The sequence below is a fragment of the Vibrio sp. ZF 223 genome (assembly GCF_003050585.1).
GTDB classification, from domain to species: Bacteria; Pseudomonadota; Gammaproteobacteria; order Enterobacterales; family Vibrionaceae; genus Vibrio; species Vibrio crassostreae.
In genome coordinates, this window is sequence record NZ_PIGB01000001.1 from 807,400 (window position 1) to 865,070 (window position 57,671).

50 protein-coding genes (2 of these 50 only partly in view) are annotated in these 57,671 nt (G+C 43.8%); 27 read left to right on the top strand and 23 right to left on the bottom strand.

The genetic code is table 11. From position 1 onward, the window contains the following. Together nagB and CWO13_RS03425 are read right to left on the bottom strand one after the other, a co-directional pair. A protein-coding gene (gene nagB / locus CWO13_RS03420; protein WP_008216780.1) for a glucosamine-6-phosphate deaminase crosses the window boundary here: on the bottom strand, window positions 1-580 show its 5' portion. Its footprint begins 221 nt before the window's first position; only the first 580 of its 801 coding nucleotides appear in the window; its start codon is at window positions 578-580; the stop codon falls past the left edge of the window. Window positions 581-1,159: 579 nt separating this feature from the next. Further along, complete coding sequence (locus CWO13_RS03425; RefSeq protein WP_019819999.1) at window positions 1,160-1,513, bottom strand: DUF413 domain-containing protein; 354 nt, start codon at window positions 1,511-1,513, stop codon at window positions 1,160-1,162. 154 nt (window positions 1,514-1,667) lie between these two features. Here CWO13_RS03425 and CWO13_RS03430 point away from each other — a divergent pair, with 154 nt between their 5' ends. Further along, window positions 1,668-2,558: a LysR family transcriptional regulator gene (locus CWO13_RS03430; RefSeq protein WP_102432115.1), complete on the top strand. Its 891-nt coding sequence runs from the start codon at window positions 1,668-1,670 to the stop codon at window positions 2,556-2,558. A gap of 190 nt (window positions 2,559-2,748) precedes the next feature. Here the strand turns inward: CWO13_RS03430 and CWO13_RS03435 are convergent, their stop codons facing one another. After that, window positions 2,749-2,952, bottom strand: a complete 204-nt coding sequence (locus CWO13_RS03435; protein WP_048660610.1) for a hypothetical protein — start codon at window positions 2,950-2,952, stop codon at window positions 2,749-2,751. 236 nt (window positions 2,953-3,188) lie between these two features. Here CWO13_RS03435 and CWO13_RS03440 point away from each other — a divergent pair, with 236 nt between their 5' ends. From CWO13_RS03440 to CWO13_RS03450, 3 genes are all read left to right on the top strand, one after another. Then, a complete protein-coding gene (locus CWO13_RS03440; protein WP_108082537.1) occupies window positions 3,189-4,565 on the top strand; it encodes an AlkA N-terminal domain-containing protein in 1,377 nt (458 codons plus the stop codon). Between the two features lie 62 nt (window positions 4,566-4,627). Continuing rightward, a complete protein-coding gene (locus tag CWO13_RS03445; RefSeq protein WP_102432113.1) occupies window positions 4,628-5,110 on the top strand; it encodes a methylated-DNA--[protein]-cysteine S-methyltransferase in 483 nt (160 codons plus the stop codon). A 171-nt stretch (window positions 5,111-5,281) separates the two neighbouring features. Continuing rightward, window positions 5,282-5,668, top strand: a complete 387-nt coding sequence (locus CWO13_RS03450; RefSeq protein WP_102432112.1) for a hypothetical protein — start codon at window positions 5,282-5,284, stop codon at window positions 5,666-5,668. On the opposite strand, the gene nhaD is transcribed toward CWO13_RS03450, so the two are convergent. Both nhaD and CWO13_RS23395 read right to left on the bottom strand, forming a co-directional pair. After that, a complete protein-coding gene (nhaD, locus tag CWO13_RS03455) occupies window positions 5,665-7,104 on the bottom strand; it encodes a sodium:proton antiporter NhaD (RefSeq protein ID WP_055319220.1) in 1,440 nt (479 codons plus the stop codon). The genes CWO13_RS03450 and nhaD overlap by 4 nt on opposite strands. Before the next feature lie 249 nt (window positions 7,105-7,353). After that, the gene (locus tag CWO13_RS23395) at window positions 7,354-7,530 is read right to left on the bottom strand and encodes a hypothetical protein (protein ID WP_017061524.1); all 177 of its coding nucleotides are present in this window, start codon (window positions 7,528-7,530) and stop codon (window positions 7,354-7,356) included. 526 nt (window positions 7,531-8,056) lie between these two features. On the opposite strand from CWO13_RS23395, the gene CWO13_RS03465 reads away from it, so the two are divergent. From CWO13_RS03465 to CWO13_RS03480, 4 genes are all read left to right on the top strand, one after another. Further along, window positions 8,057-8,794: a nucleoside recognition domain-containing protein gene (locus CWO13_RS03465; protein ID WP_102432111.1), complete on the top strand. Its 738-nt coding sequence runs from the start codon at window positions 8,057-8,059 to the stop codon at window positions 8,792-8,794. Further along, the gene (locus CWO13_RS03470; protein WP_004737023.1) at window positions 8,794-9,261 is read left to right on the top strand and encodes a YjiG family protein; all 468 of its coding nucleotides are present in this window, start codon (window positions 8,794-8,796) and stop codon (window positions 9,259-9,261) included. The genes CWO13_RS03465 and CWO13_RS03470 overlap by 1 nt, the downstream gene beginning before the upstream one ends. Window positions 9,262-9,880: 619 nt before the next feature. Beyond that, window positions 9,881-10,267: an MAPEG family protein gene (locus CWO13_RS03475; protein WP_102432110.1), complete on the top strand. Its 387-nt coding sequence runs from the start codon at window positions 9,881-9,883 to the stop codon at window positions 10,265-10,267. Between the two features lie 8 nt (window positions 10,268-10,275). Beyond that, window positions 10,276-10,800 carry a hypothetical protein gene (locus tag CWO13_RS03480; protein WP_060980902.1) on the top strand — a complete coding sequence of 175 codons (525 nt, stop codon included), beginning with the start codon at window positions 10,276-10,278 and terminating at the stop codon, window positions 10,798-10,800. A 42-nt stretch (window positions 10,801-10,842) separates the two neighbouring features. Here the strand turns inward: CWO13_RS03480 and CWO13_RS03485 are convergent, their stop codons facing one another. Then, window positions 10,843-11,478 carry an START domain-containing protein gene (locus CWO13_RS03485; RefSeq protein WP_048663921.1) on the bottom strand — a complete coding sequence of 212 codons (636 nt, stop codon included), beginning with the start codon at window positions 11,476-11,478 and terminating at the stop codon, window positions 10,843-10,845. 188 nt (window positions 11,479-11,666) lie between these two features. After that, window positions 11,667-12,143, bottom strand: coding sequence for a YHS domain-containing (seleno)protein (locus tag CWO13_RS03490; RefSeq protein ID WP_048610296.1), 477 nt, complete (start codon window positions 12,141-12,143; stop codon window positions 11,667-11,669). 110 nt (window positions 12,144-12,253) lie between these two features. On the opposite strand from CWO13_RS03490, the gene CWO13_RS03495 reads away from it, so the two are divergent. Next, window positions 12,254-13,078 (top strand): AraC family transcriptional regulator, encoded by an 825-nt coding sequence (locus CWO13_RS03495; protein WP_102432109.1) that lies wholly within the window; start codon window positions 12,254-12,256, stop codon window positions 13,076-13,078. A gap of 230 nt (window positions 13,079-13,308) precedes the next feature. Beyond that, window positions 13,309-14,187, top strand: coding sequence for a 6-pyruvoyl trahydropterin synthase family protein (locus CWO13_RS03500; RefSeq protein WP_102432108.1), 879 nt, complete (start codon window positions 13,309-13,311; stop codon window positions 14,185-14,187). 96 nt (window positions 14,188-14,283) lie between these two features. Here the strand turns inward: CWO13_RS03500 and CWO13_RS03505 are convergent, their stop codons facing one another. Both CWO13_RS03505 and CWO13_RS03510 read right to left on the bottom strand, forming a co-directional pair. Beyond that, window positions 14,284-15,324 carry an acyltransferase gene (locus CWO13_RS03505; RefSeq protein ID WP_102432107.1) on the bottom strand — a complete coding sequence of 347 codons (1,041 nt, stop codon included), beginning with the start codon at window positions 15,322-15,324 and terminating at the stop codon, window positions 14,284-14,286. Window positions 15,325-15,446: 122 nt separating this feature from the next. Further along, on the bottom strand, window positions 15,447-16,403 hold the full coding sequence (locus tag CWO13_RS03510) for an AEC family transporter (protein WP_048663911.1): 957 nt from the start codon (window positions 16,401-16,403) through the stop codon (window positions 15,447-15,449). Between the two features lie 160 nt (window positions 16,404-16,563). Here CWO13_RS03510 and CWO13_RS03515 point away from each other — a divergent pair, with 160 nt between their 5' ends. Together CWO13_RS03515 and CWO13_RS03520 are read left to right on the top strand one after the other, a co-directional pair. Continuing rightward, window positions 16,564-17,157 (top strand): TetR/AcrR family transcriptional regulator, encoded by a 594-nt coding sequence (locus CWO13_RS03515; RefSeq protein ID WP_102432106.1) that lies wholly within the window; start codon window positions 16,564-16,566, stop codon window positions 17,155-17,157. A gap of 237 nt (window positions 17,158-17,394) precedes the next feature. Next, window positions 17,395-18,243, top strand: a complete 849-nt coding sequence (locus tag CWO13_RS03520; RefSeq protein WP_102432105.1) for an alpha/beta hydrolase — start codon at window positions 17,395-17,397, stop codon at window positions 18,241-18,243. A 143-nt stretch (window positions 18,244-18,386) separates the two neighbouring features. Here the strand turns inward: CWO13_RS03520 and CWO13_RS03525 are convergent, their stop codons facing one another. Together CWO13_RS03525 and CWO13_RS03530 are read right to left on the bottom strand one after the other, a co-directional pair. Next, entirely contained in the window at window positions 18,387-20,927 is a 2,541-nt protein-coding gene (locus CWO13_RS03525; RefSeq protein ID WP_102432104.1) for a glycosyl hydrolase family 18 protein, read from the bottom strand. 394 nt (window positions 20,928-21,321) lie between these two features. Then, a complete protein-coding gene (locus tag CWO13_RS03530; protein WP_102432103.1) occupies window positions 21,322-21,786 on the bottom strand; it encodes a DUF2850 domain-containing protein in 465 nt (154 codons plus the stop codon). 308 nt (window positions 21,787-22,094) lie between these two features. On the opposite strand from CWO13_RS03530, the gene ppnP reads away from it, so the two are divergent. Then, window positions 22,095-22,376: a pyrimidine/purine nucleoside phosphorylase gene (ppnP, locus tag CWO13_RS03535; protein WP_102432102.1), complete on the top strand. Its 282-nt coding sequence runs from the start codon at window positions 22,095-22,097 to the stop codon at window positions 22,374-22,376. A gap of 224 nt (window positions 22,377-22,600) precedes the next feature. On the opposite strand, the gene CWO13_RS03540 is transcribed toward ppnP, so the two are convergent. Then, the gene (locus CWO13_RS03540; RefSeq protein ID WP_102432101.1) at window positions 22,601-23,473 is read right to left on the bottom strand and encodes a pirin family protein; all 873 of its coding nucleotides are present in this window, start codon (window positions 23,471-23,473) and stop codon (window positions 22,601-22,603) included. 158 nt (window positions 23,474-23,631) lie between these two features. Between CWO13_RS03540 and CWO13_RS03545 the strand changes: the two genes are divergently transcribed. Then, window positions 23,632-23,916 carry a hypothetical protein gene (locus CWO13_RS03545; RefSeq protein ID WP_108082538.1) on the top strand — a complete coding sequence of 95 codons (285 nt, stop codon included), beginning with the start codon at window positions 23,632-23,634 and terminating at the stop codon, window positions 23,914-23,916. A gap of 25 nt (window positions 23,917-23,941) precedes the next feature. Here the strand turns inward: CWO13_RS03545 and CWO13_RS03550 are convergent, their stop codons facing one another. Continuing rightward, on the bottom strand, window positions 23,942-25,132 hold the full coding sequence (locus CWO13_RS03550; protein WP_102432147.1) for a diguanylate cyclase: 1,191 nt from the start codon (window positions 25,130-25,132) through the stop codon (window positions 23,942-23,944). Between the two features lie 315 nt (window positions 25,133-25,447). On the opposite strand from CWO13_RS03550, the gene CWO13_RS03555 reads away from it, so the two are divergent. The 6 genes from CWO13_RS03555 (at window position 25,448) to manA (ending at window position 32,730) form a co-directional block, all read left to right on the top strand. Beyond that, window positions 25,448-25,786, top strand: coding sequence for a DUF1840 domain-containing protein (locus CWO13_RS03555; RefSeq protein ID WP_102432100.1), 339 nt, complete (start codon window positions 25,448-25,450; stop codon window positions 25,784-25,786). A 394-nt stretch (window positions 25,787-26,180) separates the two neighbouring features. Next, window positions 26,181-27,575, top strand: coding sequence for a hexose-6-phosphate:phosphate antiporter (uhpT, locus tag CWO13_RS03560; protein WP_048660632.1), 1,395 nt, complete (start codon window positions 26,181-26,183; stop codon window positions 27,573-27,575). 197 nt (window positions 27,576-27,772) lie between these two features. After that, the gene (gene uhpA / locus CWO13_RS03565; RefSeq protein ID WP_017061545.1) at window positions 27,773-28,381 is read left to right on the top strand and encodes a transcriptional regulator UhpA; all 609 of its coding nucleotides are present in this window, start codon (window positions 27,773-27,775) and stop codon (window positions 28,379-28,381) included. Next, window positions 28,381-29,877, top strand: a complete 1,497-nt coding sequence (gene uhpB, locus CWO13_RS03570) for a signal transduction histidine-protein kinase/phosphatase UhpB (RefSeq protein WP_048663903.1) — start codon at window positions 28,381-28,383, stop codon at window positions 29,875-29,877. The genes uhpA and uhpB overlap by 1 nt, the downstream gene beginning before the upstream one ends. A gap of 8 nt (window positions 29,878-29,885) precedes the next feature. Beyond that, window positions 29,886-31,226 carry an MFS transporter gene (locus CWO13_RS03575; protein WP_108082539.1) on the top strand — a complete coding sequence of 447 codons (1,341 nt, stop codon included), beginning with the start codon at window positions 29,886-29,888 and terminating at the stop codon, window positions 31,224-31,226. A 298-nt stretch (window positions 31,227-31,524) separates the two neighbouring features. Beyond that, window positions 31,525-32,730 (top strand): mannose-6-phosphate isomerase, class I, encoded by a 1,206-nt coding sequence (manA, locus tag CWO13_RS03580; RefSeq protein WP_108082540.1) that lies wholly within the window; start codon window positions 31,525-31,527, stop codon window positions 32,728-32,730. Window positions 32,731-32,845: 115 nt separating this feature from the next. On the opposite strand, the gene CWO13_RS03585 is transcribed toward manA, so the two are convergent. Beyond that, window positions 32,846-35,527 (bottom strand): hypothetical protein, encoded by a 2,682-nt coding sequence (locus CWO13_RS03585; RefSeq protein WP_108082541.1) that lies wholly within the window; start codon window positions 35,525-35,527, stop codon window positions 32,846-32,848. A gap of 398 nt (window positions 35,528-35,925) precedes the next feature. On the opposite strand from CWO13_RS03585, the gene CWO13_RS03590 reads away from it, so the two are divergent. Beyond that, complete coding sequence (locus CWO13_RS03590) at window positions 35,926-38,841, top strand: alkaline phosphatase family protein (protein WP_108082542.1); 2,916 nt, start codon at window positions 35,926-35,928, stop codon at window positions 38,839-38,841. A 27-nt stretch (window positions 38,842-38,868) separates the two neighbouring features. On the opposite strand, the gene CWO13_RS03595 is transcribed toward CWO13_RS03590, so the two are convergent. After that, window positions 38,869-39,339: a GNAT family N-acetyltransferase gene (locus tag CWO13_RS03595; protein WP_108082543.1), complete on the bottom strand. Its 471-nt coding sequence runs from the start codon at window positions 39,337-39,339 to the stop codon at window positions 38,869-38,871. 637 nt (window positions 39,340-39,976) lie between these two features. Between CWO13_RS03595 and CWO13_RS23610 the strand changes: the two genes are divergently transcribed. After that, on the top strand, window positions 39,977-40,105 hold the full coding sequence (locus CWO13_RS23610) for a hypothetical protein (protein WP_258186361.1): 129 nt from the start codon (window positions 39,977-39,979) through the stop codon (window positions 40,103-40,105). A gap of 65 nt (window positions 40,106-40,170) precedes the next feature. Here CWO13_RS23610 and CWO13_RS03600 read toward each other — a convergent pair whose 3' ends face one another. The 3 genes from CWO13_RS03600 to CWO13_RS03610 all read right to left on the bottom strand — a co-directional run bounded on the left by CWO13_RS03600 (window position 40,171) and on the right by CWO13_RS03610 (window position 43,088). Then, complete coding sequence (locus CWO13_RS03600; protein WP_009846137.1) at window positions 40,171-40,428, bottom strand: YdcH family protein; 258 nt, start codon at window positions 40,426-40,428, stop codon at window positions 40,171-40,173. Window positions 40,429-40,635: 207 nt separating this feature from the next. Next, entirely contained in the window at window positions 40,636-41,625 is a 990-nt protein-coding gene (trhO, locus tag CWO13_RS03605; RefSeq protein WP_102432092.1) for an oxygen-dependent tRNA uridine(34) hydroxylase TrhO, read from the bottom strand. 314 nt (window positions 41,626-41,939) lie between these two features. Continuing rightward, window positions 41,940-43,088 carry an aminotransferase-like domain-containing protein gene (locus CWO13_RS03610; protein ID WP_107898608.1) on the bottom strand — a complete coding sequence of 383 codons (1,149 nt, stop codon included), beginning with the start codon at window positions 43,086-43,088 and terminating at the stop codon, window positions 41,940-41,942. A gap of 115 nt (window positions 43,089-43,203) precedes the next feature. Between CWO13_RS03610 and CWO13_RS03615 the strand changes: the two genes are divergently transcribed. Together CWO13_RS03615 and CWO13_RS03620 are read left to right on the top strand one after the other, a co-directional pair. Then, window positions 43,204-44,073 carry an AraC family transcriptional regulator gene (locus CWO13_RS03615; protein WP_107898609.1) on the top strand — a complete coding sequence of 290 codons (870 nt, stop codon included), beginning with the start codon at window positions 43,204-43,206 and terminating at the stop codon, window positions 44,071-44,073. A gap of 23 nt (window positions 44,074-44,096) precedes the next feature. Further along, a complete protein-coding gene (locus CWO13_RS03620) occupies window positions 44,097-44,342 on the top strand; it encodes a hypothetical protein (protein ID WP_107898610.1) in 246 nt (81 codons plus the stop codon). Between the two features lie 667 nt (window positions 44,343-45,009). Here the strand turns inward: CWO13_RS03620 and CWO13_RS03630 are convergent. The 3 genes from CWO13_RS03630 to CWO13_RS03640 all read right to left on the bottom strand — a co-directional run bounded on the left by CWO13_RS03630 (window position 45,010) and on the right by CWO13_RS03640 (window position 51,464). Further along, window positions 45,010-45,297: a DUF6966 domain-containing protein gene (locus CWO13_RS03630; protein ID WP_107898612.1), complete on the bottom strand. Its 288-nt coding sequence runs from the start codon at window positions 45,295-45,297 to the stop codon at window positions 45,010-45,012. 8 nt (window positions 45,298-45,305) lie between these two features. Next, window positions 45,306-50,426 carry an RHS repeat-associated core domain-containing protein gene (locus CWO13_RS03635; protein WP_181359906.1) on the bottom strand — a complete coding sequence of 1,707 codons (5,121 nt, stop codon included), beginning with the start codon at window positions 50,424-50,426 and terminating at the stop codon, window positions 45,306-45,308. 702 nt (window positions 50,427-51,128) lie between these two features. Then, complete coding sequence (locus tag CWO13_RS03640) at window positions 51,129-51,464, bottom strand: hypothetical protein (RefSeq protein ID WP_102480546.1); 336 nt, start codon at window positions 51,462-51,464, stop codon at window positions 51,129-51,131. A 351-nt stretch (window positions 51,465-51,815) separates the two neighbouring features. On the opposite strand from CWO13_RS03640, the gene CWO13_RS23325 reads away from it, so the two are divergent. The 3 genes from CWO13_RS23325 to CWO13_RS03650 all read left to right on the top strand — a co-directional run bounded on the left by CWO13_RS23325 (window position 51,816) and on the right by CWO13_RS03650 (window position 53,991). Then, window positions 51,816-52,154, top strand: coding sequence for a hypothetical protein (locus CWO13_RS23325; RefSeq protein ID WP_133146193.1), 339 nt, complete (start codon window positions 51,816-51,818; stop codon window positions 52,152-52,154). Between the two features lie 1,154 nt (window positions 52,155-53,308). After that, window positions 53,309-53,623 carry a hypothetical protein gene (locus tag CWO13_RS03645; RefSeq protein ID WP_240698052.1) on the top strand — a complete coding sequence of 105 codons (315 nt, stop codon included), beginning with the start codon at window positions 53,309-53,311 and terminating at the stop codon, window positions 53,621-53,623. A 56-nt stretch (window positions 53,624-53,679) separates the two neighbouring features. Continuing rightward, a complete protein-coding gene (locus CWO13_RS03650; RefSeq protein WP_102478986.1) occupies window positions 53,680-53,991 on the top strand; it encodes a hypothetical protein in 312 nt (103 codons plus the stop codon). A 78-nt stretch (window positions 53,992-54,069) separates the two neighbouring features. On the opposite strand, the gene CWO13_RS03655 is transcribed toward CWO13_RS03650, so the two are convergent. Both CWO13_RS03655 and lldD read right to left on the bottom strand, forming a co-directional pair. Next, complete coding sequence (locus CWO13_RS03655; protein WP_108082545.1) at window positions 54,070-56,925, bottom strand: FAD-binding and (Fe-S)-binding domain-containing protein; 2,856 nt, start codon at window positions 56,923-56,925, stop codon at window positions 54,070-54,072. A gap of 370 nt (window positions 56,926-57,295) precedes the next feature. Beyond that, window positions 57,296-57,671 carry the 3' portion of an FMN-dependent L-lactate dehydrogenase LldD gene (gene lldD / locus CWO13_RS03665; RefSeq protein ID WP_010432610.1) on the bottom strand. It continues 764 nt past the right edge of the window, so the window shows 376 of its 1,140 coding nt (coding positions 765-1,140); the start codon falls outside the window, past its right edge; the stop codon is at window positions 57,296-57,298.

Here is a 57,671-nt window from a genome sequence, read left to right on the forward strand (position 1 = left end):
GAAGAGTAGCAACACCGATAGTTAGTGCGTATTTAGGAACTTGGTTGATGTCGCCATCGAAGAAACGAGAGTTCGCGATACGAGTGTCTTCAGTTAACGTTTTGATACGAGTGCGTGAAGATAGAGAAGAACCTGGTTCGTTGAATGCGATGTGACCGTCGATGCCTACGCCGCCCATGAACAGGTTGATTTTGCCGTATGAACGGATTTTCTCTTCGTATGCTGCACAGTGAGCATCGATGTCTTCAGCTTGACCGTCTAGCAGGTTGATGTTTTCTGCTTGGATATCAACGTGGTTGAAGAAGTTCTCGTGCATGAATGTGCGGTAAGACTCTGGGTGGTTAGGGTCGATACCAACGTACTCATCCATGTTGAATGTTACAACGTGCTTGAAGCTAACTTCGCCAGCTTTGTAAAGTTCAATTAGCTCAGCATAAGTAGTTAGAGGTGTGCTACCAGTAGGAAGACCTAGTACAAATGGACGCTCAGCAGTTGGAGCGAATTTGTTGATCGAATCTGCGATATGACGAGCAGCCCATTTACCTACTTTTGCTTTGTTGCTTAATGGAATAAGTCTCATTGATTTTGCCCCTAGAAATAAAATTTTATAGTGTTCTGAAACATTAATTCGCATTATAAAATAAGTTATCAGGTTCCGCTATTGTTTTAGGTCAATTTTTTGCTTTTTCGTTGTATCTGTGACTAGAACTCTCAAAATTGCACAATAATTGTATGGATATTTGGTGGCGTTAAACAAGATTAATACGCTTGTCATATACAGGAATGTTGATTTGATTCAGTGCCTGAAAGGGTCTGTGCGTTTCTGCAGATTTATAAGCTTTGGCGTATTAAAGAGCTGCTGCGTACTCACTGGCTTTGAGAGTATAGTTGAGGCGTGAAAAATAATGATGGCAATGTGCCACTATCGTGATAAAAGGAAGTTGTTGAGCGAGGTTCGAAGAATTTAGTCGGGTTAGACACACTTAGGGTGACTAGAATAGATGTTGATTCACGCTATCGCTATGAATTATCTATAAATATTGGTAAATCCGAACAGGTTAGCTAAACTTACCAACTAAGAAGAAAAAGCGAGCTTGAAGTGTAAACATTGAAGGAAAAAAAAGCCCAAAGTGATGAGGTATCACCTTGAGCGATTTTACTAATCTTCTAACACTAACTCACTTTCGTATTCTTCCCTAGGCACTTCGCCGCGTTTGCAGCCGTTTAGGGTATGAAAGCGACGGCGTCCACGAGCCAGTTGAATGTACTTCAACCAAACACGCTCTAACTTGGACTTTGCCTTATGAGGGTGAGACAACACTTTAATGAAGTGTTTTTCTTCTGCATTGATTGGTGCTAGTTCACCAGTTTCAAGTGCAAGCATAGTGTCACCAAACAAGGTTAGGATTTCCTCTTCTGACAGAGTAAAATCACCCGACTTAGCGAACCCTCGTGGGAATTTAATGGTGTCATAAAAACGTTTTTTTCCGTGACGGAATTCGGTCTCAGACATATCAGCCTCAGTAATGTGGTTAGATAGAAATTAGTGTTTATTGCTCACGCGAAAATATTGTTAAAAGGCTAAAATAGGAAACAAAACGTTTTTGCCTTTACGATAAACAATCCTAGATCGGCTAGTTAGCAGATTTATTACAGAGATGTATTTGATGGATGTGAAAGTATTTAGAACCTTTCTTGAGGTTGCAAGGGTGCGCCATTTTGGGCGTGCAGCTGAAAACTTGTATTTAACGCAAGCGGCGGTGAGTGCGCGAATCAAGCAGCTTGAAGGCTATTTTGATACTCAACTCTTCATTCGTGACCGCAATAACATCAAACTCACATCTTCCGGTGAACGTTTGATTGGTTATGCTGAAGTGATGGTTTCCACCTTACAACAAGCGAAATTTGAGCTGTCGTTAGAGAGTGGTAAAGCCTTGCAGTTAACGCTGGGCGGCACGCCGAATATTTGGGATGCGTATCTGCAAAACTGTTTAAGTGTTGTGACCGACTCTTTTGGTGGTTATGGCTTTATGGCAGAGGTGATGGGGCGCGAGCAACTGAACCGTAATTTGTTAGAACGAACCTTAGATATGGCTTTCGCGTTCGATCAGATCAAAGCGGAAGAGCTGAACTGTAAAAAAGTCGCTGATTTGGTTTTGGTGTTGGTATCAACGCAGCAAGATGACCTGGAATCTGTATTCCAACATAAGTATGTGTATGTGGATTGGGGAACGCGTTTTGGTTCTGAACACGCAGAACGTCACCCTAAAGTGCCAGCGCCGTATCTTCGTACCTCTACGGCTCGTATCGCCCTTGATTTCATTTTAGAGAAAGGTGGTAGTGCATATCTTCCGGTATCTCTAGTTGAACCTTTTATCGATTCGGGTCAGCTGCACAAGGTGAAAGGGGTGGAAGACTGGTATCGCCCAATTTATCTGAGTTACCGCAAGAGCAGCACCTCGGTGGAGGCGATCATGCAGGTTGAGAAATTGGTTAATGAGATTGACCCATCGACCGCTTACACGCTGCAACAAGCCGCTGAACAAGCTCCTGAGTAACGGCATTTGCTATAACCATGTTTAGATTAAATAAAAAATGGCTCCTAACTAGTTATATAGTTGGGAGCCATTTTTGTTTTAAACCAGAGATGTACTTCTTTTCGGAACTAGAGATCGTTTCTCATTCCAATAAAATCGTTTAAGCCTGGTATATCTAGCCCTATTTTAAGGCTCTATAGTGTTAACACACTTATAGGTTCATTAGATTCTCAATAGACTCTTCGAGAGAGTGTGACATGTACGAATGGATTGTGTGGCCATCCGTTGCGTCAATCTCAATCTTAGAAATCCCGTTATCTGCTTTGTTTTCAAGAAAGCAAAGAGATTGCTCGACTGATTGACTGGTGAGAACCTGTTGGTTTGATAAAACAATACGACATGTGTGTAGAACCATAGCCTTTTCCTTTTTATATTCGATAGGTCTCTGCATCTTGGCGTGCTAAGTACCGATCGTTGACGTTGTGAGAAGAATGCCTTCTCTAGGTTAAATTTAGTCGAATTGAATAAAATTAAAACCCTTTTTTGTGATTTATCTAACCTTCAGTTCCGAAAGTGGCTAGCGACTATGGTGGTTCACGGTAAACTTTTAGTTATCGGATCGAAAGCGATGGCAAATGGGAAGAGTACAGCATGTCGAAAAATATCAATCACAACAGCACCTTAACGAACGAGCAGTGTCATCTGGCTCGATATGCGCGAGATGCTCGCTTTGATGGAATGTTTTTCACAGCGGTGAAAACGACAGGGATATTTTGTCGCCCGATTTGCCCAGCAACGCCACCTAAAGAGGAAAACGTCGAATACTTTTCCCATCAAGCTCAGGCGCTAAAGGCTGGGTATCGCCCTTGTTTACGTTGTCGACCAGACAGCGCACCTTTTTCTCCAGCTTGGAAGGGCGTCGAAACCACTTTCTTACGTGCGATGCAGTTGATTGATAATGGCGCGCTGAATTCAGGATCTATCGTCGATCTTGCGACCCGTTTAGGCATTTCTGATCGTTACTTGCGAACCTTATTCGACAATTACATCGGTGTGTCACCCAAGCAATATAGTCTTTATAGCCAGTTGATGTTTGCTAAGCAGTTGCTGCACACCAGTAGCATGAGCATTACCGATGTAGGTTTTGCGAGTGGCTTTAATAGTACACGTCGTTTCAATGATGCCTTTCAAAAAGAACTGCAGCTTTCGCCAAGTCAAATTCGGCGGGCAAAGCTAAGTGATAGTGTGAGTAATCATATTCAGCTTGGTTTTCACGGTCCTTTGGATTGGAAGCACCTGTTAGCTTTCTATCGACGAAGAATGATTGAAGGCTTAGAAGAGGTAGGTGAGGACTATTACCAGCGCACGGTAAATGTGAACGGGTCGAAGGGCTGGTTCAAGTCGACTCTGGCTAAAGATAACCGCTTGGATATTGAATTTGAGTTGGACGATATAAGCCATTTAAGAAGCTTGATTGCGAATATTCGACGTATGTTCGATCTTGATGTCGATATTGCAAAGGTCGAGGCCTTCTTTGAGACTATCGATCCTAACTTGGTGGCCAAGAGTGGTATCCGTATTCCTGGCGTGTGGAGTGCTTGGGAAGCAGGAGTGAGAGCGATTCTCGGGCAGCAAGTCTCGGTAACCGCAGCGATTGGCCAGCTCAACTTATTGGTTAAAGAGCTTTCTCATGCATCCGAGAAAGCGTATTTCCCAACGCCTAAGCAGATAGCGGAGGCCGATGTTAGCTTTTTAAGAATGCCGGGAAGCCGCAAAGAGACCCTAAAGCGTTTTGCCGAATACATGGTCGACAATGAAACTGAGCATCCTTCTAAATGGATTGAGCTAAAAGGCATTGGGCCTTGGACAATTCAATACGCGCTGCTTCGCGGGTTAAGCGAGCCTAACCACTTGTTGGTTGGTGATTTGGTAGTGAAGAAGTTTATTGAGCATCGACCTGCCATTAATACAGAGAGTGTTTCACCTTGGGGGAGCTACGCCACGTTCCATTGCTGGAATCAGTCTTAATAGAAGCAACCCGCGAACATGAGCAATCCACAAACATTTGCAGTACCACGCTGGGAGATATTATGGCTAACCGTTTTACATATTATGAGAGCCCATTGGGAACCGTAACTTTACAGGCGAACAATGAGGGCTTGCTCGGCCTTTGGTTTGAAACGCATACCACTAAGCCTGAACAGTTAGGCGTTCAAGATGATAGCTTTCCAATCTTTGTAGTGGCGATCGAGCAGCTTAATCGCTATTTCTCAGGCGAAGCTATCCAATTTTCTGTGCCGATCGCAGCCAAAGGCACTCCATTTCAGCAGTCGGTTTGGCAGGCGCTGACTACCATTCCTTATGGAGAGACTTGGAGCTATGCACAACTGGCTGATGCGATAGGTAATCCGAAAGCCGTTCGTGCTGTTGGCTTAGCGAATGGCAAAAATCCGGTTTCTGTGATTGTGCCGTGTCACCGTGTGATTGGCAAAAATGGCAAGCTGACGGGTTATGCGGGTGGTGTAGAACGCAAACAGCGCTTATTGGTAATTGAGGGAAGATCGCAAGACTAGAAAGCGATTTGGCAACGAGCCTGTCGTGATGCTGGCTGAGGCTTACGTAGCACTCAAGGACAAAGGCTAATAGTTCTTAAAATGTGACTTTGCATTAAAATCAACGCTTTCTGGAAAATATCTATTTGGTTGCATATTCTTTGACTATGTTCTCTAGGCAAGGATGCCCAAATGAATAGATTTCCCTTATTAATATCTGGCTGCAGCTGCGCATTATTGCTGACAGGTTGCTTAACTGATACCAGCCGACCTTTCGAGGTCCCACAACTTGTTATGTTTAAAGGCGTGTACGAGAACGCTGACAATGACAGCTATTTGTATTTCGAGTCGGGACAAGTGATTTATCAAACAACGAATAATTCCGTGACTCGAACCTATCGTATTGAAGGTGATTTGCTCAACATTAAGTTGAATTCAGCGAATAGCCGATCAGATTCTGGCTTGGTGATGCGAATACAACACGAAGGCGCGGTGCTAACCTGCAATCGGTGTCCAGCGATGCAGTTAAGCAACGTCTGGACACGCGTTGAACAACCTTTGAAAGGATCATCGAATTAGAAAAGCCCGCCATTTAGCCATAAGTGAGCAGCGATACTGACGGCATAGCCAATCATGATCACTGGCATCCATTTCAAGTGGCCAAAGAAGGTGTATTTGCCATGCGCTGCCCCCATTAATGCTACTCCAGCTGCACTACCAATAGATAATAAGCTACCACCAACCCCAGCGGTTAAGGTGATCAGTAGCCAGTTGCCCATCGACATTTGTGGCTCCATGGATAACACGGCAAACATTACCGGAATGTTGTCGACAATCGCAGATAGAATCCCGACCATAATGTTGGCCCAAATTGGATCCCATTGGCTATACATCACACCAGACGCGAGTTCCAAGTAACCAAGCAAGCTTAAGCCACCGACACACATCACCACGCCGTAGAAGAACAGCAAGGTGTCCCATTCGGCATGCGACACTCTTCGAAATACATCAAAGGGCACGACTGAACCGAGTCGTTTCAATGCCCCCTCATCATTATTGGCAATCGCCACTGCCTTTTTCTTCGCTAGTGAATTCGGTAAGGTCTTACGCAAGAAATACCCAAAGAACTGTAGATACGCCAGTCCCATCATCATGCCCATCACTGGTGGGAAGTGGAGCACGGCATGGAAAGCAACCGCAGTCGCGATGGTCATGATGAACAAGAACACGATGCGTCTAGCACCGCGTTTTAATTCAACGTGTTGATGAACCGTATCGGGTTGGGTTGTTGGTACAAAGTAAGACATGATCAATGCGGGGACGAGGTAATTCATTACCGAAGGAATAAATAAGGGAATGAACTCACTGAAACTCACATAGCCAGCCTGCCATACCATTAGCGTTGTGATATCACCGAAGGGACTGAACGCGCCGCCAGCATTGGCGGCGATCACGATATTCACACAGGCTAGGTTAACGAATTTAGGGTTAGAACCTGCGACCTTAAGAACTACTGCACACATCAATAGAGCTGTCGTGAGGTTGTCGGCGATAGGTGAGATAAAGAAGGCCAGAATACCGGTTAACCAGAACAGAGAGCGGAAATTAAAGCCTTTGCCCACCATCCACGCTTGCAGTGCATCAAACAGTCTTCTCTCTTCCATGGCGCTGATGTAGGTCATGGCGACGAGTAGGAAAAGTAACAGCTCGGCGTATTCGAGTAAGTTGTGTTCGAGCGCTTGTTTAGCCACTTCAACAAGGTTGTACTCTTGGTAGGTAAAACCGATGATTATCCAGATCAGGCCTGCCGCAAGTAACACAGGTTTGGATTTCCGGAGTTTTAGGTACTCTTCCATCATCACCACAATGTAGGCAATAACAAAAATGGTCAGTGATAGGTAGCCAACAAATGAGTTAGTTAGCTTGAGAGGCTCTCCTAACTGAGAGGTAGTCGCGCCCGCAACCGAAGAAAAGAAGAATAAAGAGAAAACAGCAGAAAGCTGGATACCTAACATGGATTACGCTCCGAAGTTAATAAGTTATTAACACGGGTAAAAGCGTAGACCTAAATAATCATGTGCAGTGTGATAGATATCTTAATAATTCAATAGATTATAGTGAAAGCAATAGACTGTGATGAAAACGAAATACTTGTTTGAAGAGAAAAGAGAAAAGAGAAAAGAGAAAAGAGAAAAGAGAAAAGAGAAAAGAGAAAAAGCTCTACCGGATTTAATGCCGATAGAGCTTACTCGGAATTGCCAATACTATGCAGCATTGAGATCAAACGTCAGTGTTTGTTCTGCAGCACATACTTCAACAGGCCAGCCATAGGATTGGTATTCAAGCGCAAGTTTGTCCGCTACTACGCGAGATACCGTTGCAGTGATCCACATGCCTTTGCCCATTACTTGATATTTAAGCGTTCTCATTTCCATAGTCATCACCGTTCTCCTTTTATATTGGCAGCGCGAAGTCTATAGCACCTCTGAGGGCTGAAATTTCGAATCAAGCTCAAATGCTTTATAAAATGGCTCACTGTTTGAGCCTGGCTCAAAACTCAATCAACTAAGGGTAAACGGTTGTATTTTGGAAGCGAAGTCACCATTTAAGTGTCTGTATTATAATTGAATTAAAATTTAACAGAAAAGCAATGTAAGAGATCTCTTACAACATTACCAGAGATTACACTAGGTGAAAAATTTTCACTAGAAGCCAGATTTTTGTGGCGATTGTGTGCGTTTTTAGTTGCGCTGTTGAAGCAAGATTTGTTTAGTTTTGTATGTTAAATATTCTAATTTATTTAGCGTATGGTCCTGCTTTTAAATCCAAATCACAGTTTTATATGTTGCTGTGTTTCTTTTATTCAAACCGATACGCTATTTGATTTTGGTCATTAACCTTTCGCTCATTAGTTTGCACTATCTATACGTGTTCTGTTCCACATAAACGAGATGTATAGAGGTCCTTATGACTAATCCAACCAAAGCCGATCGTAAAGTCACGATCGGCAGCTATATCGCACTCGCTTTCGCGATTGTGTTCTTTTCAGGCTTAATGCAGTCCAATGAATGGTATGGAGTGTTCGATTTTACAACGCTCAACGGTTCATTCGGTAAGGTCGCTTACGATGTGAGTGAAACGGCCGATGGTATTCAAGCAGCAACGACGTCACTGCGTGGTAAAGGCGGTAGTGGTGCTCGTGACGGTTTCATTTTTGCTTTGACACTTATTCCGACCGTGATGTTTGCACTAGGTATGATCAACGTACTTGAGCATTACGGAGCACTGGATGCCGCTCGTAAACTGCTGACACCTCTGCTTCGCCCTTTAATGGGCATTCCGGGTAACTCAGGCTTGGCACTGATCGCTTCTTTGCAAAGTACCGATGCGGGTGCAGCGATGACACGTCAGTTGAAAGACGAAGGGCATCTAACTAAGCGCGAAACCGATGTCTTCACCATGTTCCAGTTTACGGCGGGTGCAGCGATCGTTAACTTTTTCTCTTCAGGTGCGGTGCTGTTCACTCTAACGGCGATGGATGGTTCTTTAGCGGTGACATCGTCAATTGGTTTGGCTGTAGCTGTGATGTTTATCTTTAAGTTTGTCGGTGCGAACCTGTTTCGTATCTACCTGAATATTACTGAAGGCAAAGAAGACAAACCAAAATCAGACAAAGAACAAAAACTGGAAGAGGAAGTAGCATAATGAGCGAAGTTAAAGCAAAGAAACCAATGGTTACTGATATTTTCGTTGAAGGTGCTAAGAAAGGCTGGGTTATTGCGACTACTTCTACAGTACCGAATGTTCTGATGGCGTTTGTGATCATCAAGGCATTGCAGATTACGGGCGCGTTGGATCTGATGGGCAGCGTATTTGCTCCAATCATGGCGGTATTTGGTTTACCTGGCGAAGCGGCAGCGGTATTGATCGGTGCGTGGATGTCGATGGGTGGCGCAGTGGGCGTGGTTATTACGCTGTTTGACCAAGGCATTTTGAACGGCAATCATATCGCTATTTTGGCGCCAGCTATCTACTTGATGGGTTCTCAAGTGCAATACATGGGTCGTATCATGGGACCAATTGGTACTGAAGGTCGCTACATCCCGGTGATGATCGCGATTTCGGTATTGAATGCCTTTGGTGCAATGTTCCTGATGAACATTATTTTGTAACGTAACTTTTAACGGCTAGCTACTAATCGCTTTTCGGCGTTATAAAAAAGGAAACCCCGTTTGGCTTTCACCAAACGGGGTCTATTCTTTTCGTAGCCATCCTGCTACTGCGCGTTACTTATCTTTCAATAGGTAACTAGTGCTCCCTGCATCGTTCCTTGACGTGGCTAAATCCTTTAACCTATCCAATTCATCGCCTTCCTAGCGGTGTCCTTGCAAACTCATCATCCAGATAAGCGGCTCTATCCTAGAGCATAACTTCCTTGCTGATAACTCATCCTAAGCCACCAAATCTTCATCCTGAAGATACCTAATCCGTTAGGCTTTTTCCTGTTCCTGCCAACTCCCTGTCGACATGTGTATTAAACACTGCAGAGGCTTTACTCACAATCCACCTCAAGCAAATAATCTGCAGGTTTATCCAAAGAAAACTGTGCGGACTCATACAAAACAAGGGCTTGGGTTTGTAATCTAGGATTTTTCTGCGAAGCTTGATTGTAATCTCTTACGTTTTTTGTGAGAGATCTCTTACACGTGCGCGGGCGTGAATGCTCATTATTTTATGAATACAGATACTATGAGGTAGCCCGCCGAATAAACTAACCAGTAGGAAATGATAATGGTTACAGCGTTATATGCTGCGTTGCTCACTTTGGTTATGCTATGGCTTTCCATTGAAGTGATTAAGCAAAGAAGAAAGAATCAAGTGGCACACGCAGATGGTGGTATTGAATCGTTACAAGTGGCTCGTTCCGCTCAAAGTAATGCTATGGATTATATTCCGATTACAGTGATACTGATGGCGTTGCTAGAGTTCAACGGTTCTAATGTGTGGCTGATCCATGTTATTGGTATTGCTTTTGTTATTGGGCGTATTGTTCATGGAAAAAGTATTCTTGCTCGCAGTCTAAAGGGAAGAAAGCAAGGCATGTATTTGACCTTTGCCAGCATGGTATCTTTAGTTGTCCTAAACTTAGCTTACCTACCTTTTGATAAAATGTTCTAGGAAGCATTATGGCGTTGCGCCTTCCACCTGCTTGGGCGATTGTCCTCGCAGGCTTGATACTCAACATCATGGCGATTGTCATGTCGAGCTTGGTGCTCGATAAAATTGAAGCTGAGAAAGCGGAATATAACGATCGAAAATTCGGCAATGTGTACTCAATACAGCTTGCTTGGAATACGATCGAAACCCTAGAGCGCAAGCGCGAAGCGATTCTGATTCACCTTGATAAACCAGAAACGGTGCAGCCTACCACTGTTCTTGATGAAGCACTGCGCGGGCAACTTAGGCGTTGGGTGAGTAGCGAAGTGCCAAATATCTCTTTGGCTAACTTGCCGAAACTTATGATGCTGATAAACAGTGCTCAAGAATCGCAACGAACTCGAATCGATGACTACTATTTGGATAACCTGACCTTAGTTGAATTAATCCAAAGGCTTGATGAGAAAATGGCTTTCTATAAGAATATTGCCTTGTTTCTTCAGGTGTTTGGTTTGGCGCTTATCTTAGCTCGTGACCTCGCTAGAAGACCTTAGTCTTTAACTTTATTTCCTCTATTTACTTGTCTACTTTTACCGTTAGCGAGACTCACTTGGCAGGTTAGGATGCTGTTGGCCTTGGTACTTTGGTAACTGTTCTTTCAGTCCCTTAAACGTGCTCAGTGCACTGCCTATCGATAACTTGTTCATCAACCAATTCGGTAGGATGCCACCTGCGTTCGCATAAGCGGTGTAGGTGATGTAGGTATTGCCATTAGTCAGCGGTTGCAGTGTCCAAAGTGCGTCCACATCATAGATTCGAATGTACCCCGACTCTTTCGCCAAATAGTTCGACGCATCCTTTATCGACAAGACAAATTGCCCATCCTCGATACTGTATTTTGAGTAAGTCACCATGTCTCTATCTCTGGCAGGCCAAGGTGCTTTGAATTGGGTATAGACGATGTTTTCATCTTCAGATATCTGCATCAACACACGGCTTTGCGACACATTATCTATCCAGTTTGGCACGTTCTCGCTGTCTTCAAGCAACAACAGAAAACCGGAGTAAGTGGTGGGCGTTTGCATTTGCGCTCGTATTTCGACCAAGCCTTCACGGTGTGGCCTTTTATCAATCATGATGCCATCTTCACTTTTGACGAACTGCCATGGGTTGGCATAACTCAGTGTCGATAGGGCGCAGAGGCCGAGTACCAAAATCCTAGGTAATGTCATTATTCTTCCATAAAAAGAAAAGCTTATCTGCTAGGAGTATAGAATAAAATGGGCTTGGTAGGTGTTACCTATCGCTTTGGGTTCACCTCTTTTGGAAAAATCACAATGAAAACGGAAGCGTTCGGCCGCTTCCGTTTTATTCTTGGGTAATGGATAAGTGCTGTAGGCGAGAACTTAGAACTTAGAACCTAGAGCTTATAGGCTTCTACGGTTTTGATGGTTGTCCAGTTGCTGTTAGCGTCTTGGATGAACTCTTGTGTGTTCTCCAGCCAGCGTTTTTGAACCGATTTGTCTAAGTTCAGATACAACTTCCCATCTTCCACCTTCCAAGCGAGAGGGTCGGTTTCAAACTTCTTACCCATCGCTACCCCAAACGCGCAGTAACCGCCATATTGAGGGGCATAGGCTTCTGGATTGGCTCGAAATTCATCTCTGTTTTCACTGCTCGCAAAGTTATAGATCGCATTCTTGTAGGTCGCTGTGAACTCTGATGTGCCTTTTACTGGGCCTTCATTGGCAAAGTAAGCGACAGGGTCATAACCTTTAATCGCGAGATCATTGCTGTCGACACTCATATCAAGGTCTGCTGCCATTAACGAAAAGCTGGTGCCTAGTAACGCGGCCAATAGAGTGATTTTTTGACTGGTCGATTTCATGTGTGACATATCAAGTTCCTTGTCAGTGTTGGTTATCTTGTTTGAAATAATTTAGCCCACTCGCCCGGTCTATAGAGGGACAAAAGAACTAAAAACTAAGCGAATCGTTCGGAGGATGCATGGATCTGCTTTCACAATTAATGGAACACTTCTCGATACGCACTGGCGTTTTCTATTCAGGAAACCTGTGTGGAGTATCGTCATTTAACGCGCAACAAGGTAAAGAGGGGCATCTTCATGTATTGAGCGCAGGGGAGTTGAGCTTGTCTAGTGCTCACACGGAACACCGGCATTTGTCGCAGCCTTGCATTGTTTATCTGCCGAATAGCACACCACATGCGATTGAAGGTGTGGGAGACGGTGCGGAGGTCGTGTGTGCGAACGTGGAGTATCGTTCAGGGCAGATGAATCCTTTATTGTCGGCTCTGCCAGACGTGATAGTGATTCCGTTTGAGGAGGCACCTAGCTTAATGCCAGTGATAGAGGTGTTATCTAATGAATCGAGCCAAGAATCGTCGGGGCAGCAGTACTTAATGGACAAATTGAGTGACGCCTTGATGGCTTTGATTTTTCGTCATCTCATCGAACAACAGAAAATTGATAGCGGCGTTTTCTCGGCTCTTGCTCACTCACGATTGGCTTCGGTGGTCACGGCTATTCATCGATTACCTGCTCGTCATTATTCGATCGCCGAAATGGCGTCACTGGCCGCGATGTCTCGCACTCAGTTTATTGAAGCGTTCAAGCGAGAAGTGGGTGAAACGCCGGGAGACTATGTGCAAAAGTGGCGAGTCTCTGTAGCTCAATCTCTGTTATTGCAAAATAAGCCGATCAATTGGGTTGCTGATGAAGTGGGCTACAATAGCTACTCAGGATTCTCACGTGCTTTTCAACATGTTGCCGGAGTGTCGCCGCGTCTTTGGCTGAAGCAAAATGTGTCGTGAAACGCCGGGCAACCTTACGCGATTTATGGCTATTCGCATGAGGCTGGCCTATGTTTTAGCGGAAATTGAGCGTAGTTTGTTCATTTCTCGAATGACGGTGTAAAAAGGTGGACTTTATAAGCTCGTTGTAACATCCTGCCCGTCCTATTTTATCAGACATCAATGAGACGAAGTGCCTGCTGAACATTATTCAGCCTCCCGTATCTCATTAAAGCACTAAGGAGTTCCACTTGAACCTATTTGTAAGAGACCTTACCGTTATCGATTCTTCATACATCTGTGAACACAGAGGGGTCGTAGGAGATAGTTGGATTTTAGATGTCACCATGTCTGGTGAACTTAATGAAATGAGCATGGTGCTGGATTTTAGCAAGGTCAAAAAGCAGATCAAACAGCTTGTCGATGAGCACGTTGATCACCGTTTACTGCTGCCAATGCAAAGCGCTGCAATTGTTCTTCAAGCGAGCAAAGCTGGCTACTCTAAGGTTGATGTGTTGCGTGGTGACAAGAGCCTTCATTTACATTGCCCTGATGAAGCGTACTGCCTTATTGATGCAGAAGCGATCACTATCGAGAGTGTGACCGCACACGTTTATGATATTCTTCGCGATAACCTGCCAAGTAACGTCACAGGGTTAGAGATCACCCTTCGTCATGAGAACATTAATGGCGCGTTTTACCACTATACCCATGGTTTAAAAAAGCACGATGGTAATTGTCAGCGTATTGCGCATGGCCACCGTTCTCCAGTCGAAATTGTGGTCGATGGTCAGCGTGACGAGCAACGTGAACAAGCATTTGCTCAGCGCTGGGAAGATATTTATTTAGGTTCTAAAGAAGACCAAGTTTCGGTCTCTTCACTTAACCTGAGTGAACACGCGCAAAGTGCTAATGATGAAAGTCACTATGGCTTCAGCTACACGGCGCCACAAGGCGAATTTGAGCTAGCGATTGCTAAGAGTGAGACTGAAATTTTACCGACCGATACCACGGTAGAATTACTTGCGGGCTATATTGCGGACCAAGTTGAACCGAGCCTAGCAGAGAACCAATCACTACAAATTGTGGCTTATGAAGGGGTAGGTAAAGGCGCGATGGCGTTCCGATAACACCTCACGAGAGAGAATCTCAGTTCTAATATGATGAAAGAAAGGCAAGATATTCAGTTATCTTGCCTTTCTTTTTTGTTGCTCTTTAAAACTGATTTAGCGAAGTAGCACGCGTCGCAGTGGTGTTTTCTCGATCCCAGCAACCAACCCGAAGCTCAACAATACGGTACCAAAAAATACGGTCACGTCTTTTGCTAACTCAGTAATCCCCAATACTCCGCAGACATTGAACAGCACGATAATGATCAGCAAATGACAAACGTAGATGCCTAACATACGATTCGAGATCGCGCGAACCCACGCATAGTCGCCGATGTTTGGATTAGCCAAAAGCCACATAAACACGCCCATTCCCCATAGTGCCGTACCAAACAAGAAATCATTCATGTTGAATCCGACGTCGAACGTGGTTAGCCATGCCCCCTCAGCAAAGTGAATCAACATGCCTAACACTAATAACACCAACGCTTTGGTTGACGACACCTTCCATTGATTCTGACGAATGAGGAAGCCTAAGGTCACCATTAACGTGCTAAAGAACGGGCCGTTACGAGTAAAGAAAGGTGCGCTCAGGTCGGTTAAGTTCGCGTAGCTGCCCGCTAAAACACCATAGACGTAAAGCAGAATAGCCGTTGGTAATAGCAGTTTGTCGAGTTTCATTTCGACCATTAGAGCGATGAGCAAAACTGCACACACAAGTGCAGGAATAAACCACAAGTGCACCAACCCACCCTCTAAGAAAGAGTTGAGCGGGGTGTTCATTAAAAAGCCCCAATAGCCTTGGCGTTCGCCTAGGTAACCGAACTCTTCCACCTTCGCGAGGTTGAATGGCATGACTAGGCAAATGATGCTCCAAACCAACCAAACCTTAAGCAGTGGTTTAGAGTAGTTGACCAAGGTTGTCCAAGGCGATGCGGTCAGCTTAGGTTGAATCAGATAACCTGAGATAAGGAAGAAAAGTGGCACAGCGAAGCGAGCGGTTTGGTTAAGCACATAGCCAATCCAAGGCACTTCATCGATTTGCCAATAAGTAAGTGCCATTTGGCCATGTAAGCCAATGATCGCCAAGATAGCAATCACTCGACCCAACTCAATACTGGCGATGCGTTGTGAAGGCGTATGTTGAACGGAAGACATATCAGATCTCTAAGAAAATTTTCGTAGAATCTAACAGCCTTTTTATTGAACCAGTTAGCGCTAAATCAAGGGTTGCGACCTTTGTTTTAAGGCTTATCTTGATTCTTTGAAGCCTGTCGCAGCTATATTAAATCCATTGCAGTAAGTGCAAAAATGCCAAGCGTGCAAGTGATAAGTGAAACGACGGTGGTGAGCGCGATAATATTGGCAGCCAATGTTGAATTCCCGCCCATCGCACGTGCCATAACATAGCTCGCAGCAGCGGTCGGTGCGGCGCTCATCAAGAAGATAAGGCCAAGATCTAATCCTCTAAAACCAAAGAACAGGGCAGCAAGCGTGATCAGTAGCGGAGCTAAAACCAGTTTGTATCCGGTAGAGAACCAAGTTGGGCCCTTATCTTTTTTTAGTGAGCGTATATCAAGCGACCCTCCCGTGCACAAAAGGGCTAACGGTAACGTCATGTTTGCGAAATATTGCCCTGCATCAGTCACCATTTTCGGTACTGGGATCGATAGTAAGTAGAACAAGACACCTGAGGCGATCGAGATAATCAAAGGGTTTTTGGTGAGTGTTTTAACGATTACTTGAATGGCTTTGTCACCCGACTCCTGGCCCTTTGGAGTGAGCGCGATAACGGCCTGAATATTATAGAGAACCGTCAAGGAGGCGACATAAAGTGCTGCGAGTGCGACACCATCGTTGCCGTATATATTGGCGACGTAAGCAAGCCCGATAATAGCAGTGTTGGCACGAAATCCACCTTGCACTATCACACCTTGGTCTTGAGGCTTTTTAAAGGTAATTTTAGTGCTGACAGTGGTGAACACGAAGAAGGCAAGGTTGGCTAATAAGCCAAAGATGACGAGCTTTCCACTGGCGGCAAAATCGTGGTTAGATTGAACAATGCTGAGGAATAACATCGCGGGTAGAGTGACTTGAAACACCACCTTGGATGCGACATCAATGAAATTGTCATTGATTAAGCCAATTCGCTTGAGCATGACACCAAGAAACAGCATTAAACAGATAGGGCCCGTTACTGACGCCGAAAACGCAAACTGTTCCCAAAGTGTGTTCATTCTTCTTCCTTTGTTAGTCGATTTCAATTTCCTTGAATACTGTCGCATTTTTCCACAATTATTAGACAAGAGAAATTAATTCCCAGTGGTTAGGCAAAAAACTTTGAAAAAAAGAACGAACGTGCTAAAAATAAACCATCAGATTTATCATTGGTGAATAATGAGCAAAGGAAAGATAACCAAAGAGTATATTTTGAGTCATGCATTCGCGCTTGCGAGTGAGAACGGGCTTGAGAGTTTAACGATTGGTGAATTAGCCAAGCAGTGTGGTATGTCTAAGAGTGGCTTGTTTGCACACTTCAACTCTAAAGAGAACCTGCAACTCTCTGTACTCGAATATTCCAACGCCATATTCACCGAAAGAGTCATCATTCCGGCGAGAGAGTTGGGCGACGGTGATATTGAAGCCAAGCTTAAACAACTGCTCGATAACTGGTTGGGTTGGAATCATTCATTCCAAGGCAGCTGCATGTTTATTGATGCTTGGAAAGATGCAGGCAGTGAAACGTCTGTGATTCAGAAAGCGCTGCAGAAAACCATTTCAGTGTGGATTGATTACTTGACGATTCAGGTAGCAAAAGCGGTGGAGAGCAAGCAGTTTAGAGCCGAACTAGACCCAAAACAGGCAACCTTCGAGTTGTACGGTCTCTACTTGAGTGCGAATTTGTTCTATTCGTTGCGAGGCCAACAAGCGAGTCACACCCATTTTTGGAGTGGTGTAGAGCGCTTAATTGCCAGCTGGAAAGCGGTTTAACGAGTAAGCCGTTTAGTTCGTAAACCACTTAGCTCGCAAAACACTTAGTTCGCAAAACATAGAGTTAGAAAAGCATGTGAGCTTTGCTGATGTAAGGTCTAACAATTTTAAGAGAAGTGGCGGCAAGCAGTCATAAAAAGCGCTATCGCCATTTTTTATATTAATAAATAGCACGGTCGTTCGATTTTTCGGGCCGAGCTCGATCCGCCAATGATGATGGCGATACAAGGAACGGTCATGAGTGACAAAATCTATTTTAATACATCGAACAAATTCAGCTTCAAGCGCAGTTTAATTGGCGCAACAACCAATCTTCATTACATCCTAGCGCCGAGTCATGCGAAGAAAACAGCACGTAAGCTGCTGCTCACTCCAATGCGTACTGAGCAAAAAAATGCTGATCCCCAAGGGCTTATCAAGAGTGAAATTGAAGGTCGTGATGGCGTTTTAAAAACCTATTCTTTAGGTACAGGGCCTGTTTGGGTGCTGACTCATGGTTGGTCTGGCACCGCGAGTCAGTTTTTCCCTCTGATGGAACATATTGCTGCTAAAGGTTTTACTGCCTTGGCTTACGATCATCCTGCTCATGGTGGCAGCGATGGTGTACATGGTCATATTCCTGCGTTTGTGAACGGTCTTGAAGCGATTCTAGATTCGGTGGGTGAGGTAGCTGGTTTGGTCGGTCATAGTATGGGGACGGCTTCTGCGTTGGAATGTAAGCACGTTAAATTGGAAAATAAGCCACTATTGCTGATTGCACCTGTACTGGATTATCTAGAAAACCTATTTGGCAGCGTTGCGCGTTCTGGCTACTCAATGAAACTGTTCGAGGCTGTAGTTGGAGAAGTCGAAGAGCAGTTTAACTACCCAATTCAGTCTGTTGATCCCTATGGAAAGCTAGCGCTTCGTGAGTCTCAAACGATCATCGTTCATGATGAGCAAGACAAGTTTACTAAGTTTGATGTGTCTCAGCGTGCGGCTAATGAAATGGGTCGCGTTACCTTGATTTCGACTCAAGGACAGGGCCACGGGCGAGTAATGAAGTGCCCACAAGTGTTCGAGAGCTTTGATAACTTAATTGGCTAAGCACAACGAGCGCAAGTCAGTAGGACGCCAGTAAAGAGATCGTAAGCTCAAAGCTAAGAAAACAAACATTAAAAAGGCCAACCAGATATTCTCTGGTTGGCCTTTGCTTTTAGTTGCTTAGTTAGCTTTAACTAATCTTGTCCTTAGTTAGCACAGCTTGCTGGGCCGATCTCTTTCCACACACCCCATTGGCCTGTCGTTGTTGGATCTTCACCTGTTGTCCACCATTTCGCTTCCCAAACCTTACCGCCTTGAGTCACTTGGTCGCCACCAGTGTAGACCGCACTTGAATCCCAAGCGTTAGTACACGTGCCACCGCCTGTGGTTTTCTTGAGGACTTTCACTGATGCAGCCGCAACTGATGTATCGGTACCATCACTCACTGTCACTGAGAAGTTCAGTACCGTATCTTGCGTGTATTCAGCCGCGACAAAGCTTACCGAAGCGCCTTGTACTGTTGCGTTGATACCTGCTGGTACATCCCACGTGAAGGTTAATGTGTCTTGATCCGCATCGCTAGACGCTGACGCATCAACCACAACAACGTCACCCGCATTGACTTCAGCCGGAGCCGTAACCACTGCAACTGGCGCTGTGTTTACTGGGCCTGTGTCTTTAGGGGTTACCGTTACAACAACTGTGTCTGTTGACGTTGCGCCTTCGTTGTCTGTTACGGTTAGGCTGAATGTTAGAGCTTCTTGTTGTGCGATTTCAACAACATCGAAGCTTGCAACAGCTGCATTGGCATTAGCCAGTGTTACGGCAGTTCCGCTTACTTGTGACCAAGCGTAGCTCGCAATTGTACCGTCGCTGTCTTTTGAAGCGCTGCCGTCTAGAGAAACAGAAGCTGGGCCTTCAACGGATTGGTCGGCACCTGCAGCTGCCGTAGGTTTGCGGTTGACAGGATCTGTTGTACCGCCAGCAAGACCTTCATGCATTGCATTCAGGATATCGCCGTTATCTGCATCAATTTCCCAAGAGAATAGACCTGCAAGACCAAGACTACGAACGTACGCGCCTTTTGCTTTTACCGAGCGGTCATCATCAAATGTGATTAGCTGACCTGAGGTGCGATTCCAAACGTAAGGCGCTTCTGCCATTTCGTCGTAGCCGTATTCGAAGCCATTGATCCCTTGGTTGTTCGCACCAAGCATGTTCGCCTTAATGCCTTTGTAGTCGATAACGCCATCTTCCCAGACACCTTGTGCAGAGCTGCCTTTCAGTTTGCCGTTACCAACACCTGTCATAGGGTCACTAGGATCTGAAAGTGATGATGGCAATACGCCTTCCCAACCACGACCGTACATCGCTGTACCAACAACAAGCTTGTTGGCTGGAACACCTTGCTCAAGAAGCAGTTGGATGCCGTTGTCTGTGGTGTAAGCAGGGCCAGTGTACGGTTCACCATTTTCATCAATGCCTGAGCCATCACACTGACCAGGGCGCATGAAGTTACCGCAGTTCAATGCTGTCTGGTGACCCAATACGTTATTCCAACCGCCGTAGAAGTCATAAGTCATCGCAAAGATGTAATCCATGTATTGGATAGCATCTCCATAGTTCACGTCTTCAATTTTATCGTGGCCAACACCGATGGCTGATGTGAGTTCGTAAGTGCGACCATTTTCAGCTTCTAGCTCATCGAGCATCGCACGTAGTTCTGCCATCAGTGCTATGTAAGCAGGGCCATCGTTTACAGGATCACCAAGATCAGGTGCAGCACCGCCGCCACCAGGGAATTCCCAATCGATATCGACACCGTCGTAGAATTTCCATGTGTTGAGGAATTTCTTAACAGACGCGACGAAGGTGTCTCGGTTGGCTTTGGTTGTGAAATCAAAGAACGGGTCAGATAGCGTCCAGCCACCAATCGATGGGATGATCTTCAAATCAGGATTACGCTGTTTGAGCGCCATCATCATTGCGTAGTTACCCTTGATAGGTGAGCTGTATTCGTGGCCCGCTTGAGGGAAGCTCTTCTGGAAAGCGGCCCATGGGTCATGAATCACCACTTCGTAATCGTTAACACCCTGACAAGCTGTCATGAGTGCGTTGTAGCTGTTACCGCCTACTGATTTCACTGATTCGTTCGGACCACAAATTGGGATGAAGCCATAAAGGATATGGGTCAAGTTGTCAGCGGGTAGGTTATCTACCGTGTAGTCACGACCATAAATACCCCATTCAACAAAGTAAGTACCTACTACCGTGTTTGGATCTGTGTTGTATGACTTGTTGTTTGGATCCACATTCATCGCAAGTGGCGCTAAGTGGGAGCCATCGGTATCAGCGATGGTAATTTTAGCGGGTGCGCTCTTGCTACAACCAGTTTCGTCACACGCTTCAATTTCTATATCGAATAAGCCGCCTTGGCCGTATTCGAATGAAGCCGTGGTTTGGCTGCCAGTGATTGGGCCGGTGGCTACTTTAACGCCATCAAAGTAGATGTTGTACGTGTTTCCTGACGTTCCGCTCCATTGGTTGAACTTGACGTCGACCTTTGCTTTATCGTGATATTTCACCATCTGGTTGTAGCCAGAGGTGGTTTCCATCGCGAGTTCAATTTTGGAAAATTGCAGGTTGTTGGAACCGTACATGTCGATGCTAGGTGCTGTTGGAGCAGCTAATGCTGTACCAGATAGCGCTAGAGCAATGCTCGCAGCACAGGTATTTATACGAATCATACTTTTTCTCTCATTCCTTGAAGGTTACGAGAACCAAATGGCCCCATAAAACGGCTCCAGTCAGTTTTGAAGGAGCTTCCCAGTCAGTATTCGAGAGAGTTTTAATTTTATAACTGAAAATAAATCCGTTTTCGATGGACAACTAAAAAATTGTATCTTGTTACAATTCTGTTGCTTAATGAGTGAGATGCTGAGTCCATGTTTTATAAAATAAAACATCCTTCAGTAGGAAAATCTCACAAGTGAAAATTCACGACATGAAGTTATGAAAAGGTGCGACAAACTATAAGAAAATACTGTGAATTGAAGCAGAATCACAAAGTGAAGTGTGTTGAGCGAGCGAGGCCAATCGACGAGTAGGCTAATGCTTCTGGAAGCAAGGAGAAGAGGAGGTTTATCTTTTGAATTGCTCAGCTAGGGAAGCACGTCGTTGTTGCATGACACTATGGGTATCACCAATTGCAGTATTTTCGTAGCCTTCTTTAACAAATTGCTGAGACGGTACGCTTGGCTCTAGTCGCTTCAAGCGAGGTGAATCATAGGTGCCGCTGATGGTGTAAACGGTGGTTCCAGATCCTGTGTTGATCGTGACAATCTTACCGTCAAAATCGAATGAGGTAGTGATAAGACGATGATTCATCATCACACCTTTGTCTGAAAATGTCAGGATATCGGTGTTGTAAGGTGGAGCCGCAATCTCTATCCATGTGCCATAGACATTACTTGGACTGACAGATTGCTGGTGGGCTTGGTAAGCAAAGTAGCCGGCGGTGAAGGCAACCATAAAGCCAGCTAATAGGAAGCCGTAGAGTAACGAGTTGGCAAATAGGTCTCTGCTTTTAGTCGGATTTTTTGCCATTATTTCTTCATTTTTCGACTGATATTGTCTTAGATTCTATTAACTAAAATCTTAGTTTGCAAAAATTGTTATAAGAGTTAGAAGCAGGATCGAATGTTCTAATAGATTTGATTGCGTTAGTGGTTTTTTAGCCTTGCTCCTCAGTATTTACGTTATCAATGAAAGCGAATTCCAGAAATGCTTAAGCTATGCGTATTTATTTCTTGTAGGAAAGTCTCGAATTGGTTAAAACAATTATCACCTAAATTTACGCATAGGCTTACTCGGTGAGCTCAATAAGTGCAATTTGAAGATAACAAGGAAGTACAATGATTAAAGAAAATACATACTTTGAAGGTGGCGTTAAGTCGTTAGCGTTTAACCAGTCTGGTGCTGATGTGAGTGTTGGTGTAATGGCGGCTGGTGAGTACACGTTTGGTACTGCAGCTCCAGAAAAGATGACCGTTGTTAAAGGTGCTTTGATTGTAAAGCGTGTTGGCGATGATGATTGGACGACATACCAATCTGGTGAGTCTTTTGACGTTGCGGGTGACTCTTCATTCGACCTACAGATAAAAGAAGCGACGGCTTACCTGTGTGAGTACTTGTAATCAGGTCTAAATTTGTTCAATCAGGGCATCGTTTGTCTCTGCTTGAATAGAGAAAACCACGCTCTAGGAGCGTGGTTAAATAAGTGATAGTAACCGGCAGTGGATAGTGTCACTTGTTTTTGTAGTCATCAAATGGATGACCAAATCGTTGTTCGTTGCAAAATCTCTTCAATCTTCAATCTTCAATCTTCAATCTTCAAAGCTCAAAGCTCATAGCCAAGACATCAGTAAGTCTCAAACACACCGTTGTTGTAGTCTTGAATTGTCTGTTCAATCTCTTCCATCGAGTTCATGACAAACGGACCATAGTGAACAACAGGTTCATTAATCGGTTCACCGGAAAAAATCAGTACCCCTGAATCTTCCAAGCTACCCAAAGACAGCAAGTCAGCTTTGGTAAGCAGGGCAAGTTGACCTTGGTTGATCACTTTGTCGCCGATCTTAATACTGCCTCGGTACACGTAAGTCATGGCATTATGATTAACATTAGTCCCTAACGTAACTTTTTGCCCAGAATGAGAGCGCCAATCCGCAACGCTTAACGGCACACCTGTTTTCTGTAATGGCCCCTGCGATCGTAAAGCCTCTGAACCATCGTCTGTTTGGTTGTGCAGTTCAAACCCTCCGGCAATCACTCTCAACAAACCACTTTGTTCATTTTGATGTTCCGCGATGCTTTCATTTTGGAAGTCGTGATATTGCGCTGGCTGCATTTTGTGTGTCGCAGGTTGGTTTATCCAAATCTGAAAACCATGCAGCGCGCCTTCTTCCATCATTGGCATTTCGCTGTGAATAACACCACGGCCTGCGGCCATCCACTGTGCGCCACCGCTGCGTAGCTCTCCAACATTCCCCATATGGTCTTTGTGTTGGAAGTGACCTTGGAGCATGTAAGTGAGCGTTTCTATCCCACGGTGAGGGTGTGGAGGAAAGCCGCCAACATAGTCTTTGCTTTCATCCGATTTAAGTTCATCAATCATCAAAAATGGAGAGAAGCGCGTGTTATTAAAACCCGTGAGTCGTTGGATTTTGACACCATCACCGTCTGAGGTGGCATGGGCTGCAATCACATGATCTACTGCTCTTACATTCGTCATTTTGAAACCCTCATATACTTGAATAGCTGTAGTTTATGTAATTTGATTGAAAAAGAAGATGGCACAGCGTTGAGTGACTTATTCGAAAATCTTGAACAGGTAACAATATGAAATTATGTCTATACTTGAATAGAGAGTAGACCGCCAAGGAGGCCGCTATGGCAGTTCATCAAAAACATGGCGAAAGGCATGGTCGGATGGGTTTTGATAACGACTTTACAACGGAGCAAAGTCAGCGTTTTACAGAAGTTGCAAACAGCGCGGTTAAACGCCGCGTCAAAAAACGTGAGATTGAAGCACCGTTTATTCAGTCGGCTAAGCAAGCTGCTTTTAAAACAGTGGTGAGGCGACCTAAAGGTAATAACCCAAACCGAACACGGCAAGTCATATGGATTATTATGATCGGGTTAGTGAGCCTTTGGCTTATGTACCTTGCAGGTTAGCAGCGCCGCTAAGTTATAGGGCTGGCTAGTGTTGACGGGTTTTTAATAGCGTAACATTGTTCCCTTCGACCTTTGCTTCAAGACAATCTTCAAGTTCAGAAGAATCTGACCCTGAGCAGGTTAGATTCGTCGGTAGTTCTTCTATCAAGGTTGATACTGGGTTGTCGTGATAATAAGCGTATCGGTTTTTTCCTGAATGCTTGGCGACATACATCGCTTTATCAGCACATCTCGTCAGCTCATGTAATTCTTGGGCGTCTTGTGGGTATAAAGCAACCCCAACACTTAGCGTCAATTCCTTGATTCTCTCGTTTGTCTGGCAACCACTTTCGAACAGCCCGCAAATCCTATCTAAAATACCGTCTAGATCTTTACGAGAGGGTACATCGTAGAGCATCAAAACAAACTCGTCTCCAGCAAAACGCGCAATCGAATAATCGTATTCATGGCTTTTTCTGTCTCGGGTTCGAATATTGTTGCTCAAGCGATTGGCAAAATGCTGCAAGACACTGTCCCCAACGTCGTGCCCGTAGCTGTCGTTAATGCCTTTAAAGTCATCAATATCCAAAAAGACCAGTGCGGTAAGTGATCGCTCACTATCCACCGTAATTAATTTTTCTGTCGCCCAGCGTTCAAAGCTCCAACGGTTAGCTAAGCCGGTAAGTTGGTCTCTGTAGGCCAGATCTTCGATGCCTTCTTTATACAGACGTTGGATATAACTGACGGCTTTGGTGTAGTAATAGGCGGATGTGTGGCACACCAAGCTCATGGTAAATAAACTAAGAATAAATCGATGGGTACTGTTAAAGGGTAAAGAAAAGTTGTTTGGCATGGCGGTAATCAAGGTGCTGATAAACAAGCAAAATGAGGTGCTGAAGATAATACCAATTCTGAAATCATTAATGAAAATGACCGCTGCTAGAATTGGGTAGAGCCAAAGTATTCGGTCGGGGATGGCGTGACTGTACAAGAATAGGATGACGCCCTGTACAAGAAGAACACTACTCAGTATCAATTCGGAATAATCAGAGTTGGCTACTTTTCTCACATAGAATGCATTGGAGATGGCAATAATCGCGAAGCACAGCTCGAAAATTGAAAGGGTATAGTGTTGGCCTTGGAAGTAAGCCCAAGTATAGAAAATGAACAACGCAGCGGCAGTCAGTGAAAAGGAGTGGACAATTTTTTGTTTACGGGTGGATCGTATGTCCGCCATTTCTTCTAGGTGTCTGCCGACCAGCCTTTTCATGTGATTTGTGCCAAAGATTTTGATAATGGTGTTAATAGTAGATTAAATAATGAGCTATGCGGAGGTTTAGATAGCTATTTAGTGTGATTGTACTCAAGGTTTCATATTAAAAAATAATCGACCGGTAATTAATCGTGATGTGTATCACTGACGGTGCAGACCCATTCGAAAATGAGACTATCAAGGTTCGAGTTATAAGAAGCGGCTTGGCGATTATCTACTTGCTTTCCAGAGAGTTACTCAACATAGTTTGTTGGTAAACAAAACTTAGAGAGGCTCATAATGTTAATTACCTTTAGTTGCAAGGCCCATGCTAGCGTCACGATGTTTGGGGAAGTCGGTCTTCAGTTCATCAAGATGCTTGGGCATAGCGGTACCGTCCCAGGTGCCATTGATGCTTCAGAAGTTTCTCAAGCTCTGGATAATTTACGTGCTTCGATCGCCTCTGAGCAGAGCAAGCAGGTAGAGCAAGAAAATACTGATGACGACAATGAAGAAGAGGTTGTTGAAGCGCCTGTTAATCTCGGTAGCCGAGCATTCCCACTGGTGGAACTATTAAAATCAGCCATCAAAGATGAGTGCGAAGTGATGTGGGAAGACGGCAGCGGTAAACGACTGTAGTACGATTCGTAAAAAGCCTATTGGCTCTATTTTAATAGGCATGAATGTTGAGTCAGTATCGGTCACACCTTGGGGGTTGATGGTGATGAATCGATACTGGCGCTTTGTTTGTTGCGCAGTGTTTGGCTTGCTTCTGTTTGTTTAAAAGGTTAATCAGCCTTGAGATGAGTTACTTTTGTTATCGTAATATCAATCCATAACAGATCGTAAACAAAGTGATGCTGTTCACGCTTTCTTGACTCCCAATTCTGAACTAAGAATTTTTCCTAGTTATTCTAAGACCCTCTCTCATGCGGTCGATTTTTAGACTCCTTATTATTTCACGGTCAACTAACAAAGATTGCATGGCCGCAATTATGCCGTGCAGACCTCACAAAAAATAAGAGAGTTCACAATGTTAAAGTTCCTAGATCAGGTTCGAAAACCGACACTGGATCTTCCGGTCGAAACCAGAAGAAAAATGTGGTTTAAACCATTCCTGCAATCTTACCTAGTGGTGTTCATTGGTTATCTAACCATGTATTTGATCCGTAAGAACTTCAATGTCGCACAAAACGACATGATTTCTACTTATGGGTTATCGATGACGGATCTAGGTCTTATCGGTCTGGGTTTCTCTATCACTTACGGTATCGGTAAAACCGTCGTTTCCTACTACGCCGATGGTAAAAACACTAAGCAGTTCCTGCCATTTATGCTTGTCCTTTCTGGTATTGCCATGTTGGGCTTCAGCTTCAGTATGGGTGGCGGCAGTGCTAGCTTATTCATGATGGTTGCCTTCTATGCATTGAGTGGCTTCTTCCAAAGTACAGGTGGACCTTCAAGTTACTCAACCATCACTAAATGGACGCCTCGTAACAAGCGTGGTTCTTATTTAGGCCTTTGGAACATGTCACATAACGTGGGTGGTGCAGGTGCTGCTGGTGTTGCTCTGTTTGGTGCAAACTACCTATTTGATGGCAACGTGATTGGTATGTTCGTGTTCCCATCGATCATTGCGATTGTGGTTGGTTTTATTGGTATGCGCTTTGGTAATGACTCTCCAGAAGCATACGGCTTAGGTACGGTTGAAGAGTTGTTTGATGAAGAAGTCAGCGAAGAAGATACCGCTGCTGAAGAAAATCAAATGACTAAGAAAGAGATCTTTGTTGAATACATCCTTAAAAACAAAGTGATTTGGTTGCTCTGTTTCGCGAATATCTTCTTATACATTGTTCGTATCGGTATCGATCAATGGTCTACCGTTTATGCGTATCAAGAGCTAGGTCTATCAAAAGAAACCGCGATTTCAGGTTTCACGCTGTTTGAAGTTGGGGCACTAGTCGGCACGCTAATGTGGGGTTATTTATCTGATCTTGCGAATGGACGCCGTGCTCTAGTTGCTTGTGTATCGCTTGGGTTGATTATCGTTTCTCTAGAGTTCTACCAGCATGCAACAAGTGAGTTCATGTACCTAGCATCCCTGTTTGTGCTTGGCTTCCTAGTGTTTGGCCCTCAGTTGCTGATTGGTGTTGCTGCGGTAGGTTTCGTGCCTAAGAAAGCAATCAGTGTTGCGGATGGTGTGAAAGGCACATTTGCTTACTTGATTGGTGACAGCTTTGCAAAACTTGGCTTAGGTATGATTGCGGACGGAACACCTATTTTCGGCTTAACAGGTTGGAAAGGAACGTTCGCTGCACTAGATACCTCAGCGGCTATTTGTATCGTATTGCTCTTGTTCGTTGCCGTTGCAGAAGAGAAGAAGATTCGCCACGCTAAGAAAATGCACTTAGCGGCTCAAAACGCCTAGCTTGTCTCGCGGACTTGTTTTCGCAAGCACAGTTTCGGGTAGATAGTCTCACGTGCTTTATTGCTTTATTGCTTTAAAGCACGTGAGATCATACCAATCGTTAGTTCGATTCAGTATCATCTCTATCAATAAACTTAATTTTATATAGCTCCTGTTGGGGCTATTTTTCTTTCTTACTCTTAATTTTGGTTAATATCATGATTAATGTTGCGCTTGTTGATGACCACGTCATTGTTCGATCTGGCTTTGCTCAATTACTCAGTCTTGAAGCTGATATTACGGTCGTGGGTGAATTCAACTCTGCGGCAGAAGCTCGTCTCGGACTGCCAAGCTGTCACCCTGATGTCGTGATCTTGGATATCTCGATGCAAGACGAAAGTGGTTTGAGCTTATTGGAAGAGATTCCATCAGGCATTGCCAGCATCATGTTGAGCGTTCACGATTCTCCGGCGATGGTTGAGAAGTCATTAGAGTTAGGAGCCAAAGGTTATCTCAGCAAGCGCTGCAGCCCCGATGAGCTAATCCAAGCCGTACACACGAGCGCAAATGGTGGCTGTTATCTCACACCCGATATCGCTATCAAGCTTGCGACACCCATGAAGAATAAAGCCTCTTTAAATCAACTTACCCGCAGAGAGAGTGAAGTGTGTCAGTTATTGGCAACAGGGCTCGATGTAAAATCTATCGCCGTTGAGCTAGGGGTTAGCCATAAAACGGTGCATGTACACCGTGCCAATGCGATGGACAAACTCAATGTTAAGAACAACGTTGAGTTAGCTAAATTGTTCACACAAGACCAGTACTAATGCGTTCCTATCTAGCCACCTCCCTATGTGGGGTTTTTATGGCTGGTTGTGCATGGTTCTGTTTGTGGGTTATTGCCTTCTATTTCATTAATGACCCTGAGTTAGCCATTCTGCTTTTCCCATTTTCACTTCGACTGGGAATGACGCTGCACACTCGCACTCATTATTGGCCTGCTATCTATATTGCAGAGTGGGGGCTTGCTATCGCTTTAGCTTTACTGCTTGATGAGCCTCAATGGCTGACGATACTCATCGCCAGTGGATTGAGTATTCCTGCCACTCTAATTGCCAAGCGTTATTATTATGGTGACCAGAATCGTCACTTGTTAGTGATGGCGAGCTTAATCATGGTTACAGCATTCATTAATGTTGCAGTGGTGGGTTCTCATGTTCCGGCTGTTTACATGGTGTGGTTGGTGAGTATCACTGGCGGATTGATGTTGGTGCCGATGTGTTATCTGGTCTGGAACTACCTATTCCAAAACAAGTGGGCGCCACTGAGCTCTTACTTAATCAACAATGTCGTTGAGTTCAAAATCCGCCACATCGCTTTGTACAGCGTCTTGTTGGTCACCAGTATTTTGATACAAACCAGTTTGCCTGATGAACTAAGACGCTTCGCCCCATTCTGTATGGCGATCCCTATCATCTTGCTCGCGGTTCGTTACGGGTGGCAAGGTGCTTTACTGGCGACCCTGTTAAATAGTGTCGCGTTGATTGCTGCTCACAGTGGAACATCTAAACTCGAAATTACCGATTTACTCTTGTCTCTGTCTGCTCAAACCATCACCGGTATTTTGCTTGGACTTGCGGTTCAAAAACAAAAAGATCTCAATGCGAAACTACGAAGTGAGCTCTCCAGAAATCAAAACCTTTCACGCCAGTTAGTGACAGCTGAAGAATCGGTTCGTCGTGATATTGCGCGTGAGCTGCATGATGAAATCGGCCAAAACATCACGGCAATTCGTACTCAGGCAAGCATTATTAAACGCGTCGATGCCGCTGAGATGAGCGTTCGCTGTGCGGGGACGATTGAGTCATTGTCTTTGAATGTTTATGACACCACCAAACGTCTACTTACAAAACTAAGACCTAAGATGTTGGACGACCTCGATCTAAAAGATTCTGTTGAACAGCTAATTCGAGAGATGGAGTTTTCGGATCACGGCGTTGATATCCAGTTAGATTGGCAAGGTGATTACTCGTGTTTGAGTGACACGCTCAAGGTCACTATCTTCAGGCTGTGCCAAGAATCCTTAAACAATGCCCATAAATACGCGAGTGCGAGCGAGATTAAAATTGAACTGATTTTAGATGATCAGGCTTATCTTCAGATATCAGATAATGGCGTTGGTTTTACAGCGCAAGATCTTCTCAAAGGAATGGGTGTTCGTGGTATGCAAGAGCGTGTTCAGGCGCTCGGCGGCAAGATGACAATTAACGCGAATGGCTCATCTTCGGGTACCAATATCAGCGTTACATTACCTAAAGTGTGAGAACGAATATGTTTGGATTTCTGCGCTCAACAACGTCAAATACTCATGCTCTAACTGATGATGAAGTCAATCAGAGTTATCGCTACTGGCGCCTTCACATTATGATAGGAATGTATGTCGGCTATGCAGGTTTTTACTTCACCCGTAAAACCTTTAATTATGCCGCGCCAGCGATGATTACTGACCTTGGCTTGGACAAAGGCGATATTGGCTTAATTGGCACGCTCTTTTATCTTTCTTATGGCTTATCGAAATTTATATCAGGCACGATATCGGATCGTTCAAACCCACGTTACTTTATGGGACTTGGCTTAATCGCGACTGGTCTGATAAACATCGCGTTTGGCTTTTCGAGTTCGTTAGCGGCTTTCATCTCGCTGTGGGTGCTTAATGCATGGTTCCAAGGTTGGGGCTGGCCATCGTGTTCTAAGTTATTGACGACTTGGTATTCTCGCTCCGAAAGAGGTTTTCGTTGGGCAATCTGGAATACAGCACACAACGTTGGTGGGGCGCTAATTCCTATTCTTGTTGGTTATCTGACGCTGCAATTCAGCTGGCGAGCAGGGTTTATCTGGCCGGGTGTGATTGGTGTTTTTATCGGTCTTATCGTTTGCTGGCGCTTACGTGACAAGCCCACCACCATGGGACTTCCGACTGTAGGGAAGTGGTGTCATGACCATTTAGAGTTGGCGCAAGAGAGCCATGGACAAGGGTTAAGCTATCGAGAAATCCTGAAAACTTACGTATTCAGCAACAAGTACATTTGGTTGCTCGCTTTTAGCTATGTGCTGGTTTACATCGTAAGAACGGCGGTTAACGACTGGGGTAACTTATACCTAACCGAAGAACACCATTACAGTTTGATCAATGCCAACGCTGCCTTATCTCTGTTCGAGATTGGCGGTTTCGTTGGTTCACTTGTTGCTGGGTGGGGATCTGACAGGTTGTTTGGTGGCAACCGTGGCCCGATGAATATTTTGTTTGCCATCGGCATATTTCTTTCAGTTTCTGCATTGTGGTTGATGCCTTTGACCAACTTTGTGTTTCAAGCTGCTGGGTTGTTTTGTGTAGGCTTTTTTGTTTTTGGCCCTCAAATGCTTATTGGTATGGCGGCGGCCGAATGCTCACATAAAGACTCTGCCGGTGCGGCGACAGGCTTCGTTGGCTTGTTTGCTTACATGGGTGCAGCTCTCTCTGGTTACCCATTAGCGCTCGTTCTAGAAACTTATGGCTGGAGTGGCTTTTTCATTACCATCTCTACTTGTGCGGCGGTCATCGGGTTACTGTTACTGCCTTTTCTACAAGCTCAATCACCTCAGAAAAGTGCTGAGGCTCGTTCTGGCTTTTAAGGACCCTTCTCGATAACAAGATAGTCACCATTGTTTGCATTGTAGAAGCTTGTATCACTGCTGTAACCAGTGTGATACAAGCCGCTATCTTATTTTCGGCGCTTTCTATGCGTGATATTCAAATGTGACTCTTTTCACGCTTTTCATCGTTCTCGCCTGTTTCTAAGAAATTTTCCTATTGCGTCTAAGACCTCATCTCATGTGGGTTCTAGCTGCTCTCTGTAGTCTTTCTAATTATTTACGTTATTAGAAATCAGCTCTCTGAATTGTGTTCAAAGGGCTCACTACGGAAAACGCCATGTCACTCAGACACTTCTCAGAACACTCATTTTTCCCAATGGAAAACACCATCCAGAATTATGCATGGGGGAGCATCTCTTCGATACGTGAACTGTTTGGTTTTAAGAATGAGTCACAAGAGCCACAAGCGGAAGTTTGGATGGGAGCGCATCCGAAAGGTTGCTCAATGGTCAAGCTGGACCAACATTTGGTGCCTCTCTCTGAGCTGATTAACAAGAATAAACCGGCCTATTTATCAAACGATATTGCGCAGGAGTTTGGTGAACTGCCGTTCTTGTTTAAGATCTTAGCGGCAGAAAAGGCACTATCGGTTCAGGTCCATCCAAACAAGCACCAAGCTGAGGTTGGCTTTGCGAGAGAAGAGCAAGCAAGAATCCCCCTAAACGCAGGGAACCGTAATTATAAGGATTCGAACCATAAGCCTGAATTGGTTTACGCGATCACTGAATATCAAGCGATGAATGGCTTTCGAGAGTTCGATGAAATATTAGGTTTGTTCAAAAAGTTAGATTCGAGCGAGCTGGCTGGTTTGGTCGATGAGTTTGGTAACAATCTTGATTCTCTAGGTTTAGAAACGTTTTTCCGTGACCTTTTAACTCTAGATGACCAACATAAACACCGAGCATTAGAGCAACTTCTGACTTATGCAGTCGCTCACCAAGATCAATCTGAGTTTGCTTTGGTTGTTCAGCTTAGCCATCAGTACCCGAACGACATCGGTCTGTTTTGTGTTCTGTTGCTGAACTTGATTACATTGAAGCCGGGTGAAGCGATGTATTTGAATGCGAACACTCCGCATGCTTACATTAAGGGAACCGGGCTCGAGATCATGGCAAATTCAGACAACGTGCTAAGAGCCGGTTTAACGCCAAAACACATTGATGTCCCTGAATTGGTCGCCTGCACAGAGTTTACGCCAATTCCGTTTAAACACTTGTTATTGGCGCCCTCCAAGCTGGGTCAATGTGATAGCTATAATATCCCGGTCAGTGACTTTAATTTCAATATCTTTCATAGCCCCAAGCAAGAAGAAGTCATCACAAGCGGCGCTGAAATCTTAATGGCAATAGATGATGATTTAACGCTAGTGAGCCAAAGAGGTGAGCACTTAACCCTTACGAAAGGGCAATCGGTATTTATCCCAGCCTATATTGGTCATTATGAATTGAGCAGCAAAGGACGAGTGGCAAGAGCGTTTAATTAAGGGAGTGGTCAGCTGGAAATGCTATCAAGTTTGGTAAATTAATAGGTTGGCTTAAAGATCTAATAAGAAAAAGAACAAGCCAATAAGATACTGGCTTGTTCATATCATCTATCAATTATTTAATAGAAGGTAAGCTAGCTGCTTCCATGTTAATCGACATGCCCCAAGAAGATTCTTCACGGGTGGACTTAACTGAACCTCGGTTGGTCACCCAGGTGGTTTGAGTATCAATAGGCCCGTAGTCTGCGAACTGTGTCTCACTTGTTATTTTACATGCTGCAAAAGTACCTGCAGGTACAGTGATTTCCTCTTTACCTAGGTAGGTTTCTTGGTAGTTGAAAGTGGGCAGAAAGTCAGGTTGTCCGTTGATAATATCGTTTAGTGAGGTCTCTACAGAAACGGTTCTTAATCCAGGGTACTCAGTTACGAACTCTTCACCGCTGTCTTCGTCCCACCAATAATCAAACTGAGAGGCGAGTGGTGCGTTAGTTGACGTTCCAAAGTCTACCGTTTGATTGATGATTTTTTGGTTGTCAGTAATCGGCAGTGGTAATACTGCTTTAGCCGACCCCCAACCTAGTGAGTCATCAGAGTTAAAGCCTTCTTGACCTAGATAGTGATCTTCAGAGCTATATGAATACTCATACCCCATTAAAGCACCTTCCGAATCTTTGATATCGATACGCGTTTTTTCTAAGCTACCTGCTAAGTCCGAAATCCAACTTGGTAGCCCGGTGACCAACGTAACGTCATTCAGCCAAGAGAAAGTATTCCCAAGATAGATAAACTCATAAGTTAGGTTCTGTGTTACTGGCTCAGGATCCCATATCGGTGTGCGCTGTACATCGTAAACCGTGACGTCATTAGCCGTCGCAATGAACTCAGCATCCGGCAGCGAGTCAAGACAAGCCTGTAGGTTGAGAGGGTGTAAAGGTTGTGGTGTTAATGCGTTATCCAAAATGAACTGCTTAGTCGCTTCATCAAAGATATAGACCTCACTATCAATCTCTTCGGTCTCTTTGTAGGTAATTCGTACAAACCCGTCGACAACAGATAGGTAAGCAGAGTTATCTTGTCTTTGATAGTTTGACCATGTAGTTTGCGAGTGGATGGATTCAGGAATTGTTACTTGACGTAATACCTCGCCATTTACTGATTCATCTTTCCACGAACCGAGTTCTGACAATTTGGAGAATGTAGAATCTAAATTCCATGCTCTTGTATAATAAACTACGGTGCCGTTAGAAAGCAGCTGTGCAAATATCTCAGCACTTTCCATACCTGCCATTGGAATTAAATCTGCATGATTGTTATATGCAGTGTCATGACGATCCGATTCATCTTCAGCGATGGTCGATGCTAAAGTCGCAAGCCATGTATCGCTGCCATTCTTGAAGGCGCTTATTCCGTTACACGAGTTATTCAGTGCTTCGTAGCGGTCTGGATCGTACTCTGCACACCAATCCCCCTTGTAAAAGGTAAAAATATTGTCGTAGAGATCTTCCACAGATAACTTATATGCCGTGGTGTTATCTGGGAATTTTAATCCTGCAGGCATAATTTGAGACCAAACGTTCTCACCATCTGTTTGATCCATTATTGAGCGAACATTAAGCCCACTGATATCCAACTGCTTAGCACTAGCAACTTCATTAAAAATTGAGCTGTTAGACTCTAGGGTTAAACTGCCATCTGTATTTGTCTTAATACTCGTTAAGGTATCATCGCTTGCTTCCCAACCGTCTTTTCCTAAAACCATGCTATTTGCGTCAGGAGTATTTTCAAATTCAACAAATTGCTCAGCAAAGTAGTCATAAATGTAACCAGTCTCAGTGATTGAGTTATCGGAAGCAGCCTTTAGTGTTCCATAAGCAACCACTAAGTCTGTACCTGTTTCATTCGCGCCGCCAAACCAATTGATGCCATCTGTTCTAATTAGTTTCGCAAGATCGGCCTGCTTAGAGCCTTTATTTGCCTCGTTTTCTTTAATTTTATCTTCAAGGTTAGAGTCATCAATAGCGATGTGATCACGATTAATGCTGCCAGCAATGTCGCTTGGATTGAAGTTTTCTCCGGCTGCTTCAATATTTTTTACGACTTCGTCTAAGACTCGAGTAACTTCTTCATTAATCAAGGCCGTGAGCGCTTCTACAGAGATACCAGCTCCCGCTGCGGTTTCTGATAGTGCATCAGTATTCTCTGCCATGACTGAAGCGGTAACTTGAGCAACGCGGTGTAGGTTTTCAAAAGCCGCTTTTTGTGAATCGGCTAAGTCATTATTGTTTTTGGCTTCGATATAATCTTGCGTTAAATCGAGTGTTGTCCCCAACTTTTCTTGAATAGCCGTTTTAGCTTCTTCTAACGAAGAACCACTCTCGATTTCATTTTGAATCAGAGTCGTCAATGGACTAATAAATGCGGATTTTGGTGGCGCAGTTAAGCGATAGCTCTTGCTTAGAACGACACCTGGGTTATCGGTATCGATTGTTTGTCCGGCTACAACTTCAATCAACAGAGTGCTCTGTTCTAGTTGCTCTGGAGTTAAGTTCTCAATGGTAAATTCACCATTGTCGCCGGTTACTGCATTTGGCTCATCCTTATCACACACCTTATTGCTGTTTAGATCCAAGCATGCATTAGCACCTACCAGATAGCCATCTGCGGCTTTGGCGGTAAGAGATGCTGTTGTTGCCGTTGAACCACCCGTATCAGTTGTGGAGCTATCTGAACTATCGCTACCACAACCTGCTATCCCTAGGGCTATTGCCACTGCTAACAGTGAACGTTGACCATTCATGTTAGTTCTCCTATTACGTTATTGATAAAAAATTATTACTCTGGAATCAATTGGGAGAATGTCATTGATAAATATGACTATTTATAAATTGAGTGCCATTGATGAGGAATGTATCAAAACGGCGTGTAGTGGAAATAGCAGGAAAACTTATTCGAGAGACATATCTAATTGGCTGAGCTATATATGCGAGTGATATCTATGGTGAATGTTTGGTATTTGTAATTGATGTTATTGTCAATTGATCTTTTGGGTAAGTGGTTGTTATTTATAGATTCATGTATGATTTATAGGTGCTGATTGTCTGTATAAAACCCAGAGGTGACCATAAGTTGACTAATCAGTTTAAACTGAAACAATAAGTCGTATTTATAGAAGTGTGTTGATCTAAAGGAAATTTGATGAGCTCTTATTCTCACGTTCGCAGTTACGCCAGTTTGTTCAGTGCCTTATCGTTGGCGGTTGCGTCAGCTCCGAGTGTCGCTGATATATCAACAACGCCCGTCATTGGTGGCGTGTTTAGCTCCAGTGAAGTATTGAAAAATCAGGTGCTTTCAAGCCTGAGTTATTCTGCCAAACTCACTCGTGATGCGGCTCTTTTCACCATTGGTGGCGTTACATTAGATGCGTATATTCTCGCTCTCCCTTTAGATGTCAAAACCAAAGCCAGAGTCGTTGCTCAGTTATCAAACCCGACGTACTCAATTCCTTTGGGTTATTTTCTCTATAGCTATTACGACCGCTACTCAGGCTTGGGCAGTGAAGATGTGTTCAAATCTTACTTGTCGACGGTTTATGATAAGCAGGCGCTAAAGGGCTTTGAACATAGCCTCTATCATGTTGGAGATAAGTCAACCTCAGAGCATCACGAGCCAGATACCTCGACTGAAGCAACGGGACATCATGAAGGTATTCGTATCGATGAACAGTTCATTGCCAATATGGTGGTTATCTATGATGCGTTATTCGAAATTGGTGTTTGGCAGGATATGGACACGCTCCCTGCGAATTACACATACTTAACCAATAGCTCTGCAGATCTAGCGATCATCGCTCAGATTCAACCGATCATCGTTGATTTGATCGGTAAAGCGGCATTGGGAATGGATGACGGCGACATGAAGTCTGCAATGTTGGCGATTGCAGAAGATGGTAAACCAGAAAACGCTGATAAGCCGAACAATAAAGCACAAGCTCTTACCATCACGCTTATTGATTTTGTGCGCTTAAACTTGCTGAAAGCCTACCGACAGTTTGTGTTTAAAGAAGAACGTGCAGAAGCGCTTGATGATTGGATGCAGCAAGCGTTCAGTGACCAGCCTGATGCGCTCATTCAATTCTTAGAATCCCAACAGCACAAACGTTTTGCGGTTCAAGTGACCGTCGATGGTTTACAGCAAGGATTGATTGAGGGGTTGGTTGATGAAGATTCACCTTTCATTTCGGTTGCTTATCAGAATCATAAAAACCGAGCGCAATATAAACCTCAGCTAGAAGAAGTGATTGAACCTGAACATCAACAGCAGGTGAGGTTCATGGAAGTTCTGTCTGAACAAACCTACCGTGATCCGAATTATCTTCCGTTCTTCAAAAATCTCTATCAAGAGCATCGAGACAATATTAGCCGAGTGGGTATCTCTTCAACTCCAACAATCAGCGTACGCAATCTACCGATCATTAAAACGGGCGCGAAAGTATCGGGGCAAGGTGGCACTGGCATTCCTAATTTCCACTTTGTCGACCGAGAGATCGACCGAGCGTATTACTTCTTTGGTAATGATGCCCTGCAGTTGGATGTGTTGATGGAAAACAACAAGGTGCAGACCATGTTTGATCGCCTTGATTACCTTAAAACGCTGAACTGCAACGCTCAATATGATTGGAATGCTCACACCACTTACGACGGGCTAGTAAACCTAGGTTTGGGTGAGTCACTGCGTGATTATGGTGAGAAACGCTGCGTTAAAGAGCTTCAAGAACGTTCAGAAGTCGAAGTGGTTTTGCAAGAAAAGCGTCAAGCTTTGATTGAAGATATTGAAGCGTATCAGTCTATATCTGGCTTTGATTTTTTTACTAAGTTTTCAAAGAGAGCTCAGGTTAAACAGTCGATCACTCAGTTTGCCGAGTTAGATGGAAAAGGAATGCCAGACTACACCTTGGTGTATAACCCATGGCCGGATCACTTCGCACACTTCACGGGTCCTTTTAGTGACGAAATTCTGATGCCGACGGGAGAGCTCAATCGACTGGACTATTGGATTCGCCAGATTGAAGCGACCTACCGCAGTGCCGGCGTTTACGATAAAACGCTATGGGGCATGGCAGGGGATCATGGTTTAACGCCGGTGTTCTACGCGCTCAACCCCGAAAAGCAGGTATTTGAAGGCTTACAAGCAGAGCTAGCGTATCCAATTGTGGTTAAGAAGATATCTTCAGACGAGGGGGAAGGGCCTAAAATTACCAATGCACTAAGCTACCCAAGTTCAAAGGCGTTGGATGTTGTGGTTGCTTCTACTGCTGGTGGTAATTTCATGATGGACTTCTTTAATTCGGCTCACGGGTGGCAGGTTCAGCCGGTTTACCAAGAACTCACGCAGTGGTCTCCGATTGCAGCGCCAGATGGTCAGAACATAGACATCATTAATCAGATAGCGCAGCGCTTGCCTGAAAGTCTTGATTATATGGTCGTAAGAGAAAGTACATGTGATCAACAACGCTGCGCTGTTCGTGTGATTGGCAATCGTGATTTAAAACGGGTCGATGAATTGATCACACGTGAAGGTGACAAGCTTTTTTATGAGTCATTGGAAGACAACCGAGCGCCGATTTTGCTTAATACCCAAAGGCTCAATCCATATCTTGCATTGCCAAGCGAAGTTGATTTTGCGCGGTATTCTCAATTGGTAGAGAAGTGTATTAACCGAGCGATTAAGGCGGATGTGACAACATGGTGTAGCAGTGCAGAATGGACCGTATTAACGCAACCAACACCTCGACCAGATTCAGTTAATCAACTGGCTAATATCTACCTTGAAGATAGGGCTGGTACGGTTAACTTGTTCCCTAAAGCCGGCATTGGTTACAACACCAAGGTGCCGGGGCGTCATGCAGGTGAGGATTACTTAGAGAAAGATGCCTTCATCGGATTCTGGGGAGCGCCAATTGGCGATAACTCTCAGCAACTGAAAATCGAAGCTAACGGGTCTTTGGCTCCAACGCTGTTTGAGTATTTGACCGGAGAACCTGTGGTCGAAGGTGAGAACGGTTGGGGTTTTCCGTCGTTGCTGAATAATTTGGATGTGTCAGTTGATCGCTAGGACTTCGCTTTCTACCTAACTGGCTGTTTATAAATGGTTAGTTAGGGTGAGAGTCATCCCTACAAAATTCTCATCGCTGTCATCAACAATTTGGTAGCCAAGTGACTGATAAAAACTAATGGCGCGAGTGTTACTTCTAAAGCTCGACAGAGTGACTTGCTCACGTCGCTCTTCCGTGGCTCTCTTATGTATGAGAGTCATGGCTTGCTTGCCAAGTGAGCGGCCTTGGTTTTGAGGAAAAATGATCAGCAGGTGAATATGGTATGCGTTGTCATAAGGCTTAAAACACACAAGTCCAACCCTTTGTTTTCCTAGGTATACCCAATGAAACCAAGAGGGACGGTAATCGTTTAAAAGTCGTTGGCGTTGGAAGTCGTCATCCCAGCCGAAAACGTTATCTACGTGTATGAAGAGCCCTTGCTTAACACACGTAAACAGTTCTTCGAATTCAGAACTGGAAACGAGTTGGAGTTGTATATTCTCTTCTTTTATTGCCACTTTACTTCCTTTTTAAACGCCTTTTGAATAAGCAAACAGTAACATAATGTATTAGGCGTTTTTTGTGCTTACTTGGAGCATTTATCTAAAATATTTATATAGATACTGTGTACTATTTACTGAATCTATCTAGTTAGCGCCCAGATGTTGACGTAGCCCTTTTCCTATAACGCTTCCAATAAATTCAACCAATTAATGGGTATGTTATTAGTTTTCTTGGTTTTTTTCTAAATGGAGAACTAACGTAAGAATATTGGATTGATCTTTATCAGCGTGAGAGTTTTATTGATCCAAATCAATACTCAAAGTTGGTGGTTCTCGTTAAATACGGGAAAATGAAGAGGTTATGCAGTACATCAGATTGTGCTATCGCTAAGGTAAATGCACAACATATAGTGTTTTTTTGATATTTAAGTAGGAGGTGAAAATGACAATGTTTGAGATGTAAAAAAGCCTACACAAGGTAGGCTTTTTTATCTGTATCATGCACGTTGTAATAAGCAAAGTTTAGAGTCTTCTCCTACAAAGTCTTAAAACTTCTGGACAACAATTATGATGACTTGTTTCAAGGCGAATCATATCAAAGTCCACGCAAAAAACAATGTGCTCAATTTATATAAAATAGAGAGTACAGCTCATGATGAACAAAATTAGTATTTTGTTAGACGTAGCTGAGAGAGTATTAGCAATTATCAACTTCTTAGTATCTGAAGATTTTGAATTACCGACCGCCATCATTCAGATTTTCACTAAATTAGCTGCGTAAATTTGTGATAAACAGCCCGTCAACGGGCTGTTTATAAAAACGTTTTTGAGGACAAGTGTATTCTGTTATACGATCTTAAGCGCGTGATGGCGCGTGAGCTGTTTGTGTAGCGAGTCTTTGAGCTCCATGCGTTCTACTTTGAGGTTGTGCATGCTGTCGTCATCGATAGGGCTGCCAGAGATTTCTAGCTGACGGATGTCGTAGTCGAGTTGGTGGTACTTCTGCATGTCTGCTTTGAATTTTTCGTCGTCGTGGTTGAGCTGAACAATGTCTAATTTAAGATCTGGGAAATCTAAGATAAAGGCATGGTTTTCATTGAGCATTGGCACTTCCTCACTTGTCTAATTAACTTCAGTATAGAGCCTATTTTTGAAGATAAATGTGGTTCAAAACACAAAGCCGTAAAGCGATCAAAAAAGGGCACAAACTCGAGGGATCATCCTCGAACTTGCGCCCTTTTTAATGTTCATAGCTATATATTCAAAGCTATACGTTTAGAGCTATACAGTTATAGGCCTAAATCAGAAAGCCTACTTTGCTTTCTTACCAGAACGTTGTTGCTCTTTGTGCGCAAGCTTCTCTTTTTTACGTTGCTCGATAAGGTGAGCAGCATCGCCGCCTACGTGGGTTTCGCCACGAGCATTCGATAGCTGAACTTGCTTTTCACGTTCGCGGAAACGCGCTTTCTGCTCGTCGCTGTGTTTATCAATACACTTAGGGCAGCTTACGCCTTTCTCAAAGTGCTCAGACGCTTTGTCTTCGTCTGTGATTGGCAGGCGACAAGCGTTACACACGTCGTAACCGCTCTTCTCTAGCTGGTGGTTAACTGCAACACGACCATCAAATACGTAGCAGTCGCCTTCCCACATGCTCTCTTCTTCTGGTACTTCTTCTAGGTACTTAAGAATGCCGCCTTCAAGGTGATAAACCTCATCAAAGCCTTGCTCTTTCATGTAGGCTGTTGATTTTTCGCAACGAATACCGCCAGTACAGAACATCGCGACTTTCTTGTGCTTCTTAGGATCAAGATTTTCTTCAACGTACTGAGGGAATTCACGGAAGGTTTCCGTGTTTGGGTTTACGGCATTTTTGAATGTGCCGATATCGACTTCGTAATCGTTACGAGTATCAACCAAGATCACATCTGGATCAGAGATAAGGTCGTTCCATTCGTTCGGCTTCACGTAAGTGCCGACGACGTGGCGAGGGTCGATGCCTTCAACGCCCATGGTTACGATCTCTTTCTTAAGCTTAACCTTGGTGCGGTTGAATGGTTGTTCTTCGTTGAACGACTCTTTGTAAACAACATCAGCCAAACGAGAATCTTGTTTGAACCATTGAAGAAGAGCGTCGATAGATTCGCGCTTACCTGCAACAGTACCGTTGATACCTTCGCTTGCAAGTAGCAAAGTACCGCGGATTTGGTTAGCTTCTAACACGCCAGTGAGTGGTTGGCGAATTTCTTGGTAATCATCAAGTGCTACGAATTTATACAGAGCACATACAACATATTGAGACATGGTTTTTCCTTTCTGCGAGCTGGAACGTAAATCCAGAGCGGTTGCCTTTTATGATGCAGACTGAGTTTAATTCACTCAGGTTTGCTCATATTGGCTTATTAAAATCCGCCGCAGTATAACCAAGCCAAGGATGGACAAAAACCAACCAAAAGTAGGGCTATTTATCATTTCTATTTGTGTGGTTTATGGGCTAGAAAATGCAATGAAACCGTTTTATCTGCTTCGAATTACAACACGTATTCCCAAACCAAAAAGGCCCTGCTGTAACAATACAGCAGGGCCTTGGTATCTAGTCCGTTTTACTTAATCGGTGATTACGCTTGGTTAAGTACTTCAGCTAAGCGTTTCACCGCTTCAGTCAACTCTTCTGGGTTGGCGTTAGTGAAGTTTAGGCGCAGTGCGGCTTTCGCTTCATCGGCCTTTGGATAAAATACTGGGCTTGGTACAACCGCCACACCATTCGATAGTAGAGTTTTAGCCAATTCGAAGGTGTCGCACTCAGGGATCTCAACCCAAATGAACATCCCGCCATCAACGGCTTTCAATACACAGTCAGCAGGCAGCTGTTTCTCTAGTTCTGAGAACAGCACCTCATAACGAGACTTGTACAAAGTACGAATGTTTTCCATGTGCAGGTTGAAATCTTCATGTTTTAGAAGACCAACAAGCAATGCTTGCATAGGAACGCTTGAGTGCAAATCCGCGCCTTGCTTCACTTTAATCAGTGGCTCAAGGTAGCTGCGTTTACCTGTCACCGCACCAATACGTAAGCCTGGCGATGCAATCTTAGAGAATGAACGAAGAACGATAGAGTTATCAGGGCAGAATGAAGAGACCAACGGCAGTTCCGTACCTGTGAAACGTAGCTCACGGTAAGGCGCATCTTCAATAAATGCCACGTTGTATTTGATACAAAGCTCAGCTACTTTTTGACGAGTTTCTGTTGTCCAACAAACGCCAGTCGGGTTATGGAAATCTGGCACCGCATAGAACATCTTCGGAGATTGCTGTGCAAAGCACGTTTCTAGTTCGTCTAAGTTCGGACCAAATTCAGTTTGAGACACAGTCACTATATTCGCCTGAACCAAACCAAACACCTGCATCGCACCCAAGTAGCTCGGCGCTTCCATTACAACCACATCATTCGGATCAACATACGCACGAGCAATCAAATCCAGACCTTGCTGAGAACCGGTACAGATCATCGCTGTGTGAGTTTCTGGCAATTGGTAGCTTTGCGTCAGGTGGTCAAGCAAAGGGCCGTAACCCGCTGTCGAGCCGTATTGGAAAACTTCAGGCATGTTCGCTAGGTTTTCTAGCGTTGGCTTCATTAAATCGATCGGGAAGGTTTTCTCATCCGGCAGACCACCGGCCAGTGAGATGACGTTTGGATCGCTTGCTGCTGCGAGGATCTCTCGAATGTATGAAGATTGAATCTGTTGTAATGACTGTGCGATTTCCATGTGTTGTGTCTCGTCGTTTATCGTTTTTATTCTATCGCTTGATATTACACGGCAATTGTAAAAATTGGCGTGTCCGTTTATGCTCATAAACATGTCCATTTATGCTATTTGAAAAATGTCACGACAACATATATCTCGAATCAATGATGTTCTGTTCCATATTCATCAAGACATCAGTCAGCCGTTGTCTGCCAAAGCGCTATCTGAGATTGCGGCTTACTCAGAGCAACATTTTCATCGCACGTTCAAAAGTGTGGTGGGGGAGTCGTTACATCAATACATTCGACGTACCCGAATGGAGTATGCCGCTAATCAGTTGATGTTCGATACCCGCTCGTCGGTGGTGGAGATAGCCAATAAATGTGGTTTCAGTTCGGTGTCTTCGTTTAGCCGAGCGTTTAAAGCGACCTTTAATATGTCTCCGAGCGAGTGGCGCAAACACGATTTACAGATCGCCGAAAAGCCTTATTTGAAAGATCCTGAAGTGGCGGCGGGTTATCAAAATGTCGCACAGCGGATACTACCCGAACCAAAAATAGTGGAAACACCTGAACGTATGGCAGCCTATGTTCGCCACACTGGCTATAACCGTTCTATTCGCAATGCGTGGTTGATATTGAAAGCGTGGGCGAACTCTGAGCAACGTGATTTTTCGACCCAGTTTGGTTTGCACCATTCAAACCCTGCTTGGGTCGAGATGGACCAGTGTCGCTATGTGGCGTGTATCGCGATCAGTGAACCTATTAAGTACCGTAGCGTAGTTAATCAGATGGTGATTCCCGGCGGTTTGCATGCTGTGTTTCGACTCAATGGCCGTTATGGAGAGTTGCTACCACAGATCAGTATGGTATTAGAAAAATGGTTACCTACATCAGGTTTCAAGCAGCGTTCAACTCCCGCCTATGTGCATTATCATCAGAATCATTTCCTTAATAGTGATGAAGTGTTTGAACTTGATTTCTATCTTCCCGTGAGTTTTTATTAATCCACCCATTTTGAGGAGTAAACATGTATCTTGTTTTGTATTGCCATAACATTGGTATGACTGATTTTTCTTTTTTTGAGACGGAAGACTTCGACAAAGAAGAGGGTTATATCGTGCGAGGAAAATGGCCGAACGAAAAAGCGTTTCGAGATTACTTGATCAAAGAGTTTGGTGATATGAGAGGGTTCCGAGTGATTGACTTGATCAGCAGAGGTCAAGAGGCTGAGCACTATTCTGCGCAAGAGTTAGCGAACCTGATTAGTGCGTAACCATAGCGTTGAGTATGGTCTCGTTTAAATAAAGTGTATTGTAAAATATTGAAAACCCTAAATATTGCTTATCGCTAAACTTAGCTTGGTTCGGACTGGTAGTCATTATTCAGAGAAAGCTCATGCGGCTTTGAGTCTTCCATCGTCTTTTTTAAGCAAAGGGCATTCTTATTTAAAGTTCTGAATAGTATGGTTTTTCGGGGTGAGCCAGCTTTTAATATGCTTAAACTTGAAGGCTCATTGTTAACTGTATATTTAGGAAAAATAGTAATGAAGAAAATAATCATCTTAGTCGCACTGATACAACTCATGTTGGCCTCTACCAGTCACGCTCAAGAACTCAATAACGAGATGAACAATTCGTTAAGTTTTTGCCCAGAAAACGACATATATTGTCAAATCATCATGAGGGAGCTTTAACCAAAACCACAAAAGGTTGCCTACAAGGCAACCTTTTTCGTTATGGGTAAGCAGAGCATCTCGAGTTTGAGATGGAAATTTTAGCTGCGGTGATCCAACAAGTTGCAAGTTAAAAAGCCCCGAAGGGCTTTGGTATTACTCAATTCGGATCTAATATATTTTCATCAAATGCATCGAAGTGCTCTCTTAAAACCTCACTGTCCTGTTCATCTTCGATAGAAAAGATTTGGCTAGTTTGTTTGTTAAATTACCTATCGTTTAATATGCGAAATAGCTCTGTTCTTAACTCATCTAACTTTTGGTTTTCCTTTATCATAGGTTGACCTTGCTTATATAAAACAAGGTCATTAAAAGAACCCATTCCACCATATATTCTTAGAATTTCGTTACGGAGAATATCTAAATTCTCCACACTAGCGTTATCACATTTTTGTCTAAAGCTATTGAATGACCCGGCCCAGTTACTCTCACCAACGAAAACGAGCAGCTCAATAATTTTTTCAATTACAGAAATTAGCAAAATTACATTCTTCATATTTATTCCTATTTTAAAGGCGAGTTGCCTAAAACTTTCACACCTTCAAGCAACCAAGGTTTCTCGACTACAATCTGCTGAGTACCACCAACAAAATGCCCCCCTTGAGAGCCAACACGACCAGTATGAATTAGCGTTCCAGCAGGTATTCGAACTTTAAAAACAGTATCAAGCGGAGATTTTGCACCACCAGGCCAAACAGGTAATACTGCTTTATCAATTCTTGTTTGAATCTCGCTAATAGGCATATCTTTTGAGAAGAATTGCCCCAGTGGTCTATCTGCTGTACCGGCGCGGTAAAGAATCATATCTTTTTCTAGCACTCTCGAAGTATACTTTCCACCTGTAAAGGTACCTGCAAGGTCATCAGACAACCTGGTTATACCCTTTGTAACACCGGACACGCTCGAGCTGGATGTCAGCAGGCCTATCGTTTCGTCACTATGCTTTAAAGTAACTTTAGCAAATTGAGCGCCACGTATTGCCACTTTCGCTGCAGGTCCAATGAAAATCGCCGCCGCAGTTAGCCCTAATATCTTCGGTGGTATGTCGTGTCCGCCAAATATTGTTTTTCCGGTGGAGACTTCAATAACCGCTTTAAGATTACTGACAACCGGAATGAAATCCATGGTCAGTTCTAGTGCTTCGGCGATATCACCGTCGAATAGGTTACCGCCTAACTCGTTACTGGTGTAATCAATATAGGAACGGATAAACCCTGAAGCGACATTTGTCGCAAAATCACCACCATAGATTTCAGTGGTAATAATACCACCGGCTACAGCCGCAACAAAGCTCTGAAGGGTGGTGCTGAAATCCGACATGTGCTGACCAATTTGGCTATTAGTAGCGGTCATCAATATGTTGGCTAACAGAGCATCAGAAAAATCTCGGTCGTAAATAAGGTTATCGGCGCTCGCAAACATCGCACTCTTTAACCCGATGTTCGCAGCACTTTGCAGAAATGTATTGTTACCCAGTAAGTCAACCATAAATTGACTTTCCATGATGCCGTGAGCTATACCATTTGCGATGCCGCCTGTTACCGCCCCCATTAATATCGACTTTTCGATACCTTTTAAGCTTCCCTTATTGGCGATGAGGTGAGTTGCGCCACCTGTAACGGCACCTGCGGCCATAGCTGCGATAGTTTGCGTCATTACTGCCGATAGTGAACCAGCAACCGCTCCTGTGGTCCCTAGCAGTGCAGGCATAGCGGTTTGAAAATAAGCAAGTGCCGCGGGCCCAACAACCCAGGCCGCAGCCAGCATGGCAATCACCATTTCCGGATTTTCTTTGATCATCATGCCGACGATTTTGACACCATGGCGAACATCTGATTCCCAGCGTCCTACTTCATGGCGGATTCTTCGCTCAAAACGTTTGCTTTCGTGACGTATTTGACTTTCTATCCGTTTTGCTTCGTTTCGGACCCGACTTTCAACACGCTTCACTTCATTACGAACGTTGCTTTCAGCACGCTTAGCTTCGTTGCGTATTTGGCTCTCAACTCTTTTCGCTTCTTTTCTAATTCGGCTCTCAGCACGTTTCGCTTCATTTCGAACTCTACTCTCTGCGCGCTTGGCTTCATTCCTGATCTTGCTTTCTGCTCGTTTGAAGACCTTTTTGACTTTCCTTCTTACTTTTTTCCATTTCTTTTTTAGGCTCCAATAACCACTAGGGTCTAGGGTATTCAGTGGATCGTTCTGCTTGAAACTGTAGCGATTGTAATTCGGAACAGACTCTTGCCCTTTTACAAATGGGTCAGCTTGAATGAACCTAGCAAGGTATGGGTCATAGACTCTTCCTTTCATATGGATAAGGTCAAAGCCTGCCACGCCCACATGTCCGAACATTGAACTGTAGGCAGTTGACACGGCAAAAGCGTCATCCATTTCAGGTAATAGTATGTTGTGCGTGGCACCAAACGGGTCTGTAAAGGTCTGAGAGGTGATATCGCCTTCAGAACCTGTGACCATAATTCGTTGGCCTAAGCGATCAGTATGAGAGTAGGCCGTGCCGCACAGTGACTCGTTGCAACTTACCGAAAAACCATTGCCACCAAAACTTTCTTGTGCGCTAAATTCCCCATCCTTCTGGGTATAGCTGTACGCCCCCGTTGATAGCGTTTTTGTTGTCGTCCATTCCAATGTTGCAATATCAAAGCGTTTGTCTGTACGAACGATTTGTTGACCATCAGGGCCATAAGTGAAACGCGTTTCATCGCGATCGACAACATTGTTGTCTTGTGAGTCATGGCTCGCGACATGCACCAAGCGGTTGTTTTGATATTCGAACTCTCGAACACCATCAGTTAGTAAGTTACCGTTTAAGTCATAACTAAAATCGCGATTTTCACCGTTTTCTTCTTCAAGGCGTGTTAACTTGAACGGATCGTCTGATTCGTAGTAATACTGGCCAACCCCTTTTTTGTAGGTAATGTTGCCATATTGGTCGTATTCGTACTCTGCGACAGCTGAAATATAGTTACCTGCATCAATATTTTGGCATATGCCATTGATACAAAATTGCTTTATTTCATGTGAAGCTAAACGTCCATTATCGTCATACCCATATTCATCTTCAAATGAAGTCTCGCTGCGATTTTTATAGTAAAAATGACGGAGCCTGCGAGTCAACCTATCGTCGAGATCATATTGATAATCGAATTGATAAACCAATAAACCATTTCGTGCCGCAGATTGCTGCGTGACTTGGCCTGATATACGGTCATATTGGTAAAACTCCTCTATGCCGTTACCAAATCTTACGTGAGTCGGTCTTTGTTGTGCATCTTCTGACAAGATCTCTTTGTATACTCGGCCTGTTTCAGCGTTACTCCATTTATACGCCGCGCCATTCTTAAAGGCGGTTTCGATAGCAAAACTGTTACCCAATCGAGATGATGTGGACTCTTTGATGACCTGACCATTAAGATCGTAATCGTAGTAAGTGCTTTGTGTTTTCCCATCCTCTAGTGTTATATCACGCTGTTTCAGCCAACCGTTAGGCCATTGATAGGTGTTGTCTTCTCGGTATTGAACAGGGTGGCCGACACATTCATCTTGGTTGCCCGCCACTTGAATGACTTGGCTTGGTTCAGCTAATGGTAGTTCTGTTGGATATTGATAACAGATGGTTGAATTGGCGGTGTTCAATCGAGTGATACGATTCAATTGATCGTAACTGAACACAGAACGATCCCCATTGGCGTCTTGCTGCCATTCCAATTGCTTGTTGACGTTGTAATGGTACTGCCAATGTCCACGCGTTGGATCGATAGTATCGGTTCTAAGACCACGTTCGTCATACTTGTGTATGATTCTGGTGGCTGAGTTTCCGTTCAGTTCAGACGACGTTATTTTACCATCGGTGTTATAAGTGAAGGTGACTTCGTTGCCTAAGTGGTCCTCTACTCGGTATAAAAGGCCTGTGATGTCGTAGTAGCGACGTACTGCATTGCCCCATTGATCATAAGTTTCGGTCAGATTCTTTGAAATGTCTGAACGCTTTTTGAGCTGCCCATTAACCTCGTGCTCGATATTTTGTCTATCAAGATCCCCAGTAACAGTGTGTATGACAGCGGTTTCACCTTCAAAATGAGGAAGAGTGATTAGGTTCGCGTTGTCATTATCTCTAGTTTCACCTGTGATAATGAATCGATCATTCAACCCTTTTCTAACATTGAATTCACCACGAGTGGTGGTACAAGTCACTGATTCCGGCAATGAGTAATAGGTGACAAACGTGGTATCAGTAGGACAAACGCCTACCCATTCCTGAAGTCGCGCTGGTACTTCATTAATTGGGTAATACTGGGATTTTTTGGTAATACCTCGTACGGTTTTACTCGTAATACGATGTTGATCATCATATTGGGTTTCATCGTAAATGATGCCATTAATGAGTGATTTTTCTAGACGCCCCTCGCTTGTTGTTTGGTACTGGTAATCAATACAATGGTTGTTTTCACAGCGCTGAATTACATCGTCGCCTTGATAAACAATTTTTTCATCGAGTACACGCTTTCCGTTAACCGTTCGGCGTCTCGAGATAACTCGGTCTTGGCTATCTTGTATTACGTGATCCCGTGTTTCGTAGCGCCCCTGACGTGTCAGCTGCTCAATGAGCTTGTCATTGTCATACTCATATTCGAACTCTTTGACCAGTAGATCACTGACGCCATTTTCGTAGGCTGGGCTAACAATAGATCGTTTTTCAATTTTCCCTACTAGGTAGTCATTCGCATACTGGTATTGAACTTCCTCTTCTATTTGTTGGCCTTCGCCGTTATTTGTTACCGTTAAACGCTTTTCTAAACGATCTTTGTCGTCATAGTCGTTTTCTGTTGTTACCTCTTGACTGAGAGAGCCATCTTCAGCGTAAACGGATTCAACAACTCTTGATTTTTGAGCATGGCCTGAGGAGGTTAAATGCCATTCTGTGGCTGTGTTGGAGAGACGATACTCAACGTTATCTAACATACCAAAACGGGTAATGTTATTAGCCAAGCCTGCGTATGCACCGTGAGTAAGATAACTGGTTACTGTGCGGACACGAGCTAATGGATCAAAAGTACTTTCTTCTCGAACAGAAGTTGGTTGTCCCTTGCTATTTAACGAGTAGGTGTAATTTGATTTTTGGGATTGAGTGTTATTGCGTGGCAAGTTATCACTGTTGATAATCGCGAGTACTCCTCCCATTTTCTTATAATGATGTTTGACGGTTTGTGTACTGTCTCTCCAGCCACTCAAATACGGGAAGGCGTCTAGGTTAGCATCACGCCCATAATCAAGCGTGATAATAGGGGCGCACGTTGGCTCCAACTCGTCTTTTCGGCGTTCACACTGACCAATCGCTGATAAGTATTCTGCTTGGTACGGTGCTTTTTTCCAGCCAGAACCATTAGGGTTTTTGACCCCAGAATTATGATCAATCCAAGTCTGAGTATTAAAGAAATAAGAAACAAGTCTATCGCTGTGATCAACGTCCACTTGCGTTAAGCTGCCTTTTTTGGTCACCGAGACGGAAGCGCTAGCTTCTAAAGCTTTAATTCCCTCGATCTGATGGGTGTTTTTGACAAAAGAAAGACGTGCCGATTTATTCTCATATGGTACTGATAGAGACAAACCAGCTTGACCTTGGTCGGTAACATATGACTCTAGATTAATCGCCTGGTCAGATTGGGAAAATGATGAGTATGGATAAGAGAAGTACCCTCTAATAAGACCAGTTGTGACGGCACGATAAGACTGAGAAACCCTAGGTGAGGTTTTATAGTTATTTATATTAAATTTATAAGCCCCCATCGCTAAAGATATTGACTGGGCAGTTTTATCGTAACTATAACTGTTACTAGGAAGCTTATTACTGCGACTCCATTTCACGAAATCACTGTAACGTGTCTTATTTTTATTGGTAAAGAGTTCACTTTTCCAATGTTTATTTTCTTTCCATACTCGCAAGTATCGAGTACGGGATTGTACTGAAGACCCAGGCCCAATTGGGACAGGGACTGCCACTTCGCCATGAATCATAACAAAGGGGCGATCGGTCGATTCTATAACCTTGGCATAGAACTGATAATTGTCTTTGCTTACATCTTTTAGATAGACATCAAGCGTGGCTGAACGAGCATATGATGTTACTGCAAGGAGTAAACATATAATTATTTTTATTATTCTCATAGGAGATATTAATTAATACGAGAGTATTATTTCCTTTATGACTATTCGAAATAGCTGATTAAAGTTGAAATTATTAGACTGGAGGAGCCTAAAACTAGGTAGACTAAAATGGCGTAACTTTTATTACGCACAGTGTTGGCCTACTTAATGCCTAACTAAAAATCGATTGATATTGGCTTCACATTGTTTAGTTTGTTGTGGGTCATAACGTATTAACACTTTTTTTTGTGATGAAAAGGCAGCCATCAGAGCACTTGCTTTGACATTGTAGTTTTTGTCAGTAATTAAAATGCCAAATCGAGATCCGTTGTCGCAGCTAGAAACATTTTCATCTTTATAGTCAATTATCACAATTAAACCGCTGTCGTGAGGATAGAGGTGTTTAATATGAACCCAAGGGGAGCTCTTCCAAGTAGTCGCGGAGTGTGCCGCCATTGACGTTATTAATGCCAACCCAGCTGAAATCATTGTTTTTTTCATTTCCTTTCCTTTAATAATATTATTTTCTGGGCTCCAGAATGGATAAAGAGAATTCTTAAGAACTTGTTATTGTTGCTTCATGATTACCATAAAAAAACGGGCGGTATGCTACATGATGCAATGGTAAATGTCAGTTAAATTTTATAGAATGTCATCAAAAAGAAAAAAGTTTACAAAATTACGGTTAAAAAGTAGTATTGCGCCACCTAAATTGGCACGTATGGTTCTAATCTTTTAGAAGCGATTTAACGTTAGGTGAATTTTTAATTGACTTTATTGTCATTTTTGTTGACTGGTGTGGAGAATTTTCATAGTGATTTTTCAGCTCGGTCGCTAATTAAGAGGTGATCTGTGAGTAGGTCTATCGTTTTATTTTTTATTTGTCTGATATCTTTGTCAGCTAGTGCAAATTCAAATTTTGGAACCAAAAATATTACAAAAATCATAGCTCATGATTCCGGGAATATCTTTGTCTATTTTTCAGGGGAAACAACTCATAGCGAAAACTGTGACTCTAAATCTACTTATGTGTTACCTAAAGAAAATATTTTCTTCAAAGAGATGTATTCAGGTTTGTTAGCCTCAATGCACTCTGGAGCAAAAGTCAGTGGGTGGGTGAATGGCTGTTATAACGTTTGGGGAAACACTAAAACTAAAATAACAAGATTAGACTTTATTCCACGCTCTTAAGAGGGAGGCTTTATATTGAAAGTAGTATTGTTTTTTTTAGTGTTCTTTTTCTCACCGTATGGTTTTTCTGATTGCAACGGCGTTCATTGTACTAATGTAAAAGTAACCCGCTTGGTTGTTACTGATTCTGGCATTTCTGTCGGTACATCTGGAGAAGAAAATAAATTGAATTGTGATTCTGGAAAATATAACTATTTGAAACTTGATTCGAATAGTAGAAACTACAACTCAATCTATAGTCTAATTTTGAGTGCTCACACTATAGAACACCCAATCTGGATTCGTGTTTCTGATGAGCCTACATGTAAGATTTCCTATGTTGTGTCAGACAAATGAAACAATATTATAAATCTGTATTCGACTGTTCAAAGTAGGTTCTAATGAACGTTTTATTATTGGAACTACCATTCTATACGATGTAGTCATTTACAATGATTTTTATACCCTTCTTGTCGATAGGAGGTAATACTGTTGTTTGGTTTGAATTTTAATCAATGGTAGCGATACAGAAGTTTGGCTTTCTTTGCTATCCGTACTAATTATAATTGTGGGTTTTAAAATAAAAATGAAAAAAAAAGCTATATTTTTTCTTTTGTCACTAAGTTCATTTTCTCAGGCGGCTACTACTGGACCAAGAACAATTCATGCAGTAGGTTGTCATTTACACGACAACACATGCTATGTTTCGGTTGATAAGGTAGTTGGAAGCAATGAATGTTCATCGACGTCGATACGCTGGAAGTCAAATGACGTTAATGGTAAAGAAACCTTAAGCCTATTGATGGCAGCTTCGGTTGCACAGAAAAAAGTTACATTTAATCTTGATGGTAATTGTATGGGGGTATTTCCTAAATTTAATTATATAGTAGTACATCCCAGTAATTAGATTTTTATTTTTTAACATATTAATAATTCAATGTGAAATGTATCGCCCAGCGACTATTTAATCTAATTGGTTATTGAATTTTAATAATTGGTGATATTTATCTTCCTATATTTTTTAGAACACCTTTATTGAAATCGAGGTCATATAAATGTTGGGTGGACAGGTTTCTTTTGCACAATATAAACGATTTATAATCGTCGGTGATTAGGAAGAGATTAAATATGTTATGGTTTGTGAAAACAAATGTGAATTTAGGGGGAGGAAAGTGGTGAAAATCACAATGATATTATTTTTTTTCATTATGTCATTGAGTGTGAATGCGGCTGAAAATTATCAGAGTGGAAGTATTTCAAATCTTACTGCAACAACCGCGGGTATAATGATTATGTTAGATACAGGACTACCAACCAAGTGTAATGGAAGCCCATATGGATGGATGCTAATCAAGCAAGAGTATACAGCTTTAACTTCTGTAGTTCTGGCTGGTTGGATTGCAGGGAAAAAGTCTGGAACGGTATATATATCAGGTCGCGAAAATGGAGATGGAGTGTGTCTTGTAAATCAGTGGGATCCTGAGAATTAGTATATCTATGAAACAATACCTAAGAGGACAATTAAAATGATTTATAGGATTTTAAGTTGAAAAAATATTTACTTTTAATATTAATAACGATCAACCCAACTGGAGCTTTTGCTACCGGTGCTAACCAAACAATAACTCAAATATATTATTGTGGAGAGGATTTCGCACTTCAAATGAGCGGGGGGGATTGGTATCTAGTACAAAGAAAAGTTGTAGGTGATAAAAAGTTTGATCATTTTCTTTCTATGTCCATGTTTATGATGGCTTCAAACAAGCAAACAGCTAACATTTTTCCTGGTGAACCGTTAGATAATTGGTGTGGTAACAAGGGATTTAAGCCAATTGATAAACTAAGTATGAAAAACTAAATATTTCGGTTGGAGATAAAAGTTAAAAAGAGGCTATGCTAGGCTAGCCTCTTTGGTGTTATTGCATTTTGAACATAATTATTGCGCCACTTCGTCCACCAAGTACAAGATTGACTGATACGGAATGCCACTGTGATGTGACAAACCGATCTCACAGGTTCGGCTGTTGCTGAATCCACGAGTACAGTTGCTCGGCACTTGTTCTTTGAGTGGGTGTACCGCCGCTTCATTCAGCTCTGGAGTGGTAAAACCTTTATCACCCGCCCAACCACAACATTGAATATGCTCAGGAACGATGACCTCTTCGGTACAGGCTTTAGCAAGGCTCAACATCGCGCCTTCTAAGCCCATTCGACGAGAACTACACGTCACATGCAGCATCACGGTCTCTTGCAGTGGCTCAAGTGTCAGGTGCTCAAGCAAGTATTGGTTCACAAACCCTGTCGGCTCTAGCACTTCTAGGGGCTTGGTGAACTGTTCAATACTGCGTTTAGCACACGGGCTGGTATCCATTAATACTGGGTATTCACCCTGACGACTCGCTTGCCACAACACTTCTTCGAGCTGTTGCGCTTTAGATTGGGCTAAATCGGTCATTCCTTTGCTGTCGTAAGGCATGCCACAACATTGGTCATCTAGCTTCTTCGGAAGAATAACCTCAAATCCTGCTTTGTTAAGCAAAGACATGGTCACTTCAGTTAGGGGACGTTGGTCGCCCGCATCACTCTGTTGTCCCATGGTGCGACTCGCACACGAAGGCAGGTAAACCACCTTCTTATGATTGCTTGAGGATTCTGCCGTCACTGGTGATGAGACTAGCGAGTGACTATTGGATTGCGGCATCTCAGGCATCCAAATTGGTGTTGCGCCTTTGGTCATCGAACGCAAGCCGTTGGTTAGCTTGCCGACTGTATTTTCGCCTAATATTTTGCTCGCCACTTGGTTGGTTTTGAGGCCAACCTTGGTCAACTTAGTGGTGGTCGAGAAATGATCTGCGGTCCACTTAGCGATTGGCGTAAATTTCTCATACTTGGCGATACGAAGCTTCTTAATCAAGTCGCCAGTGTTGATTCCCACTGGACAACGCTCGGCACACAGGCCTGTCGCAGCGCAGGTATCAATGCCTTGGTATTCAAAGGTCTTCTCTAGTTCGCTAGCTTCTATTTCTTCACCTACTGCTCGGCGGCGTTGTAGCTCTCGATACAACACAATACGTTGGCGTGGCGATAGAGTGAGCGTACGAGATGGGCAGACAGGCTCACAGAAGCCACATTCAATACAGCGGTCGATAAGGTCATCGGCAGCAGGCATTGGCTTCAAATTGGTGATGTGTGAATTTGGATTGTCGTTGATAATAACGCCGGGGTTGAGCAGTCTTTCTGGATCGAACAACGCCTTGATTTGTTGCATCAAAGCATAACCATCTTTACCCCATTCCAACTCGACGTAAGGTGCCATGTTACGACCCGTGCCGTGTTCTGCTTTCAATGAACCTTGGTATTTCACCGCGACCAGTTCGGCAACGTCATCCATGAAACCGCCGTAGCGATCGATCTCTTCTTGGCTGTCGAAGCCTTGAGTAAACACAAAGTGCAGGTTGCCTTCGAGGGCGTGACCAAAAATGATCGCTTCGCTGTAGTCGTATTTATCGAACAGCTCTTGCAGTTCTCGAATGCCGTTAGCGAGGTTTTCAACGGGGAAAGCCACGTCTTCAATGATAACGGTAGTACCAACTTCACGAACCGCGCCAACCGCTGGGAACATACCTTTGCGAATGCCCCACAGAGTCGCGACTGTCTTTGGATCGGAAGTGAAAGGCACTGATTCAACAATCGTATATTCCGATAACGCATCCAAAATTGATTTACATTGTAAATCTAAGTCCTGCTGGGAGCTGGCGTGTGACTCAACTAAAATCGCCGCTGCTTCTAAATCTAAGCTCGGCATAAACGCAGGCATACCCGGTTTATCCGCGACTGAACACAGTGCTCTGCCATCCATCAATTCCACCGCAGCAACTGGTGTTTTGGATAGTGTCGTCACGGCTTTACTTGCTTGCTCGATATCGGCAAACACTAGCAGCGCCGAAGCTTTGTTCGGATGTTCGATCACCGTGTTGTAGGTAATCTCAGCGATGAAGCCGAGCGTGCCTTCTGAGCCAATCATCAGGTGTTTGATGATCTCAATTGGGTCGTGGTAATCGACCAAAGCATTGAGCGCGTAGCCGGTGGTGTTTTTTAGGCGGTACTTGTGGCGGATTCTGTCGGCCAGTTCTTGGTTTGACGCTGTCTGTTGATGTAATTCGACAATGCCTTCAAACAGCGCTTTGTGTGATTGCTTGAACGCCTCAACACTGGCGTTATCAGCAGTATCAAGCAGGGTGCCATCACTCAGTACGACTTTCATGCTCTCAACGGTGCGATAAGAGTTTTGCGCAGTACCGCAACACATGCCACTGGCGTTATTGGCTGCGATACCACCGATTTTACAGGTATTGATAGAGGCTGGATCGGGGCCGATTTTACGTTGGAAAGGGGCAAGGTATTTGTTGGCATCAGCACCAATCACACCCGGTTGAAGGATGATCTGATTGCCGTTGTCGACAATTTCATGGCCACGCCAGTCGTCGGTCAGTGTGATGAGTACCGAGTCTGAAACCGCTTGTCCTGAAAGGCTAGTGCCTGCGGCGCGAAAGGTAAAATGAATACCGAGTTCGCGACAGCTTTGAATGGTGAATATCACTTCGTCTAAGTTCTTGAGCCTTAGAACCATTTTCGGCACCAAGCGATAAAAACTCGCATCGGTGCCGTAAGCCAATCGCTTTGCCTCTTGCGTGACAATGCGTTCCGTTTCTATTTTTTGAGCCAGTATCGCCTCAAGCTGCTGATAAGCTTTAACGTCAATTACTCGCTCATGGGATGTGTTTGTCTCCATCTTTGCTTCCTTGTGCTTCTTATTTGGCACTGTTCAGGGCGTGTTGACCTTTCGTGGTTAAATTTTGTTCGAGTAAAACGCTTTTAGCTGAACCCTTCGGGCAGCGTTTGCTGGCCATTTCTACTACGTTATCGGCTTCTCATTTAGGCTAGCTACACATCGACGCCTCTGCCTTGTATAAATACCCAGCAACTCGCTGCAAAAATCAACTCGAAAGATCAACACGCCCTAGCTTTTTATTTTATTTTCCAGTGCTTAAACGGTGTCACAACGGCAGTGGAATTGCTGTGACACCGATTGAACTTCAGTCTAAGTAGACCAAAGCATTAGTCCGAATCTGAATCTGAATCTGAATCCGAGTCGTGGCGGGTTAATCTAACCCCACCAAAGATTCACGGGTTAAATCTTTGATTGTCTTGGCGCCAGTTAGAGTCATCGCAACGCGCATCTCTTTGTCGTAAAGGTCGAGTAGGTTCTCAACACCTGCTTGTCCTTGCGCAGCTAACGCGTAGACGAAAGAGCGACCAAGCAAGGTGCAGTCTGCGCCCATCGCCATCATGCGAACTACATCTAAGCCAGTACGAATGCCTGAGTCGACCAGAATCTTGGTGTCGCCTTTTACCGCGTCTGCAATAGCAGGCAGTGCTTTAGCACTTGATAGAACACCATCAAGCTGACGACCGCCGTGGTTTGAAACTACGATACCGTCTGCACCAAATCTAACGGCGTCTTTTGCATCTTCTTCA

Coding starts and splice junctions, on each gene's coding strand:
- CWO13_RS03425 (WP_019819999.1), bottom strand. CDS start 1,513: ATGTCTGAGACCGAATTCCGTCACGGAAAAAAACGTTTTTATGACACC.
- CWO13_RS03430 (WP_102432115.1), top strand. CDS start 1,668: ATGGATGTGAAAGTATTTAGAACCTTTCTTGAGGTTGCAAGGGTGCGC.
- CWO13_RS03435 (WP_048660610.1), bottom strand. CDS start 2,952: ATGGTTCTACACACATGTCGTATTGTTTTATCAAACCAACAGGTTCTC.
- CWO13_RS03440 (WP_108082537.1), top strand. CDS start 3,189: ATGTCGAAAAATATCAATCACAACAGCACCTTAACGAACGAGCAGTGT.
- CWO13_RS03445 (WP_102432113.1), top strand. CDS start 4,628: ATGGCTAACCGTTTTACATATTATGAGAGCCCATTGGGAACCGTAACT.
- CWO13_RS03450 (WP_102432112.1), top strand. CDS start 5,282: ATGAATAGATTTCCCTTATTAATATCTGGCTGCAGCTGCGCATTATTG.
- nhaD (WP_055319220.1), bottom strand. CDS start 7,104: ATGTTAGGTATCCAGCTTTCTGCTGTTTTCTCTTTATTCTTCTTTTCT.
- CWO13_RS23395 (WP_017061524.1), bottom strand. CDS start 7,530: ATGACTATGGAAATGAGAACGCTTAAATATCAAGTAATGGGCAAAGGC.
- CWO13_RS03465 (WP_102432111.1), top strand. CDS start 8,057: ATGACTAATCCAACCAAAGCCGATCGTAAAGTCACGATCGGCAGCTAT.
- CWO13_RS03470 (WP_004737023.1), top strand. CDS start 8,794: ATGAGCGAAGTTAAAGCAAAGAAACCAATGGTTACTGATATTTTCGTT.
- CWO13_RS03475 (WP_102432110.1), top strand. CDS start 9,881: ATGGTTACAGCGTTATATGCTGCGTTGCTCACTTTGGTTATGCTATGG.
- CWO13_RS03480 (WP_060980902.1), top strand. CDS start 10,276: ATGGCGTTGCGCCTTCCACCTGCTTGGGCGATTGTCCTCGCAGGCTTG.
- CWO13_RS03485 (WP_048663921.1), bottom strand. CDS start 11,478: ATGACATTACCTAGGATTTTGGTACTCGGCCTCTGCGCCCTATCGACA.
- CWO13_RS03490 (WP_048610296.1), bottom strand. CDS start 12,143: ATGTCACACATGAAATCGACCAGTCAAAAAATCACTCTATTGGCCGCG.
- CWO13_RS03495 (WP_102432109.1), top strand. CDS start 12,254: ATGGATCTGCTTTCACAATTAATGGAACACTTCTCGATACGCACTGGC.
- CWO13_RS03505 (WP_102432107.1), bottom strand. CDS start 15,324: ATGTCTTCCGTTCAACATACGCCTTCACAACGCATCGCCAGTATTGAG.
- CWO13_RS03510 (WP_048663911.1), bottom strand. CDS start 16,403: ATGAACACACTTTGGGAACAGTTTGCGTTTTCGGCGTCAGTAACGGGC.
- CWO13_RS03515 (WP_102432106.1), top strand. CDS start 16,564: ATGAGCAAAGGAAAGATAACCAAAGAGTATATTTTGAGTCATGCATTC.
- CWO13_RS03520 (WP_102432105.1), top strand. CDS start 17,395: ATGAGTGACAAAATCTATTTTAATACATCGAACAAATTCAGCTTCAAG.
- CWO13_RS03525 (WP_102432104.1), bottom strand. CDS start 20,927: ATGATTCGTATAAATACCTGTGCTGCGAGCATTGCTCTAGCGCTATCT.
- CWO13_RS03530 (WP_102432103.1), bottom strand. CDS start 21,786: ATGGCAAAAAATCCGACTAAAAGCAGAGACCTATTTGCCAACTCGTTA.
- ppnP (WP_102432102.1), top strand. CDS start 22,095: ATGATTAAAGAAAATACATACTTTGAAGGTGGCGTTAAGTCGTTAGCG.
- CWO13_RS03540 (WP_102432101.1), bottom strand. CDS start 23,473: ATGACGAATGTAAGAGCAGTAGATCATGTGATTGCAGCCCATGCCACC.
- CWO13_RS03545 (WP_108082538.1), top strand. CDS start 23,632: ATGGCAGTTCATCAAAAACATGGCGAAAGGCATGGTCGGATGGGTTTT.
- CWO13_RS03550 (WP_102432147.1), bottom strand. CDS start 25,132: ATGGCGGACATACGATCCACCCGTAAACAAAAAATTGTCCACTCCTTT.
- CWO13_RS03555 (WP_102432100.1), top strand. CDS start 25,448: ATGTTAATTACCTTTAGTTGCAAGGCCCATGCTAGCGTCACGATGTTT.
- uhpT (WP_048660632.1), top strand. CDS start 26,181: ATGTTAAAGTTCCTAGATCAGGTTCGAAAACCGACACTGGATCTTCCG.
- uhpA (WP_017061545.1), top strand. CDS start 27,773: ATGATTAATGTTGCGCTTGTTGATGACCACGTCATTGTTCGATCTGGC.
- uhpB (WP_048663903.1), top strand. CDS start 28,381: ATGCGTTCCTATCTAGCCACCTCCCTATGTGGGGTTTTTATGGCTGGT.
- CWO13_RS03575 (WP_108082539.1), top strand. CDS start 29,886: ATGTTTGGATTTCTGCGCTCAACAACGTCAAATACTCATGCTCTAACT.
- manA (WP_108082540.1), top strand. CDS start 31,525: ATGTCACTCAGACACTTCTCAGAACACTCATTTTTCCCAATGGAAAAC.
- CWO13_RS03585 (WP_108082541.1), bottom strand. CDS start 35,527: ATGAATGGTCAACGTTCACTGTTAGCAGTGGCAATAGCCCTAGGGATA.
- CWO13_RS03590 (WP_108082542.1), top strand. CDS start 35,926: ATGAGCTCTTATTCTCACGTTCGCAGTTACGCCAGTTTGTTCAGTGCC.
- CWO13_RS23610 (WP_258186361.1), top strand. CDS start 39,977: ATGATGAACAAAATTAGTATTTTGTTAGACGTAGCTGAGAGAGTATTA.
- CWO13_RS03600 (WP_009846137.1), bottom strand. CDS start 40,428: ATGCTCAATGAAAACCATGCCTTTATCTTAGATTTCCCAGATCTTAAA.
- trhO (WP_102432092.1), bottom strand. CDS start 41,625: ATGTCTCAATATGTTGTATGTGCTCTGTATAAATTCGTAGCACTTGAT.
- CWO13_RS03610 (WP_107898608.1), bottom strand. CDS start 43,088: ATGGAAATCGCACAGTCATTACAACAGATTCAATCTTCATACATTCGA.
- CWO13_RS03615 (WP_107898609.1), top strand. CDS start 43,204: ATGTCACGACAACATATATCTCGAATCAATGATGTTCTGTTCCATATT.
- CWO13_RS03620 (WP_107898610.1), top strand. CDS start 44,097: ATGTATCTTGTTTTGTATTGCCATAACATTGGTATGACTGATTTTTCT.
- CWO13_RS03630 (WP_107898612.1), bottom strand. CDS start 45,297: ATGAAGAATGTAATTTTGCTAATTTCTGTAATTGAAAAAATTATTGAG.
- CWO13_RS03640 (WP_102480546.1), bottom strand. CDS start 51,464: ATGAAAAAAACAATGATTTCAGCTGGGTTGGCATTAATAACGTCAATG.
- CWO13_RS03655 (WP_108082545.1), bottom strand. CDS start 56,925: ATGGAGACAAACACATCCCATGAGCGAGTAATTGACGTTAAAGCTTAT.